This window comes from Aeromonas sp. Y293-4, assembly GCF_027705905.1.
GTDB classification, from domain to species: Bacteria; Pseudomonadota; Gammaproteobacteria; order Enterobacterales; family Aeromonadaceae; genus Aeromonas; species Aeromonas veronii.
Map to the genome: position 1 here is coordinate 57,248 of NZ_JAPDCI010000018.1, position 54,406 is coordinate 111,653.

Here is a 54,406-nt window from a genome sequence, read left to right on the forward strand (position 1 = left end):
AAAAGAGCGCAGCAGGGCAGTACGCTCCCCCAGATGAAGCTGGGCTTTCTCTCGCTGGAACACCTCATTCTCGAGATCCTCGATGGCCTGCAGACGCAGGCTCTCGGCCCGGTTGGTCTCGGCAATCTGGGCGTTGAGGCGGCTGATGTTCTCCTGCAGTTGGGTATTGAGCTCCAGATCCCGCTCGCGCATATCTTGCAGCTTGCGCACCATCCTGCTCAGTCGCTGACGGGAATCCTCCAGCTGATCCACCACGATGGAGAGAAAATAGACCGCCCAGGGGGTCACCAGCAGGCCAAAGAAGACCGAGCGAACAAAGTCGATCACATCGATATTGCCGCGCAGGAACAGGGTCACCCCCATCTGGATGGCGACCGCCAGCACGATAATGCCCGCCGCCAGGAACATGCTGAAGCGCACCAGTCCCAGCTTGGTCATCAGATCGACATAATATTGCGCCCAGGATTTAATCTGTTTCATCTTATTGTTTTCCCCCGATATTCGCGGTACAGAATACCAGCACAACCGAGTGAACTCTTCTTAATCTCGCACAATTAATTAACGATTCGCCGAATGAAATGAGTAGGTTAGGATAATTGGCAATATTGAGTCAGTTGCCATTAAGGTTTTTTCTTTATACTCACCGGCCGAAAAAATTCACCACCATTTAATTTAGGAGTTATCCGATGCGCAACACCACCCTGCTGGGCTTGGGCCTGCTGGTCGCAAATAGTGCTTATGCTGATTTGGGTGAAATTCCCAAGGAGTCTGGCTGGTCCGGTTTCCTGCTTGGCGGGGTCAGTGTCATCAATTACGAATCGAATTTTTATAGTGGTGATGATGAAAACAGCCGTCTGAGCGGACTGGGCAGTGCCGAGAGCAGCTCCGCCGTTGCCCCGCTGCTCAACGCCGATATCCGCTACACCTTTGCCGATACCCGCACCCAGGTCTTCCTCGGTAACCTGATCCAGGATGCCATCCGTTTCGACTTCACCCAGCAGCTCGGTATCCGTCAGGAGATGAGCGACAAGGGCATCGTAGCTGGCTCCGTGGTCTTTAATGCCATGCCGACCGAGCAGTGGAGCGATCCCTTCGCCGTAGGCGTTGATCGCCAGTCGACCGATATCAAGTCAAAAGGGGTGCGCTTCGCCTGGGACAGCATCTGGGGAAGCAACTTCAATGGTAGCCTGACCACCCGCAACATCGAGGTGGATGAGGAGCGCAGCGGCCAGCAATACGATAAGGATAACCAGACAAACTATGCAGCCAAGCTGGATCGCAACGGCAAGATCCACGCCCTCGACCTCTCCTACAAATGGCAACTGGCACCCGGTCAGATGCTGGAGCCAGCCTTTATCTACCGCCAAGCCGACCTGGACGGCAGCGCCCAAAGCTACAAGAGCAACGGCCTCCAGTTGACCTACGGCATACGCGCTTCCCAGTGGTCTTTCGTCAGCAACGCCTATCTGGGCCAGACCAAATATGATGAGGCCAACCCGATCTTTGGCCACAACGCCGACTCCGACGAGTTTGCCCTGACCGGTACCTTCTTCTGGCACCGCCTGTTCGGTATCGCGCCGCTCTCTGCAACCTTTACCGCTGGCTATGCCAAGTCCGATTCCGACATCAACTTCTACGATTCTGAATCCGTGATGTTCAACACCGGCCTGCTCTACAACTTCTAATAACGGTTGTGCGCACCGATACAACAAGGCCACCCGAAGGTGGCCTTGTTGCTATCCGGCGTTTGACTCAAATACCCAGGGAGTCGAGTAGATCGTCGTGATCGTTGGCGACCGGGGCCGCAGCCTGAACCGGCTTGGCGGCATCCTGCTTGGCCTGGGCGATCAGCGCATCGGGATCCAGCTCTTCATGCTCCATCCCCTCATTATGGATGCGGATGAACTCGGTTTTGTCCATCGCCAGCTCCAGATAGAAGATGTTGTTGCGGGCGGTGAAGAAGGTGACGCGGCGGGACTCCGGGCTGTCGAGATTGGTATCGACGCTCAGCATCACCTGCTTGTTTAGCGCCAGCATCTTCGGTTGGTTCTGGGTGATGTGGGTCTGCAGATCCCGGCCCACCTTGACGGTGAAGCTACCGACGATCTGGTTCATCAGCTCGCCCATCACGTTACTCACCTCGTCAGAGGTGTGGGAGATGGCGAGATCCTCCTTGGAGAGCCCCATGCTCAGCATGTAGCTCTCGTACAGCTCCATGGCGGCGGCGGCGGAGAAGTTGATCACCACCAGACCGGAAAAACCGCCATCGAACAGTACGAAACAGCCGATATCCGGCTTGAGGCAGGTCTTGCTGATCCGCTGCACCATGCCGGAAAACCGCACCTGACTCATGGTCGCGGCACTCAAAACGTCCGTCACCGAGTTGCACAGGCTGAGCAGCACATCCTCTGTGGTCAATACGGCATCGTCATCGGATCTTGTCACTATCATGGGACCTTCCTGAACATCGAAAATGGGCTTATCTATACCATAACTCTAACAGATGGCGCGGCCCGGAGACTGAAATAGCGACACGCCTCTCAGTTGACTCCGTTATCAGCAGCCACAGGGGTGAAACCGCTCAGCTTGGCGAGCCGGGCACGCCATATATCGGCCTGCTGTGCCAAAACTTGTGGCTCATAAGGCACGACCGGATGAGCACCCCAGATGGGGCCTGGCCAGGCGCGATCCGTCGCAAAGCGGGCGACATGGTGAAGATGGAGTTGCGGCACCAGATTGCCCAGCGCTCCGATGTTGATCTTGTCCGGGCTGAGGGCCTGCTCCATCAGGGCGGCGACGGCGCAGGACTCCTGCATCAGCTGTTGCTGCTGCTCCGGCGCCAGATGGTGAATTTCCCGCAGGTTGGCTACTCGCGGTACCAGGATCAGCCAGGGATACTGGCTGTCTTTTGCCAGCAAGACACGGCAGAGGGGCAGATCCCCGAGCCACCGAGTATCTGCCTGCAGGCGTGAATGCAATTCAAACATGAAAACCTCGTTGAGTACGATGAACAGAGCGCCTGAAAAAAGGAGTGTCCACGTTACTGCAACGGGCAGAAAACTTAAAGCTGTGGCACGGCCCAACCGATAAAGCGCTTGCGCAGGGCAGGATCGGCCTGGAGGAACAGCTGCTGCAACTGCCCTTCCAGCTCGCTGGCAGCCACAACGGGTTGCGCCCCACCGGATAGCGTAGCCGTTGGTTGTGTAGTCACAGCGACGGCCGTCAGCGCCGCCTTGCCACCGCTGCGGTTGTAATCAGCCAGTTTGCCGTTCCAGTCCACCCCAAGCAGCATGCCACTGGTCACCAGCGCATCCTGCTGGATAGCAAGCGCACGGCCATTCTCCTGCAATGCCACCACCGGATCCTTGGCATAGGCCTGCATCCCCCGCTCGTCTCCCGGTACGCTGGCCGTCAGCTGCAAATGCTGATTGCTGCCCTGATAGCGCACCACCTGCGGCTCGGAGCGTACCTGCCGATCATTCTCGCTGCTGCTGCGACTGGGGATCACCCCCTCGAAGCGCACCAGCAGTTGCTGCTCGCCATCCGCCAGGGTGGCATGCTGCTCATCCTGCAAGGTGCCGTTGCTCACCGCGAGGATGCGGAAATTCTCCGGCACCTTCACTTCCACCGTGGCCTGCACACTGCCAGCCCCCAACACTGCACAGAGCAGCACAAACCCGGTCAACCCTCTATTGCTCTTCATTCCCGCGGATCTTCCTGATGCCGATGATGGGCGCAGGGTAGCAGCCGAAGATGACAGAAAAATAACGCCGCTCAGAGCAGGTAGTGGGGTCGCTCGGCAAACCACTGGGCCAGCACCTGCTTGAACAGCCTGATCTTGCGCGGCACCCGCCGCTGCTGGGCATGCAGTACATGGAGCTGATGCAGCCCGCTCTGCCACTCGTCGAGCACGGTCACCAGCTCTCCTGCCGTCAGCTGCGATTCCACCAGCATCAGCGGGCACTTGGCATAGCCCATACCGGCACGCGCCAATTGCAACACGGTACTGTAGTGGTTGGCTCGCACCTTGCCCTGCACCAGAATGTGGGCCTCTTCCCCCTCACGGATAAAGTGCCACTGCTCCCAGGCCGGATTGTGCCCCTGCAACAGGCAGCTGCGCCCGCTCAGCTCATAGGGAGTGGCAGGACGCCCCTCGCGCGCCACCAGTGCGGGGCTCGCCACCACCACATCCTTGAGCCGCCCCAGCGGCAGGGCCACCAGATTGTCCGGCACCTCGCTCATGGCGCGCAGGGCGATGTCGTTTTCTCCCTGACTCATGTCGACCATCTGGTTGGTGAAACTGAGTTCCACCTCCACTCCCGGGCAGAGCGCGGCAAAGCTGGTCAGCAGTTCGCTCACCATGCGGTCGCCGGTGCTGACCGGGCAGGTAAAGCGCAGTCGTCCGCAATCCTCTTCGGTCAGCGCCTGAATATCCTGCTCCGCCTGCCGAGCCAGCGCGAAGATCTCCCCTGCCTGCTGGTAGAGGGTCTTGCCCGCCTCGGTCAGACTGAGGCGGCGGGTGGAGCGCTGCAACAGTTGTGCATTGAGGGAGGACTCCAGCGCGCTAACGTGGCGGCTCAGCATCCCCTTGCTGACCCCCAGCGTATCGGCAGCAGCCGAGAAACTGCCGCGCAGCACCACCTCATAAAAGCTGGCCAGATGGGCGATATCCATCATTAGCTCCAATATGGAAACAATGGGTTTATTTTACGCGCTTTTTCGCATTTTCTGTTGCGCTAGAATCAACACATCCCAACCAGGAGTGATGCAGATGAAAATTGTGATTGTGGGTGCCTCCGGCACCGTCGGCTCCGCGGTCAGTGAACTGCTTGCCAAAGATCATCAGGTGATCCGGGTCGGCCACAGCCGTGGTGATGCCACGGTCGATATGCGCGATCTCGCCTCCATCAAGGCGCTGTTTGCCCAAGTTGGCCAGTTTGATGCGCTGGTCGTCGCCAGCGGCAGTGTGGCCTTCAACGGCCTGACCGAGATGACCGACGAGCAGTGGCAGGTGGGGCTTCAGAGCAAGCTGATGGGCCAGATCAACCTGACCCGAGCCGCCATTCCCTATCTGACTGACAAGGGTTCCATCACTTTGATCAGCGGTATTCTGAGCGAGGAGCCGATCAACTGGGGCGTGAGCGCCAGCACCGTCAACGGCGCTATCGATCACTTTGTGAAAGCGGCCGCCTGCGAGCTGCCAAGGGGCATTCGCATCAACGTGGTAAGCCCGACCGTGCTGGCGGAGTCGATGGACAAATACGCCGACTTCTTCCCGGGGTTCGTGCCGGTGCCCGCCGCCAAGGTGGCGCAGGCTTACAAGAAGTCGGTGTTGGGCATCCAGACCGGTCAGGTGTTCAGGGTCAACGGTTGAGCGCAGCTCGCTTGCCGCCAGACCAGCAATAAAAACGGGCCCCATAGCGGGGCCCGTCTGTTTATCTGCCTCTCTCCTTCGCCGCCAGCAAACGTTTGTTTCTAGGCGACAAAAAAAGAGAGCAACCCTTAGTCGATCAGACCGTACTGATCGCGCAGCACCTCGATGATCTCCTGCTTGGGATTGGCAGAACGCGCCAGCTTGTGGCCGATGATCTTCTCGGCGATCCCGACATAGGTGTTGGAGATATCCATCATCACTTCGGTCGGCAGCTTGTTGTCGCGGGCCAGGGCGAAACGTTCCGGCATGCGGTTCTTGTTGAGCAGGATGTCCGGATCCGGGAAGTGGTTGAGCAGCCACTGACGGAAACCCTCTTTCGACTTCTCGACGATCTGACCGTCGCGCAGGGCCGCGCCATCCCAGATACGGGAGCTGTCGGGGGTGCCCACTTCGTCCATATAGATCAGCTTCTCGTTGCCGGCGGCATCGTGGACGTAACCAAACTCGAACTTGGTATCGACGAAGATCTGATCCAGCCCGGCCAGCGCGTCGCTAATGACGTTGAAGCCCTCTTTGAGCAGCACTTCGTAGCGGTCGATGTCGGCCGGTTTGCTGAAGTTGAAACCCTTGTAGTGGCGCTCGATATCGGCACGGGAAACGTTGACGTCATCGGCTTCCGGCACGCCATCCAGCCCTTTCAGCACGCCCTTGGTGGAGGGAGTGATGAGGATCTCCGGCAGTTTCTGATCCTTTTTCAGCCCTTCCGGCAGGGTGATGCCGCAGAACTCGCGCTCGCCATCCTTGTAGGCACGCCACATGGAGCCGGTGATGTACTGGCGGGCAATCGCCTCGATCATTACCGGACGGGCTTTTTGCACAATCCAGACGAAGGGGTGCGGAATATCCAGAATGTGGCTGTCGGCCAGCCCCTTCTCCTTGAACAGCTTGAACCAGTGGCTGGAGATGGCGTTGAGCGCAGCCCCTTTGCCCGGTACGCCATTCAGGCCATCCACACCTTGCCAGATGCAATCGAAGGCCGAGATGCGATCGCTGATCACCATGAGGGCGAGGGGCGCATCGGCCGGCACATCATAGCCTTTCTCTTTTATGAGCCGGGCACTGTCTTCGGGGGTCAACCAGTAGACGCTGCGCACTTTGCCGGAATGGACAGGTTTATCGGTACGGATCGGCAAATCGTCATTCACCGCCAATACTTGATCTGCAAGACTCATGGCTAATAACACTTCCTGTTTGTGGGGGGTAAACATCGCGAGTCCCTCACCTGCGCGCTCTGTTTGCAAGCATGCTGACAAGGGGGCTCGCATCATCGAAAACCGCTCGGAATCCCCGCGTTTTCAGGGGGATTTTGATAACAAAACAGGGGCACAAGGCCCCTGTATTTATTCTGCTTTTGCTGCTGCCTGATCGGCCAGCCCCTTGGCGAACGCCTCGGACAGGCTGATATACATCTGGGAGATAACCCCGGACGATACCGGCTTCTTGTCCTTGTCGAACAGGGTGATGGAGGTCTTGCCTCCCGCCATTTCGCCAAGCTGGAAGCGGTATTTCTCCTCCTCCAGTTTGAACGGCTCGCTCCCTTTCGCCTTCCAGAACTCGGCGCCCGGCTCTTCGTATTCAACGTCGATCCAGCCCAGTGACTGCTGGGTATCCTTGATGGTGAAACCGTAAGCGGGCAGTACCTGGTTGAGGCGACGCCACACCTGATCAAAGGAGCCTTCGGCAATCCAGGCGCTCAGTTCGTTGTTGTCCAGACCTAGTTGCAGACCCATGCCATCGTTGGACTTGTGCTGCTCGCGGGCTTTCAGCTGGCTGTCGTAATAGAGAGAGAACTGGTTCAGCACTCGCGCGGCATAGCGCTGGGCATCGGCAGGGGTCAGCTTGTTGCTGGTCTCGCCGTCGATAGTCTCTTCGTGATCCAGCACCCGGACCGACATGTTGACGGCGTGGCGCTGGGCGTCGTTGCGCACGGTGAACTGGTAACGCTGACGGATTTTGAAGTCTTCGTCATCTTCACCCCAGCCATCGAGGGCGACTGTGTTGTCAAACCAGCCGGTCTGCAATACGCCATCCTGCTGATCCAGCTTCTCGGTGGTGACCTTGTACTTGGCCAGGAAATTCATCAGGAACGACCAGGTATCGCGCTCCACGCTCTGGCTGGTGCTCAGGGCATAGAAGGCAACGGTCGGTTCGGTAGCGCTCTGCACCACCTGGCTGCCCGGTACCACGGTCAGCAGCTGGGCGGGTGGGCGCACATCGACCTGGGCGCCGAGGGCACCTTCACGGCTGCTCTCGGGAAGCGGCGGGATGTCGTACTGGCTGTTGAAGGTGGGGGCACTCAATCCTGCGGGGATCAAGAACGCGCGGCCCTCGAGGCGGGCATCTTCATAACCGAAGTCGCGGTTGGCCATTTTGCGATCCTGGGGGGTGCTGCAACCGGCCAAGACGGCCACAGTCGCAACGCTCAGCACCAGACGGGCTCTATTTCCCTTTCCATTAGATTTAAACACTCGCCATCAACTCCGCTGTGGTCAGTGCTCGCGCCATCAGCTGTTCGCCCTCGGGGGTGAGGTCAACCAGCGGCAGGCGCAAGGTGGCTGTTGCAATCAACCCCAGTTGGGCACAGGCCCATTTCACCGGGGTGGGGCTCGGTTCGCAGAACAGAGTCTTGTGCAACGGCATCAAGAGATTGTTGATGTCATGCGCCTGCCCGGCATCACCGGCCAGCGCAGCACGACACATGTCGGCCATCTGGGCCGCTGCAATATTGGTGGTGACCGAAATCACGCCATCGCCACCTTGCAGCATAAAATCACAACCAGTGGCATCGTCGCCACTGTAGAGAGCAAACTCCGGCCCGCACAGCTCGCGCAGCAGCGGGGTGCGGCTCAAATCGCCGGTTGCCTCTTTCAAACCGATAATGCCGGGAACCTTGGCCAGACGGGCCACGGTCTCCGGTTTGAGATCGCAACAGGTGCGACCGGGCACATTATAAAGAATTTGGGGCAGACCACTAGCCTCGGCGATCGCACAATAGTGGCGATAGAGACCTTCCTGAGTGGGCTTGTTGTAGTAAGGAGTCACCGAGAGACCCGCCACCACGCCGGTTTTGGCCAGTCGCTTTGCCAATTCAATGGCATGGGCAGTATTGTTGGAGCCGCAACCGGCGATGACGGGAATGCGTCCGGCGGCATACTCAACGGTCTTTTCAACGACGGCGATATGCTCCTGCTCGCTCAGGGTCACCGATTCCCCTGTGGTACCCACCGCAACAATGGCACTGGTCCCGGCGCTGACATGATAGTCGACCAGTTTGGCAAGACTGGCCCAATCGACTTCACCTGAAGCCAGCATGGGGGTAACGAGCGCAACAATACTACCGCGTAACATGGACTTTTCTCCCGATTTTCAGGGGCGTAATGGTAAAGCTGACCCCTTTGAAAAACAAGGGAGAGAGGGGGCAAGCCGTGATACCATCCGGAACAAAAAGTAATGGACGAAAGTCGGCAGCGTCCCTCAGGGAGTGGTCATCAGGGCCGGAGGGTTGACTTGCCAGCGCGGCTTTCGCAACGAAATAACGGACGAGAGAAGATTTATGACTCACTACCTGGTCGTAACGGCCATCGGCACGGACAGGCCTGGCATCGTCAATGAAGTGACCCGCCACGTCAGTGGCTGTGGTTGCAACATTGTGGACAGCCGCCTTGGCATCTTCGGCAATGAATTTACCTTTATCATGCTGCTCTCGGGCGACTGGAACAGCATGATGCAACTCGAAATCAGCCTGCCCCTGCGTAGCCAGGAGTGGGATCTCATCACCATGATGAAACGCACCGAACGCCACCAGTCCCTGCAGTATGACGTCCGCGCCAGTGCCGACCTGTTGATCCGCGACGAGCCCGGCATCGTAAGCCAGTGCACCCAGTTCTTCAGCGAACATGGCTGGAACATTCAGGCGATGCAATCCATGACCCTGGAGCAGCAGCCGTTCAACCTGCTGAAGATCAGTTTTCAGCTCAATCTGGCCAGAGAGGGTGAAGTGGAAGGTTCGCAAACCGCCTTCGCCGAATTCTGTCGTCAACTGGGTGCCGAATCGTTCGAGTTTATCGTCAATCGCAAACACGCCTGAGGGCGTTTTACCCGAGGAGACCCCATGCAACCACTACAAGCTGGCAGCCCCGCCCCCGATTTCTCCCTGCCCGACCAGAATGGCAATCAGGTCAGCCTCGCTGGCCTGCGCGGCAAGAAGGTGCTGGTCTATTTCTACCCCAAGGCGATGACCCCCGGCTGCACCACCCAGGCCTGCAGCCTGCGCGATGTGAACGCCGAGCTGGCCGCCCTCAATGTGGTGGTGCTTGGCATCAGCCCGGATCCGGCCAAACGGCTGAAAAAGTTCGAAGAGCGGGACCAACTCAACTTCACCCTGCTGGCTGATGAAGACCACGCCGTCGCCGATGCCTTTGGCGTCTGGGGCCCGAAGAAGTTCATGGGAAAGGAGTATGACGGCATTCACCGCCAGAGCTTCCTGATCGATGAAGAGGGCAAGATTGCCCACCACTTCGACAAGTTCAAAACCAGCGATCACCATCAGGTGGTACTGGATTTCCTCAAGGGATAACCCTCCCCTGCGTCATTGAAAGGCCTGCCATGCAGGCCTTTTTTATCTGGCCAGCCGCCCCTTGCCAGCGGATTTTTCTCACTAACTCCCCCGCCCAGATCAAAAAATTCATTTTATATATGGGTTAACGTGACCCCAGAATCATCTTCCAGCGAGATATCCCATGAACATGAGCAACACTGAACGTTTGATCCTGAGCAACCAGTACGAAATTCTGGCGAAACTCAATCCGGAGAAAGCGGACGTCTACCAGCGCGCCAGCACCATCATCGAGCGCGGCTACTGCCTGCAGATCCTCGAGTTGGAGAAGAGCTTCGGCCATCTGGATCTGGCTACCTGCCAGGAGGTGATCGACACCCTGGAGCTGCACCACGCACTGGCCATCTCATGGGGCAATCTGGATGCCGCCGATCAGGGCGAGATCAACGCCAGCCGGCTGGAGTTCAACGGCTACAGCCGCAGCCAGGAGCGTGAGCTGGCCGACTACGTCTGCTTCCTGCTGGAGGTGGACAAGCGCTTCCCCGAGCTCAAATGCCCGTGCGACGAGCTCTCCAGCGACATCGCCATGCGCGACAAATACCAGCGGATGCTAACTGTATGGCGTCAGTGCCCTCGTCAGTACAAGCTCTCCATCCAGGAGATCCGCAAGGTACTGGCAGCGTGATCCGCACACCGACCGCAACAAAAAAGGCGCCACTGGCGCCTTTTTGCATCTGAAACGAGTTATTCGTAGAGAAAGGATTTATCGAGCTGCTGGAAGGCGGCCTTGAGGGTATCGGCCAGCTCTTCATAGCGCGGCTGAGACACCAGCTGACGACGGCCACCCTGTTCGTTCATCTTGCCGTTGATCTCCCGATACCAGCTCGCCAGCGACGGGGGCAAACGGGTGTCGGCCCGCTGACCGAGCCAGTAGTAACCCTGCAGCGGCAAACTGAGCAGAAACAGCACGGAAGTGATGACGGAAGGCCAGTAGTGCAGCTCGCCAAACTGGAACTGCAGCATCACGCTCAGCACCGCCAGCGCGGGGATCACCTTGAGGGCGAACTCGGTCGCCTTGATCACCCGATTTTCAGGAAACATCGAATTGAGCTCGGGACGGCGCGGCCAAAGCGTCATATAATGGCGGCCTTGCTGTAACTTAGTTCCAAAAATGTTCATGCTCATACTACCTCCGAGCGCTTTTTGAACGTACTAACGGCAAAACCTCGACAAAATTTGATGCAAAGTAACAAAGGTTGAGGATGACTTTGTTATTTTTCAACAATCGGGTTATCCTTTGTACGCCCATTTTTGCGTCAAAAGCTTCTTGCTATTGACCTGTCAGGGACGTCTGGATTTCGGGTCTTGTATCACTATACAAGGGGCAAGCAACAGATTGCCAACCCTCATAAGGATAAGTTGAAAGTTTTTGGCCGCACCGCGTCCAACGCATCCGCCTACACAACCCAATCTGCGATAGGATTTATTCATGAGTAAGCTGGTTCTTGTTCTTAACTGTGGCAGCTCTTCCCTGAAGTTTGCCGTCATTGACGCAACCACCGGTGATGACCTGCTGTCCGGCCTGGCCGAGTGCTTCAACCTCGACGACGCCCGCATCAAGTGGAAACTGAATGGCGAGAAAGGCAGTGCCGATCTGGGCGCGGGTGCCGCTCACCAGGAAGCGCTGGACTTCATCGTCAACAAGATCCTGCCGCTCAATCCGGAACTGTCCAAGAACCTGATCGCCATCGGTCACCGTGTTGTTCACGGCGGTGAGCGCTTCACCTCTTCCGTTGTCATCTGCGAAGATGTGATTGCCGGCATCGAAGCGGCTGTTCCGTACGCACCGCTGCACAACCCGGCTCACCTGATCGGTATCCGTGAAGCTCGCCGCGTATTCCCGGCGCTGGCTGACAAGAACGTGGCCGTATTCGATACCGCGTTCCACCAGACCATGCCGGAAGAAGCCTTCCTGTACGCCCTGCCGTACAAGCTCTACAAAGAGAACGGCATCCGTCGCTACGGCGCTCACGGCACCAGCCACTACTACATCAGCCTGGAAGCTGCCAAGCAGCTGAACAAGCCAGTTGAAGAGCTGAACATCATCAACTGCCACCTGGGCAACGGCGGTTCCGTCTGCGCCATCAAGAACGGCAAATCCGTTGATACCTCCATGGGCCTGACTCCGCTGGAAGGTCTGGTGATGGGTACCCGTTCCGGTGATCTGGACCCGGCCATCATCTTCTTCCTGCACGACAAGCTGGGCATGAGCGTGGCCGATATCAACACCATGTTGACCAAAGAGTCCGGCCTGCAGGGTCTGACCGAAGTGACCTCCGACTGCCGTTTCGTTGAAGACAACTACGACAGCAAAGAAGAAGCCAAGCGTGCTATGGACGTTTACTGCTATCGCCTGGCCAAGTACATCGGCGCCTACGCTGCCGCCATGGACGGTCGTCTGGACGCCGTTGTTTTCACCGGTGGTATCGGTGAAAACTCCGCCCCGATCCGTGAAATCACCCTGAACAAGCTGGGTCTGCTGGGCTTTGACGTTGATCACGACGCCAACCTGAAGGCTCGTTTCGGCAAGGGTGGCGAGATCACCAAGGCTGGCTCTACCAAGGCCCTGGTTATCCCGACCAACGAAGAGTGGGTTATCGCCCACGACGCGCTGGAACTGGTCGGCGCTTAATTGACGCAGTAACTCGAGGCCGCCCACAGGGCGGCCTTTTCCTGATCCCAAAAAATGAACAAGGGGTATAAAGTGGCACGCACTATTATGCTTATCCCGGTCGGCACTGGTGTCGGCGTAACTTCCGTGAGTCTGGGCGTTGTTCGCGCCATGGAGCGTCACGGTGTCAATGTCAGCTTCTTCAAACCGGTTGCCCAGCCGCGTCCGGGTGAAACCGGTGCCGAGCGCTCAACCGCCGTTATCCGGGCTGCTGCCAACATCAATCCGCCCGAGCCCTTCACCCTCTCCTACGCCGAGAACATGATCAGCTCCAGCAACACCGATATCCTGCTGGAAGAGATCGTTGCCCGCTTCGAAGAGCACGTGAAATCCAGTGGTGCCGAAGTGCTGGTTGTCGAAGGTATGGTGCCGACCGACAAGCAGCCCTTTGCCAACAAGCTGAACTACGACGTCGCCAAGGCGCTGGATGCTGACATGGTATTCGTGACCCACCCGGGCCATGACTCCAGCCAGAAACTGAAAGAGCGCATCGAGCTGGCCTGCTCCAACTTCGGTGGTGTCAACAACCCCCGCATCGTTGGTTGCGTGATCAACAAGGTTGGCGCGCCGGTTGACGAGCATGGCGTAACCCGCCCTGACCTGACCGAGATGTTCGAAGCCCATCACCACGCTTCTGACGCGGCTCACAACCTGGAAGTGCTGCAAGTGTTCGGCAAGAGCCCGCTGCGCATCCTGGGTTGCATCCCCTGGAACACCCAGCTGATCGCCCCGCGCGCCAAGGATCTTGCCAAGCATCTGGCCGCCAAGATCCTGCACAAGGGTGAGCTGGACAGCCGCCGCCTGCAGACCGTGACCTTCTGCGCCCGCTCCATCCACAACATGGTTGAGCACTTCCGTCCGGGCAGCCTGCTGGTCACCTCCGGCGACCGCTCTGACGTTATCGTCTCTGCCTGCCTCTCCGCCATGAACGGCGTCAAGCTGGGCGCCCTGCTGCTGACCGGTAACTATCATCCGGAGCCGCAGGTCATGGCGCTGTGCCAACAGGCCATGGCCACCGGCCTGCCGATCATGATGACCGGTACCAACACCTGGCAGACCGCCGTCAGCCTGCAGAACTTCAACGTCGATATTCCGGAAGATGACCGCGAGCGTATCGAGCTGGTACAGGACTACGTCGCTGGCCACATCGACAAGCACTGGATCGAGTCACTGACCGTCAGCTCTACCCGTTCCCGTCGTCTGAGCCCGCCGGCATTCCGTTATCAGCTGACCGAGCTGGCCCGTCAGGCCAACAAGCGTGTCGTGCTGCCGGAAGGCGACGAGCCGCGCACCATCAAGGCTGCCGCCATCTGTGCCGAGCGTGGCATTGCCCGTCCGGTGCTGCTGGGTAACCCGGAAGAGATCCGTCGCGTTGCCGAACAGCAGGGTGTGGTACTGACCGATCGCGTCGAGATCATCGATCCGGCCGTTGTGCGCGAGCGCTATGTGCCGCGTCTGGTCGAGCTGCGCAAGAACAAGGGCATGACCGAAGTGGTTGCTCGCGAGCAGCTGGAAGACAACGTGGTACTGGGTACCATGATGCTGGAGCGCAATGAAGTTGACGGCCTGGTATCCGGCGCAGTGCACACCACTGCCAACACCATCCGTCCGCCGATGCAGATCATCAAGACCGCTCCGGGCTCTTCCCTGATCTCCTCCATCTTCTTCATGCTGCTGCCTGACCAGGTGCTGGTCTACGGTGACTGCGCGATCAACCCGGATCCGACTGCCGAGCAGCTGGCCGAGATCGCCATACAGTCCGCCGACTCTGCTGCCGCGTTCGGCATCGAGCCGCGCGTCGCCATGATCTCCTACTCCACCGGTACCTCTGGCGCCGGTGCCGATGTAGAGAAAGTGCGTGAAGCGACCGAGCTGGCCAAGGCCAAGCGCCCCGACCTCATCATCGACGGCCCCCTGCAGTACGACGCGGCCATCATGGAGAACGTGGCCAAGTCCAAGGCACCGAACTCACCGGTTGCAGGTAAAGCCACCGTGTTCGTCTTCCCTGACCTGAACACAGGTAACACCACTTACAAAGCGGTGCAGCGTTCCGCTGACCTGGTCTCCATCGGCCCCATGCTGCAAGGCATGCGCAAGCCGGTCAACGACCTCTCCCGTGGCGCCCTGGTTGACGACATCGTCTACACCATCGCCCTGACCGGTATCCAGGCTGCCCAGGCTGACGAACAAGCCTAATCAGCTTTAGTCTGAAAAAACCGATCACAAAGGCTGCTCACCCCAGGTGAGCAGCCTTTTTTATTAGTTCTCTTTTGAATACCAGTGAAACATCCTATCAGCGCAGTGTTATGCAGAATAATGCCATGTGATGTGCCAGAAATGTCTCGAGCGTAGCTCTGCGGGAAAGCGTGCCCGCCACCTTAAAGATGCATCTAAAATAGATTCAAGATCATACGCTTGGATATATGAGGGCATTCATAGCGAAGCGCTTATAGCAAATCCGCCACCATCGGCATGAAAATTTGACCTGTTAGAAATAGCAGTGAAAAAGACCCGTTCGATACGCTATTCATCAATGTGCCGCTCGGCAATATCCACATCATGGAGGAATGGAAATGCTGATGAAGAAGCTCTCTGCAATCATGTTGCTGGCCTGCTTGCCACTGTTCAGCCAACCTGTGCTGGCCGCAGATAAGGCAGCACCCAAGCAAACAACCACAGCCGAGGTCGCCAAGGAGACCGGCAAGCTGAATATTAATACCGCCACCCTTGCCGAACTCACCAGCCTGAAAGGGATTGGCGACAAGAAGGCACAAGCCATCGTCGACTATCGGGAAAAACAGGGAAAGTTCACCTCGGTCGATCAGCTGGCGGATGTCAATGGCATTGGTCCGGCCACGCTGGAAGCCAACCGTGACATGATCATCGTCAAATAACGTCCGAGCTCTGCATATACGAATGGGGTAGCCTGTGGCTGCCCCATTTTTCTTGGAGTATCATGGCCGCACTTTAATCCCGCTGGATAGTTTTCCATGAAAAAGACTCCTCTGACAGTTCGCAAGGCCGTGCTACCGGTAGCCGGTCTGGGTACCCGTATGCTGCCAGCCACCAAGGCCATCCCGAAAGAGATGCTGCCGGTGGTCGACAAACCGCTGATCCAGTACGTAGTGCGCGAAGCCATCGCCGCCGGTATCAAAGAGATCGTGCTGGTCACCCACTCGAGCAAGAACTCCATCGAAAACCACTTCGACAAGAGTTTCGAACTGGAAGCGACCCTCGAGAAGCGAGTCAAGCGTCAGCTGCTGGAAGAGGTGCAACAGATCTGCCCGAAAGACGTCACCATCATGCACGTCCGCCAGGGCGAGGCCAAAGGTCTGGGCCACGCGGTGCTCTGCGCACGCCCGCTGATCGGTGACAACCCGTTTGCCGTGCTGCTGCCGGATGTACTGATTGATGAAGTAGCCAGCGACCCGAAAAAAGACAACCTGGCCGAGATGGTGCACATGTTCGAAGAGAACCAGATCAGCCAGATCATGGTGGAAGCGGTTCCGGAGAGCGAAGTGGACAAGTACGGCATCGCCGACATCAAGGGCGAGGCCCTGAGCGAGGGGATGTCCCTGCCGATGCAGGCCATTGTCGAGAAGCCACCCCGTGACGAAGCCCCCTCCAATCTGGCGGTGGTGGGTCGTTACGTCCTCTCCTCCAATATCTGGCCGCTGCTGGAGAAAACCCCGGCCGGTGCCGGTGACGAGATCCAGCTGACTGACGCCATCGCCATGCTGATGGAGCAGGAGCAAGTCAACGCCTACTTCATGAAGGGCAAGAGCCACGATTGCGGCAGCAAGCTCGGTTACATGAAAGCCAATGTGGAATATGGTGTGCGCCATCACGAGCTAAATGGTGAATTCATCGGCTGGCTGAAGCAGTTCGTCAAGCAGTTGTAATCGCTGATAAATCTGTTTTTTATAGACGTATTTAAGGGGCATCAAATGATGCTCCTTTTTCATTTTTGCAACAAAAAATCAATCAAGAGTAAATAAACTCTCAGCAAATCATAATGTTGTAATTTATTCACACATGCTCTATAAGGATTGAGGCGTGTTTCTCGCCCTTGCATAAAAAACTCAAAAAAATATAAGACACAGGTGGAAGTTCCAATGAATAACCCGTCAAAAGGGACCTTTTTAGGTCACCCTAAAGGGCTTTTTTTGCTCTTTAGTACCGAACTGTGGGAGAGATTCTCCTATTACGGCATGCGTGCCGTGCTGGTGCTCTATTTGACCGACCTGACTGCCAACGGCGGTCTGGGCTGGAGTCAGGCAGATGCCCTCAAACTCTACGGTATCTATACCGGTCTGGTTTATATCACTCCGCTGATCGGCGGCTGGCTGGCTGACACCTTCCTGGGTCAACGTCGCGCCATCCTGATCGGTGCCGTGCTGATGGCCGCAGGTCAGTTCACTCTGGCACTGCCCCACGCCATGTTCCCGGATATGGTCAACACCATGTTCTACGCGGGCCTCGCGCTGCTGATCGTGGGTAACGGCCTGTTCAAACCGAACATCTCCACCATGGTGGGTGACCTCTATGAAGAGGGCGATCACCGCCGTGATGGTGCTTTCACCATCTTCTACATGGGTATCAACCTGGGTTCCCTGCTGGCAGGTGTGATCTGTGGTGCTGCCGCGACTGCCTACGGCTGGCAAGCAGCCTTCGTCGGCGCCGGTATCGGTATGCTGCTCTCTCTGGTGATCCAGGCCACCATGGCCCAACGTTTCCTGGGTGACATCGGTCGCGTCACTGCCGCCCAGCGCGCAGCCGCCCTGCGTACTACCGAACAGAAAGCACCGCTGACCAAGCAGGAAGTGGATCGCATCAAGGTTATCCTGGTACTGGGTCTGTTCACTATCATCTTCTGGGCCGGTTTCGAGCAGGCCGGTGGTCTGATGAACCTCTACACCCAGGAGTATACCGACCGCATGATCGGCAGCTTCGAAGTGCCGACCGCCTGGTTCCAGTCCCTGAACCCCTTCTTCATTATCACCCTGGCACCGGTCGTTGCGGCCATCTGGATCAAGCTCGGCAAGAAAGAGCCGAACTCTCCGGTGAAATTCGCCATGGGGCTGCTGTTCCTGGCTATCGGCTTCCTGTTCATGGTGGGTGCCGTGCTGCAGCAGGGTGGTGACAACACCGTCAAGACCTCCATGTTCTGGCTGGTAGGTGCTTACCTGTTCCACACCCTGGGCGAGCTCTGCCTCTCCCCGATTGGCCTCTCCATGGTGACCAAGCTGGCTCCGCTGCGTCTGGCTTCCCTGATGATGGGTGCCTGGTTTGGCTTCGTTGCCCTGGCCAACTACGCTGCGGGCTTTATCGGCTCCTTCGTGGGTGAAGCCGGTCCGATCGCCATCTTCGGTGGCATCGCCCTGGCGGCGGTACTGAGCGCCCTAATCCTGCTGACCATGGCCAACCGCCTGGTTTACTGGATGCACGGTGCCGAAGGCCCGGCCAAAGAGCCGCAAGCTCAAGAGAAGAAACTGCAATCCGCCACCGTCTAAACGGTCAGGATTGTAAACAACAAACAGGGCGCCATCGGCGCCCTGTTTGTTTTAGCCTGTTTATCAGGCGGCATCAGTGATGACGAACCTGCACATCCAGCGAGCCGCCGCTGTCGCTGCGAAACTGCAGGGCAAACGGTTCATGCCAGCTGCGTTTGTGCAGGGCGTAGTGGCTACTGCGCATCAGGCCAAGGGGCAGGCCGCCGGAGCGCATCAGCCAGTGGGGAGAGGTGAGCCCGGCGTTGGCAAACACCAGCCCATCATGCTGATCAAACAGCAGCGCCGCCATGGCAAAAGAGTGGCGAAGCCCGGATGCCATCAACTGATGGTTGAGGTAGTCGAGCAACCGGTGCGGCTGGCTCAGCAACCGGCTCTCGTTCTGCTGAAACTGGCGGTAGGGGACGTTCATCAAGGATCGCACCAGCGCACCACAAAATGCCGCATCCGTCCCCATGATCGGCAGCTCCATCACCAGCACCAGCAGCTTGTCTTCCACCTTGAAGGTATCTGGAATAAACAGCTGCCCCAGCCCCTTGAACGTGACCTGCCAGGGGCCCCACTCCTGCAAGCCCGGCGGCTTGAGCCCCGCCAGCAGGCGACTGGCCGCCTTGTCGTGGGCACTGAAATAGTCGATGTGATCCATCAGCTCAAGCTGCTGCGCCCGATTGGCGCTGCCGTTGAGACACTGTTCGATACTGCGCTCGACCAGCGCATAATCCTCGAGGGGTTTGAGCAGATAATCCCGCGCACCGGCACGCAAGGCGCTGGCGACCGCCTCCATGGTGCTCTGGGCCGAAATGACGATAACCGGAATATGGGGATAGCGCGCAGAGAGGCAGGCGATCACCTCGTGGCCATCCATATTGGGCATATTGAGATCACAGAGCACCACATCGGGATGGTAGAGAGCAGCGGCCGACAGCCCCTCGATCCCGTCTTCGGCCTGAAACACCGTTGCCCCGTCCCGTGCGAGGTAACTTACTAACGAGTGGCGAAAAACGGCCTCGTCCTCCACCACCAGGATCCGTAGCCCGGCTTTTGACATCTTGATAAAGCTCTTATTAGTCAATTGGTTATTTAGGTATTAAGACTAGCTCAAAAGTGCGGTCAGCGCGGAAACCCTGCGTCAAAAGTAGACCTCGATCATACGATGGCATCAAGAGAACCCTATCCGCCCGCGCAGCTCTATTCACTCGGGTGGCCCCACGACTACGACCGCCATCCGAATTGTGCAAGTGGGCGCCATAAGGGATAATGCCCCCCACTCCAGCTCGTGAAGAAGACCATGACCCCAGCCGAATACAGCGCCCTTGCCCACCCCAGATTGTCCCATCCGGCTCGCAGTCTCTATACCCTGCAGCTGCGCCGACTGGTGCTGGAAAATCAGGCGGCCCGGCTCAACTATCCCGAGCTGGGTCGGGCGCTGGCAGTGGTCGATCCGGGAGATCCCTGCGGCTTCTCGTTTCAGGTCAATGCCCGCCAGCTCACCGAGCTGTTCGATGAATTGATGGAGGCGGGCCTGCTGCAAGTCGAGGCTCAGCCCGAGAGTGAGCACTACCATCAGTGCCCGTTCCAGTTGCCGCTGCTGACCCAGAAATTGCGCAGCCCGCTGCCGGAACGCCCCTTCCAGATGCATCTGCAATGGCGACCTGACGAAGAGCTGCCCGCTCTCGCCCGTCTGTGCGGAGTGATCGATGCCAGCTACAGCGAAGAGGATCTGGGGGAGTTTATCGCCTACTGGCTGGGGCGCCCCGAGGTGTTCGACTCCCAACATCAATGGATGCTCAAGTTCATTCGCGCCCTCAAGACCCGCCGCTATACCCGTCGCAAACCGATGGAGGTTCAGGGCTACCAGCAGGTGACGCCGGCCCCGGCAGAGTCGGGCCCCAGCAAACGGGCCCAACAGATGATTGAAGAGGCCAAGCGACTGGCCCAACAGCAGGCGCAAGAACCCGCAGCGCAGCAGGAGCCGGATAATGATTGATAGCGGCCCCCGCCTGCAGGCAGAATCAACCCCTTGTCTACCCATCCCTGATCGAGCAGAAGGAGCATTCCATGACTGACCCGCAAGATCCCCTGCGCCAGGAGCTGGAAGAGATCGAAGCCAAGCGCCAGAAGATCGCCAAGGCCAAGCAGGATCACCGTATTCACGACCCGGAATTGAGCCGTCATGTAGGTGGCCTGCTGGAGCGCATTCGTCGCCTGCAACAAGAGACCGGTGGCGGCCAGTATGACTACGAGACCCTGCGCAAGGAATATGACGCCAAGGCCAACGCCGAGGTGCGCGAGCTGCAGAAGGCGGCCCGTCAGGAGCGTATCCAGAAGCTGATCGCCCAGGCCGACCTCAACCCTGACTGGGTATTTGACAAGATGGATGCCGGTGACCCGGCGCTGCAATACCCCATTGAAACAGCCCGTTACTTTATCAGCGGCTTCGAGCACTGGGAGAAGAGCGGTGGCGGTTGCATGCTGATCTACGGCGACTACGGCACCGGCAAGTCGACCCTGGCGGGAGCGGTAGCGCATGAGCTGATCGCCCGTCACCAGAAATCGGTGATCTTCCAGCAGTGGGCCTCCATCGTCGATCGCCTCTTCTTCAACGTGATCCCCGATCAGGACGAGCGCAACCAGTACCGCCGCGCGCTGGAAGAGGTGGATCTGCTGATCATCGACGAGGTATCGGCCAACCGCGCCAAGATGGCGGAGAGTCAGTCAAGCTTCCTCGGCCACCTGCTGCGCCGCCGTCGCAACCTGTCAAAGAGCGTCATCATCATCACCAACCACACGCCCCAGAGCCTGCATCAGGCAATCGGTGATTTCAGCTATGAGGCGATCAAGGCGTTCAATCCGGTGGATATCCACCTGAGCGGCCCCAGCCGTCGCCCCAGCATCGGCAACTACAACGGCTGATCCCTCTCAAAGAGTGCGAGTCGCTGACGACTCGCACCTTCTCCTCCTTGCTGACTCACAAATAGAAACAACTCTCATTTACAGCAGGCGAACAAGCCACTAGGCTAGCCCCTTTTGCCAAGGGAACTCAGCTATGCCAACCACACTGATTTTCGGAGCCAGCCGCGGGCTGGGCCGCGCCTTTACTCATCATGCCCTGAGCCAGGGTCACCGGGTCGTTGCGCTGGTACGCAACCCCGAGATGGCCACGGAACTGGGGGAGCTGGGAGTCGAGGTGATCGAAGGGGATGCGCTGGATCTGGCTGCGGTGCAGCAGGCATGTGTTCTGGCGGGGCAAGATGCACAAGTCGTCTCTACCCTCGGCAGCTTCCGTCAAGCCGCGCCGGTGGACTATCAGGGCAACCGCCATGTAATCGATGCCATGGAGCAGGTAGGCCTGAAACGGCTGCTGCTGGTCACCTCTCTCGGCTGTGGCGACAGCTGGCAATATTTGCCGCAGCGGGCCCGCGCCGCCTTCGGTCACGAGGTGCGTCTCAAGAGTCTGGCGGAGAGCTGGCTGCAGACCAGCGCCCTCGCATGGACCATTCTTCGCCCGGCGGGCCTGCAGGATGGCGACGCCACCGGCCGCGCCGAGCTGAGTCAGGGCAAGGAGGTACACGGACTGGTACGCCGCGCCGATGTGGCCACCCAAGGGCTGCGTTTGCTGGCGGATGAGACTGCGGTGGGGCAGATCTACGCCATCGGGGATCCCACGCTCCAGCGCGGCTAAAAACAGCAGTAAAACCGCTTAACCCCACCACATAACAAAACGGTCAGCCCAAGGGCTGACCGTTTTCGCTTTACCGCACACGCCATCTCACGGGCGCTTGCCCTATCCCGCTTAACCGGCGGTCGTCTCACTCTGTACGACCGACTGACTGGCCACCGGCAGTGACTGCTGCCGCCAACGCAGCAGCAGGCAGGCCAGCGCGCCGTAGAGCAGCGCCAGTCCCCATAACTGCCACCAGTAACGGGAAACCTGCGAAAAGTCGGCCCCCATCTGGTTGAGGCGCAGAAAACCCTCGATGGCCGGGATAGTGGGCACCCACTGAGCCAGCCAGTTGAGGGGCGCCGGGATCAGCTCGAGCGGCCAGATAAAGCCCGCCAGAAAGACCAGCGGCAGGGAGGAGATCAACACCACCTGAGTCGGCAGATCCCGCCGGGTAAAGATCGCCCCCAGCACAATCCCGAACCAGCAGGTCGCCAGCAGGAACGGCAGGGCGAACAGCCATAGCTCCAGCGGATCGGCATGACGGGCGATGTTGTAGTGATCGAAGCAGAAGCCGAGGAAGTAGCTCACCGGTAACAGGAACAACCCCGCCAGCACCAGGGTTCTGGCCAGCAGCAGCGGCAACACCGGCGCGCTTTGCCAGTAACCATGCTCGCCGCGGCAACTGCGCTGGTTCTGGGTCGCCCCCAGGATCCCCGCCCCCATCAGCAACACCTGATGGAGGATCAGCACGAACACCGCCGGCACCACGTAATTCACATAGCCCATGGTGGGGTTGAACACCGGTACCACGTTGAGGGCCACCGCGTTCCAGCCCATGGCTGCTTGCGGCAGTGCCTCGCCATGGCTCAGCAGCCGCGCCACCTTCACCTGCGCAGCGAGGGTACCACCGGCCTGCGCCAGCCCTTCGGCAATGGTGCCGTAGACTAGGAAGTAGGAGGCATCGCCGGCATAGCTCAGGGTGACGCTCTTGCCCAGCATCAGATCCCGATAGAAGTGGTTGGGGATATGCAGGATCCCACTCGCCTTCCCGGCCATCATCAGCTGGCGCGCCTCGGCCAGCGAATTGGCCCGCGCTACCAGCTTCACCTGCGGCGTGGCATCGGCCATAAATTCCAGCTGGCGCGATAGCTGACTGCCATCTTCATTGACCACCACCACCGCCTCTTCCCGCGGTAGTTGATGCAGATAGGGTTGGGGGTAGAGGAAGGAGTAGAAGAACACCCCGCCAAACAGGGTGAGCATGATGGCGCGATCCGCCAGCAGGGTGCGCAGCTCGAGGCGCAACAGATCGACAAATCCCAGCATCACTCGGGCTCCTTCTCGGCGACGGCCACTACGGCAGAAGCTGATTGACGGGCAAGCTCAGCCTGTGGCTTGTAACGGCGCACCGCCAGCAGGGGGGGCAACAGCTCGGCACATTCCAGCATCACTCAGGCTCCTTTTCGGCGACTGCCACTGCGGCTGATTGACGGGCCAGCTCGGCCTGCTGCTTGTAACGACGTACCACCAGCAGCAGGGGGAGCAGGAACAGCAGCAGCGCCCCCAGTTGCGGCAGCGCCGATGCGAGGGGCAGACCGTAGTTGCTCTGACCAATCTGTAGCTCCACATAGTGAGAGACCGGCAACAGGCTGCGCCAGAAGCGGGCGAAATCCCCCATGGCACTCACCGGAAAGGTGACTCCCATAAAGGCAAAACCGGGCGCAGTGTAAGCCCCTGCCAACGACAGGGCGCGCGCCGGATCCCGGATAATGCCGTAAAAGAAGGCCCCCATGGTGACGCAGGCAGCCGAGGCCAGCCCCAGACCCACCACCAGCACCAGCCAGCTGCCGTGCATGGGGTAGGAGAACCCCTTGAACAGCAGCAGTGTCCAGACAATCCCCCAGCCCCAGCCAATCAGTACGTGGGGCAGCAGGGTGCGCCAGAGGCCAAACCAGACCCCGCGAGTGGTCCAGTCCAGCCCCAGCCGATCGGTACGGGCCAGCGCATTGAGGCCAAACAGCACCACCAGGATCTGCCACACCGCGGGCAGAATAGCGCTCAGCAGAAATTGGGCGTAGCTGGAGTTGAGGTTATAGAGCGCAGTCACCTGGCTGCTGATGGGTACCGACTGCCCGAGTGCGCCGGGCAGTGCCTTGCCGCCAGCCATCGCCTCCAGCACGCCCACCTGACCGTTGAGGGTGCCTACCACCTGCGCCAGCGCCGAGTTGACCAGCTTGGCGATCAGGATGAACTGGCCGTTGTTGAACACCGTCACCTGCGGCTGGGTACCCTGACGGGCATCCCGCTCCAGATGGTTGGGGATCACCACCAGCGCATAGATGTCGCCACCGCGCAGGGCGTGCGCCCCGGCATCGATGGAGTCAAACTGTTGCGCGACCTTGAGCCCGGCCGAGCCATCCAGCGAGAAGGCGAGCTGGCGCGAGAGCACGCTGTGGTCGAGATCCACCAGCCCCACCTTAAGATCGCGGGCCAGCCCTGCCGAGAAGATCCAGCAGAGGATCCCCATCAGCAGCAGCGGCACCCAGCTCATCAGGGCACGACTGAATGGATCCTGCCACAGCAGCCGAAATTCACGTCCCATCAGAGTTCAACCAGCACACTCATGCCAACCCGCAGCCCCTCAACCGGTTGCAGCGGGCGAGCCTCCACCTGGAAGCTCTTCATGTCGAAGCCCTGACGGGTATCGGTGGCACGCCAGGTGGCGAAATCCCCCATCACGGCCACATGGGTCACCTTGAAGCGCACCATCTGATCGCCAAGGCCGGGGATGCGGGCATCGAACTCGGTACCGACCGGGAAGCGGGGCAGCAGATCTTCGCGCACGTGGAACTGGGCCCAGGCATCGCTCATGTCGAGCAGGGTCACCACCGGGAAGCCTTGTGGCGCCAGCTCGCCGCTGCGCAGCAGCACCTGGCTTACCTCGCCGGAGTGGGGGCTGACGATACGTGTATCGGCCAGATAGGCCTCAACCTCGGCCACCGAACCGGCCGCCATCTTGGCCTTCTCGCGGGCAGCGATCTTGGTCTCTTCCCGCGCCCCTTCCAGCGCCATCTGGTACTGCTGCCACGCCATCCCTTCGCTGTAGCGAGCGGCTTGCCAGGCAGTCCAGGCCTCGTCGCGCTTTTGCAGCGGCATCACGCCATCGCGGTGCAGGCTGGCAACCCGCTCATAGGTCTTGCCGCGCAGGGCTGCGGCGGCCTTGGCTTTTTGCCACTGATCCTTGGCAGCGGCGATCTGCTGGGCTCTTGCTCCTTTCTCAGCCTCTTGCGCCAGCGCGCCCGCAGCTGCTTCACCGGCCTTGGCCTGGCTCAGCTTGGCTTCAATCTCGGGGCTCGCCAGAGTAAAGACCAGCTGGTCTTTGGTCAGCTGATCACCCTTTTTCACCAGCACTTCGTCGATACGGCCCGGCACCTTGGAGGAGACCGAATACTGCTGCGCCTCAATTTGCCCTTGCAGATGCACCGGCTCCGGCTGATAGGCGAGCCAGAAGCGCCAGCCCAGCCAGACCACCAGGATCACCAGCACCAGCGGCAACAACAGCGGTTTACCCTGGCTCATCTTCTTTTTGATGGGGGGATGGCTCATCACTTCACCTCGACAAACGGGCGACCCTTGGCGGTCGAAACAGAGATAGAAAAAGGCACGGACTGAAGTGCGATCATGAGTTCACCTCGATCACCTGACCGTGCTGATATTGATTGAAACTGTTCATCTGGCCGGAGAGTGCCAGCAGACGGGCCAGCGACACCACATATTGATAAGCCGCCGCCGCGCGCTGGGTCTTGACCCCTGCCAGCTGGTTCTGGGCATCCACCACATCGAGTGACGTGGAGAGCCCCTGCCCGAAGGCCTTGTCCCGCAGCAGCACGTTCTCCTCGGCCAGCGCTTGGGTGGAAGAGAGGGATTGATACTCCTCCAGCCCCTGTGCTGCTTCGCGCCAGGTCTTCTCGACCAACAGTTTCAGATCCTCGCGGGTCTTGGCCTGCAGCAGATTAACCTGAAGTTCGGCGCTCTTGGCGGCCTGCACCGTCTCGGAGCGGCCATCGCGGCTCACCAGCGGCATGCTGACGCCCACCCCCACCAGCCAGTCCGGCGCGGTCTTGGAAGCTATCGAATCATCTTCATAGAGGTTGTAGTTACCGAACAGGAACACCTCGGGGGCATATTTGCCCTGCTCGACCCGGATCATCCCCTTGGCCTGCTCTTTCTTGGCACTGAGCAATTTGAGGCCGGGGTGAACTTCCAGGGTCTGTTGCACCAGCCCATCGAGACGCGGCAGCTCACTGTTGACGAACAGGCCGCTGCCCGGCTGGGCATCTGGCAACTTCAGCATGCGGCCAAGGGCCAGTTCGGCGATCTCGAGACTGCGGCGCGCCTTCTGGGTATCGATACGGGCGCGGTCATAGGCCGACTGGGCGGAGAGGCGCTCCACCTTGGCAATCTGCCCCTGCGCTTCGAGCTTCCTGGCGTGATCCAGATGACGGGCCAGCCCGTCCTCAATATCCTGCTTGGTCTGCACTACCTGACCTGCCAGCACCACACCGAAATAGGCCTGGGAGAGGCTCTCGAAAGTGGACTGCTCCTTGAGCACCAGCAGCTGTTGCGCCTCGCTCACCTGCGCCTGGCGGATATCCTGCGCCGCATCGATGCGACCACCGGCAAACAGCGGCCAGAGCATCTTGACCGAGCTGGTCACCACATTCTGTTTGGTCAGGGGGGTGACAAATGCGTTGGCCCCGACCCCGAACAGGCTGCCGAGCGCCAGGATCAGATCTTTCTGCTTGGCCAGCGGATTGAGATCGAGGGCATCAAGTTCAATCGGCTGATCAAGATGGGTATAGCTGGCCCCCAGATCCACCTTGGGCAGATACATGTCCTTGGCCGCCTCGCGCAGCTGCTTGGCCCGATCGACCCCGGCCTGCTCGGCAGCCAGCCCTTCATCCTGCTGGATGACCCGGGTCCAGGCTTCGCCAAAACTGATGGTTTGCGCCTGCGCCGACCCCAGCACGGCCCCCATCAGACACGGCCAGAGTGATTTAATGAACCTTGACGTCATAGATCCCCAATCCGCTTTTGTTGCATAAATGTTTGGAGCATTTGCTCGACTTAAGCCCGCTATCATAACGCAAAGCGGGCCTGCAAGTGGACTGACAATTATGCAGGCGTCCGACCCGAATGGTACAGTGCTCACTCTCCGTCAATCTGGCCGTTTTTCAATAACTCCAGAATTTGCAAGCCTTGGCGCGACGTTTTTTTCAGAAAAAAATGGCTGACGCTCAAATACTAACCTTTTCTCCTGCCTAAAAAATGCGTAATATACGCCGCCCTAAGCCGATGGTAACCGTGGAATGCAGATAGGTCCCCACACGCTTGAAACTCCCTTGATTGTGGCTCCCATGGCCGGTGTAACTGACCGACCATTCCGTGAACTTTGTTTGCGATTGGGGGCCGGCATGGCCGTTTCCGAGATGCTGCTGGCCAACCCGGATGTCTGGGATACCCAGAAAACCCGGATGAGGATGGATCACTCTGCAGAAGGCGGATTGCGATCGGTCCAGATTGCCGGAGCCGACCCCGAGATGATGGCGTTTGCTGCCCGCTACAACGTGGAGCAGGGCGCACAGATCGTCGACATCAACATGGGATGTCCGGCAAAAAAAGTGAATAAGAAGTTGGCAGGTTCTGCCCTGCTGCGTGCCCCCGATCAGGTCAAAGCAATTTGCCGGGCCGTGGTGGATGCAGTGGAGGTGCCTGTCACCTTGAAGATCCGCACAGGATGGGATCCGGATAACCGCAATGGCGTGGAGATCGCCCGAATCGCCGAAGATTGCGGTATCGCGGCCCTTGCCGTGCATGGTCGTACCCGTGCCTGCCTCTACAAGGGCGAAGCGGAGTACGACACGATCAGGGCGATTAAGCAGGCCGTATCGATTCCTGTTGTCGCCAATGGTGACATCAACAGCCCGGAGAAAGCCCGGTATGTCCTCGACTATACCGGCGTTGACGCCGTGATGATCGGCCGAGCTGCGCAAGGACGACCCTGGATTTTCCGGGAAATCCGTCATTTTCTTGAGACGGGCACCAAGCTGCCGCCTCCCGAGAGGGAAGAGGTTCGCACCCTGATGAACGAGCATGTAACCAACCTGCACCGGTTTTATGGTGCATATCTGGGAGCGCGCATAGCCCGTAAACACGTGGGCTGGTATCTGGATGAAGAAGAGACGGGCCGAGAATTCCGTAAGCACTTCAATGCCCTGGATTGCGCAGACGCGCAACTTGAGGCACTCGAAGCGTATTTCGATGGATTAGGTTAACAAGATAACTAAAGAGCCGACCGAATATGTTCGAACAAACCCTGACTTCTGATGCATTGGTAACAACTACTCACAATCACGCTGCCGAGCCGACCCAGCGCCCCCTGCGTGACTCTGTGCAACAGGCCCTGCGTAACTACCTGGCCCAGTTGAACGGTCAGGAAGTGATTGATCTGTACGATATGGTTCTCTCCGAAGTCGAAGCGCCGATGCTGGACGTGATCATGCAGTACACCCGTGGTAACCAGACTCGCGCTGCCGTGATGATGGGTATCAACCGTGGCACCCTGCGCAAGAAGCTCAAGCGTTACGGCATGAACTAAGCCATAACAGCTAAGCTATTGAAAATAAAGGCACCATCATTTTATTGATAGTGCCTTTTTCGTTTTGAACCCACATTTGAACCCACACCTACAAGACTAGTTATCATTGTCGACGACTCAACTCGGACTAGCCTGATGAACAGCGTTGACCACATAACTGTACCTATCCTCCCCATGTTGCCTAATGCAAGAGAGGGCCAATGGCCCTCTCTTGCTATCTATGTTGTTGGTCAGTGCAAACAGCACTGCTTGTACTTCTAGCCGCAGCCAAAGGGACACGGCTCGTTGCGGCCAATCTTGATGGGTACCACCACTGGTGTTCGCTACGTTGTGCCAGAAAGTGGGCATGAAGGATACGAGCAGCAAATCGGGCCTTGGTGGCTTGCTCTTGCAGGTGTTCATTGCTGAGCGCCTCCAGCGACGTAGACATGGTTTCTTAACCATGTGTTCTTTATGGTCTCTGTCATCCGGGGGATGTCGCTCCAATGGATAGGCATCTATATCGGTCTCAGGCACAATGTTCGATTAGATAGACCTGATAATGGGTAGTTCAGCTGATGGCACGAATATTAACCAAAGCGCAATTGAGTAAACTGGAAAGCAAAAGCCAAGCCGAGCTGTTGGCTATCGTGCTTGACCTGGCAACGCATCTTCCCCTCGCAAAAAAGCACCTGATTAACCAGTACCTTACTGCTGAGGATGCCTTATTGGCATTGGCAAAAAAAGAGTATAGCAAGCTCACTCGTCGCCCCCCTTCCTGGGATTATAAGGAGGTGGATGCCTTCTTCGATACCTTGCAAAATCAGTTTATTCCGTTGCTGGCCAAGGGGATCGTCGCCTCTCCAAGGGAGGGAGAACTCTTCGCCCTCGAGTTGCTGGCGAATGCCAGAGCCTTGTATGAAAAGATGGATACATCCAGTGGCAGCTGGGAGGACTACCATCTTGCGCTGGTCGAACAGTGGTTGATGGCGATCGCTGCTCAACGAGAGTCTGTCCCCCCAGAGGTGCTGGCTCGTCGATTACGTGACGGATTGTCAGACATTGATCCATCGATCAGCATTACTTGCCTGTTTGATTACCGTGATGTGCTCGGCTCCCCAGTGATGCGAGCCTTGCGCGATAACTATGCGGCGGCAGGTCTATTGCCAGAGGCGTTGGGGTTGAGCTTTGAGTTGCGTGATATTGCATTCTTTGACTCGGTGCAACAGGCTGGTCTCTTTAGCCACCCCCGTCAGCAGATTGACTATGCCAGACTGCTGACCGACGAATTACGCGCCGATCAAGCCATCGCGGTATTAGAGGCAATGGACTCGGCTCTGTTGCAGCGCCACCGCCAATTGAACCTGTGGCATCAAGTGTTGATCCGGGCCTATCTGGAAGAGGGACGCCGAGCTGACGCTCATGCTCAGGCATTACGCGCGTTTGCTAGCACACGGGCAAACTCGTTTTTTGCGAGTTATTGCCAAAGTGGAGATGAGCCTAGAGAAGTAGCATTAGGCCAGTTTGTTGCCATTGCCGAATCATGGGGGCTACGCGAGGTCTTGTTGCTGTTGGAGGAGGTTGATGCATGGCCACAACTGGCACAACGGCTTGAGCAATGTACAGATGCAGACTTGCAGGAGGATCTCTCACTCCTTGCTGGTTCAACCGTACGAACCTGGTCGAGCCGCCTCTATCAGCAGGGATTTATCGTGGTGGCAGTGCGGCTACGTCGTCAATTGGTGGCCAATGTCGTTAATCAGGGCAAGAGCACCTACTACACGGGGGCAGCCTCGGATCTGAAAAAGAGCCTGGATTATCAGGCGGCCTTAAAGGTAGAACAAGAGGATGGAGAGAGACCTCTCTGTTCGCCACAGGAGTATCTGAATCAGCTTTATCAGCAGCACAAACGCAAGAGCAGCTTTTGGGAGGCGGTTCGTCAAAAGCTACCGGCCATTACCATGTCGGCGAGCGGTGTGCAGTATCAGGCCGAGAATAAATAAGGCGCTAACACCTTTCACTCGGTCAGTCAGCTTGTGCTGGTGTTCCATGCGCCCTTGGCTGTCCAGCGCCTCGATAGCACTCATCTGGATGTCTCATTGCAACGACATCCTTCAAGCTACCCAAAACAAGAGAGAGCCATTGGCTCTCTCTTGTTTTCGAAATAGGTGTTTTCAAAAAATGTGTTTTCGAAAAAAGTGTTATCGAAAGAAGATCTCATCAAAGTCCGGCTCTTCATCCCAGATGGCGTGCTGACGTGCGTCCCAGCGCTCGGCCAGATAGGGTTTGAGGGTTGCAAGGGTGGTGATGGTCGCCAGTTGTCCATGCAACTGCTTGATATCCCGCTGTAGATAGTGCTGATGCTCCTCGAACGCGAGATCGGTCTTCTTCTTCGAGCGCTGTTTAAACTTGTGCAAGATAACCCCTTGCACTCCCTCCGGGCCACTATAAAAGCAGATCTCGAGCTCACGTTTTTTCTGCCAGAGCGCCGGATTGATGGCCACCAGATTCTCTTCACTCAGCAGCTTGTCTGCCTCGGGCAGATGGGTGTGAGCCAGGTGCAACAGAGTAAACATATCCCGCGTTTCCCACGCATGGCTGAGCTCGCCCATCAGGCGGCTCTTCTCTTCACGCTTGACCGGGTCTTGCTCCCGATCCGGGTGCAGCGTCATAGCCAGCTTGCGATAGAGCTGCTTAAGGCTTGAGTTATCGAGCAGTTGCTCAACCCTGGCAACCTCATCCGGATCGGCCATGTCATGATGATCCTGCCAACGTGCGAAAGCCTCGTCATTGGCAAAGGGGTCATCGCCACAGTCCGGCGCGTCGTCGTCCCACTCATGCTCATCACCGCCCTGTTTTTGGGCCTGGGCTTGCATATAGTCGCGCAGCTTCTCGGGATTTCTGACCATCTCGCGCAGCAGCTCGATATCATCGGGGCTCTCGCCAAACGCCTCTTGCAGCATGTCAGTGATAAAATCGCAGCTCGCCTCGAGCTGATCATCATCGAGCTGGCTGACGCTGCCCGCTTGCACCGCCATATAGAGTGACTCCAGATCCAGCTCCCCCCGAAACGGGTTGGATTCAAGATACCCCATCAATTCATCAATCCAGCCATGGAGCATCTCGCGCTGCCACTGGGTAAAACTTTTGCGGGCGGTGAAACCGGCCAGCCGCTGGCAAAGCTGAAAAATCAGCCCACACTGCTCACGCTCCAGAGGCTCAATGTCGCTGACAAAGCGCTGATAGATATCCGCCCCCTCTTGCTCCTGTTTGGCCAGCTTGGCCTGCAGCTTTTCGATGGCCTGCCACTGGCGATGAAAATAGGCAAGGGCCGGACTCTCGTGGCGCGGCTCGGCTTTTTTTCGCTTGGCCGAGGTTTTACTCTTGGTCAGTGACATGAAAACTCCAAATGAAAACGGGATAGTTGGCTACCGTGGCCACGGCAGATTATCAGAGGGGAGGAGATGCGCCTATCCTCGCGGTCTGCTGCCGGAGAAAAGCGCACGAGGTGTACCGAGGTTGTGGCTCCCGAGTCACCCGGGCAGGCACGCAATCGCTAGAGCTGACTGCGCAGTATGTTCACCAGTACAGGTGCGAAGGGCTCCAGCTTGCCTTGTTTGGGCTGGCTCAGATCTTCGATCAGCATTGTCAGCAATTGTGCATCATCTTCCAGCGCCAGTGCCTGCTGATCATCGCCATAGTGGGTCCAAATCAGGCTATCCACCAGCTGTTTGCGCTTGGCAACCAGCACCTTGTTGCTTTGCTCCGTATCACCCAGATTGAGTACCCGGATCGCCTCTTTGGCTCTTTCCGTCAACCCCTCAACCCGACCACTCCATTTAAAGCGCAACTCGGTTTCGCACTCAGGCATCAGCGGGGTCAACGGCAGAGGCTGCGAGCCATGGGCGGCATCGCACTGTTTCGGTGTTTTGCAACTGGCTACCAGATTGCTGAAATCCATGGTGCGCTTAGGGGCGAGATCCCTAGCCTCAACATGCTCGTTCATGGTGTCTTCACTGGTGCCGCTGATGGCTTGGCAACAGTAGGCGCAGAGATGGAATTGCTCAGTAGTGCAAGCCTCCCGGATCTGCTGGCGAATTGCCTGACCCTCTTCATCGTTGGGTAGGTCGTGATATCGAGCATGAGGATTTTGACGTTTGAATGCCGCCAGACTTGCAGGTTCTTGTCCCTTATAAATCTTGCGCACGGCGCAGCTCCTCTTTGCGCAGCAGCAGGCTAGCCTTGGTCAGCTCCAGGTTGTTGGCTGGCAGCTCGGCTCTTAGCGCGGCCAGCAGGGCATTGGCCTTATCAAATTGCCGATCTTGAATTAAATCGAGTAAGTCATTCAGTCGGCTCGCCACCCGCTCATTGCGAATAGCGGTATCCATCACCTCCAGCAGCACCGAGTTGGCATCCTGACCATATTGGGATGGCACTTCAGTCAACTCGCCATTATCGAGCGAATAGACCAGTACATCCTTGCAATCGCTGATCACCAGGGGGGAGTGGGTGGTCAGCACAAACTGACAGTTGGGGAAGGTATCAGTGAGCCGCTGGATGATAGTACGTGCCCACTGGGGATGCAGGTGCATGTCCACCTCGTCGATCAGCACCACCCCATCGCCGTGCAGCGGATTTTCCAGCTCCGGATTCATCATTGCGAGGCGGCGGGCAATATCGCCCACCAGTGCCATCAGGGATTTCTCCCCTTGCGACAGTTGCAACACATTGAGGGTCTGACCCTCCTTGTCGATGGACATATGCAGACGCGGCTTACGGCGGACCTTCAGATTTTTAAATCCGGGCATAAAGTTGGCAATAGCTGTGCGCACCGCCGTCAACTGACGATCTCTGGCTGATGCCTGTGTCTGTTGCAACTTTTGCCAAAGATCAGGACCGAGTAAATCTTGAAGTTCATTAAGAACTTCAGTAGGGATTACCGACTCGTTTTCGCTATCTTCCCGCTCGCGAAACCACTCAAAGAAACGACGAAAATCGACTCCTTGACTCAGCGAATTGTCATAACCATCGAGTTGGCGAAATGAATGTTTCTCTTTGATCTTTAGCGGAATATCCAGCACCACCCGCTCGACTGGGTAGAAGGCGATCAGGGGTAAGCTGACATTTTCCTGCTCTGTCAATCGTGCTCGATACTCATCGGCTAGTTTGCTAGCGTCGGTCAATATGGATTGCTCGTTGCTCTTGCGACCGGCGCGAGTTTTGGTGAGAGACCAGATGTATTCCTTCAGCTGATCGTGTAGTTGAAGAGAGACCACCGCGGTATTGGCGCCATTGAGGATGACCTCTTCCGGGATGGGGCTGCCGCTGCCTTTGTCGCTGCGCAAACGGGCAACAAACCAGCTGAGTGAGGTCGCCAACGATTTGAGTACCGAGGTTTTGCCTGCACCATTGTTGCCAATCAGCACGGTCACATTCGAGTTTGCCCGCTCCGTGGGGGCAAACTCGATGGCAAGACGCTCAAAACGCCCCAGATTTTCGAGGGTGAGTTGTTTGATTTCCATGCTCTATTCCTAATTTTGCTGCCAACACGACCTTATCTCGCCTGCACTTGGCTTACAACCCGTCGAATGTTGCCGCTGACTGCACATCATACGAGCGGGTCAGGCCGTTGCGCGAGGCTTGCGGGGCCCACACTTACCTTTTTTGCCGCTGGCGGTGGCCCGCTCGGTCTGAATGCGGGCCAGCAGGGCGGCGGTTTCTCGTGCGTCCGATTACGCTTCGCTAATCGAACCTACGTCGCGGATGTTTTGGTTGCCCGTTTGCGCGGCTTGGCAGTGGCCCGCTCGGCTTGAATGCGAGCCAACAGGGCGGCGGCGCTATTGTCGCCACTGATCAGGTCCGGGTTGGCTGCGCGCCAGTCGGCGGTCAGCTCGCCACGAAATGCCTTGGCCAGAATGGCCTGGGTCAGGTTATCGACCCGCGCTTTGGCCGTCTTGGCCTGCTGCTCGATGGTATCGGCATAGGCAAAGAGTTGTTCTACGCGACGGACAATTTCGGTTCCTGATTACCCATGACCCTCAGCCAGCTTCAAGAGCCGATATGGCATCGGAGGGCTTGCCATGACTGCATGCCCCAATTCAACCAACATGCTCTTGAGGTCAAAACGATGATTAAACCGGAAGCAGTATTCCGCAAGATGCCTTGGTAAATGCTTCGCTCCGAGCTTATGACAACTGCCCCGCAGCGAGTTCTTCACATTCTGCGTATTCCGGCGAAGTTGAACAGCCATTCCGGCCAACGTGAACACCCTGATCCTTAACGCGCTCACGTCACCCCGTTTCTAACTCGAGTGTTCAGATTGGGTCAACTCACTTCTCCTCTTTCTCATCGATTCTCCCTTCAGTGACAGCCGGTGAGCGTTGTGCATCAGCCGGTCCAGGATCGCATCTGCCAGAGTGTTGTCCCCCAAGCTCGCGTACCACTCTTCCGTTGGCAGCTGACTGACCACGACCGTCGAGTATTTCCCGTACCGATCATCCATGATCTCCAGCAGGGCGTTGCGCTGCTCGGCATTCACCGCTTCCAGTCCACAGTCATCCAGGATCAGCAGCTCTATCCTTGCCAGTTGACCCAGCAGTCTGGCGTAACTGCCATCTACCTTGGCCTGGCTCAGCTCAAGTAGCAGACGCGGCAGCCGGTAGTAACGAGTGCTGTGCCCCTGCTGACAGGCTTGGTAGCCCAGCGCACAGGCTAGGTAGGTTTTTCCGCAGCCACAGGGGCCGGTAATGAGCAGGTTCTGGCCCCGGCGCAGCCACTCTCCTTGGGCCAGGTTTGCCACCTGTGACCGCTCCAGGTTGCGTGCAGACTGGTAGTCCACCTCTTGCACCGTGGCCTGGAGTTTGAGCCTCGCCTGCTTGACCAGCCGAGCTTGTTTACGCTGCTCCCGGCTCAGTTGTTCGTGTTCGACCAGCAGGCTTAGCCGCTCGATGAAGGGCAGCCCTTCGTAGGTACTTGCCTGTTCCAGTTGTTGTTGCACGGCATCCGCCATGCCAGTCAGTTTCAGGTGTCTCAAGCGGGTCAGCGTTTGTTGGGTCATGGGACGTATCCTCTCTAGTGGAAGCTCTGGGGGCCGCGGATGTTCTCGTGCTCTTGCGGCAGTTCTGGATAACTGAGCGGACTTGCGGGCAGTTGGTCGCGGCCACTGGTCAGCACCGGCTTGAGCAGCTTGAGCCGCACCAGTCCTTCCCGGTTGGCCAGCTGGCAACAGGCTTCGACTCGTGATGGCGGATACTCCCGGCTAAGACTCAGCAGTCCCAGGCAGAGTCGGTATGCCTGCTCGGCATGGGCTTTCTCTGCCAGCCGTTCGCTAACCCAGCACAAGGTGCCCGGTCCGATGTCGGCAGCCCACTGCTTAAGACGCCCTGGCGTCCAGCGTTGCTGCTTGCTGTGACGTTCCGGCATGTGCTCAGGGAGTGTGCTCATTCCCGGGATGGTTTTACGCGGATGGCTCGCGACCAGCTGTTGCTGGTGATAAACCTGAAGCAGGGTATCGCCCGCATGGAGCTCCAGTTGCTGACCCACATACTGGTGCGGCACCGAGTAATGGTGCTGCTCATAGCTGACGTGATAGTCGATGTTGACCTTGACCGTTTTGATGGCGACATAGCGATAGGGATGCACCGGTAGTGACCCCAGTGCCGGGCGGTCCAACTGCTCAAACGCCTCGCGTCGGTTACCGGGCAGTTGCTTGAACGGGCGCTCGTTGAGCTCATTTAACAAAGCCCGGATGCACTGGTTGAGCTCGGCAAGCGAGAAGAAGGTCTGATGGCGTAGACGGGCCAGGATCCAGCGCTCGACGATCTGCACACCCACCTCGGCCTTGGCTTTGTCCTTGGGCTTGTAAGGACGAGCTGGCATCACCGCCACCTGATAATGCTCGGCCAACTGCTGGTAGCTGGGGTTGAGCTCGGGATCGTATCGGCAAGCCTTGCTGACACCGCTCTTGAGGTTGTCGGGGATCAGTAGTGCCGGTGTACCACCGAAAAACTCAAAGGCACGGACATGGCTTTGCAGCCAGTCCGGCAGTGACTGGGACCAGGTGGCCTCGGCAAAGGTGTAGTTGGACGCACCGAGCACGGCGACAAAGATCTGGGCCTGACGGACCTCACCCGTAGTCGGCGAGACGATGGGCACCGTGGGCCCGCAGTAGTCGATAAAGAGCTTTTCCCCCGCCTTATGGATCTGGCGCATGGAGCGCTTTTGCAACTGACACCAGGACTTGTAACGGTCACAGAACTGGGAGTAGCTGTAACAGCTATTGGGATAGCGCTGGGTGTACTCCTCCCAGAGCAGCTGTTTGGAGACCCCCTTGCGCTTGACCACCTGATGGACAGAGGGCCAATCCGGTACAACATGGCGGGCCGAGATGGTGGTATCGGCCTGCGGATAGAACAGGGCCGCCAGTTGGCCATCATCAAGCTCGATAGGTAAAGGCCAGGTCAGGCCGAGCGTCTGGGCACTTTTGAGGAGTTTCTGGATGGAGCCAACGCTGACCTTGGTGCAGCAACTTATCTGGCGAACAGAGAGGTCAGCTTCCAGCCGCAGTCGCAGCACTTCACGAATTTTACGCATTGCAATCCTCTTGGCAGACATAGGCTCTTCCCTGGCAAAAGGGAGAGCGTATCAAAGGTTGTTAAATCAATGCGTTAAGGATGATTCTGGTGAATGTGAACAGTGATTCCGGGATGTTGAACACTGTTTCCGGAAAGGAGGTGCAAAGTGTTCAGGTTGAACCGGAATGAGCGTTCACGTTGGTCCGGAAATGGTGTTCACGTTGAACCAGAATCGGTGTTCATGATCGGCCGGAATATGCAAACCCGTTACCATGTTTAGAGCTGATAGCAAATCGGGTTGCGGTTGCACCTTCTTTAAGCTCTGCTGCCGCGACTTGTCGATCTTGAGAAATCATCCTAAAACCTCGTATTGGGGTACCACGTGGGGTACCACATCTAGCAAACGGTAGGCACATTACTGTATCCACTTACCTGGCCACCGGCAGGTCCTCCCAGCGGGTGGTGTAACAGGGGCTCAGGAGCTCTTGTCGCATCATCCACTCAGGCGACCCCGTACCTTGGCTGGCAAAGCCTACTCGCCCCAATCCCTTGGCTTTGATCTGGTCCATCACTGCCATCAGCGCGTCCGATTGAGCGGAGGACGGGGCAAACAGATCTGCCTGTTGTTGCCCCTTGGGGGTGAACTCACTCAGCATGACGCCCCCCTTCTGATAGCGGTAACCGTCGCGCCAAATCTGCGGTAGCAGCACGTTCACTTGCTGCAGCAGCAACCGGGTATCATCGCTAGGGCAGACCAGTCGGACGCCAGCCTGCTCACTGTAGTAAGGAGCTCGTTCGTCAAAGGGGCTGGTTCGCACGAACAGGTGCACCCGTTGGCAACACATCCCCTCGGCCCGCAACTTCTCGGCTGCGCGAGCCATAAAGCCTGACAACGCTTGGGCCATTTCTCCACGGTCAGTCACGCGCTCACCAAAGGAACGGCTCGAGAGGATCTGCTGCTTCGCCGCCGGTTCAACGGTCAGCTCTGCGCAAGGCAGGCCACGCAGCTCCTGTACGATTCGCTCGACCACCACGCCGTATTGGGCGCGTAACCCTTTGGCGTCGCTAGCCACCAGGTCAGCCACGGTGTTGATGCCTTGTGCCACCAACTTGGCCCCCAAGCGCCGTCCTATGCCCCACACCTCGTCCACCGGGGTGATAGCCATCAGCCGGGCACGGCGCAGCTCGTCACGCAAGTCCACGACGCCGCCCGTGGCAGGCCACTTCTTGGCTGCATAGTTGGCCAGCTTGGCGAGGGTCTTGGTGGGGCCGATCCCAACCCCTACCGTTAGGCCGGTCCACTGCCACACTCGCTGCCGGATCTGTTGTCCATAGGCTGTCAGGTCCCCGGCAAACGACTCCGACAGTGACAGGAATGCTTCATCAACGTAAAGGAAAGAAGAACAGCCATGGACATGACTTCAGCTCAGACATTCCGCTACTCAATCTCTGATGTCGGATGTCCATAGAAAGAACCTCTTTTCCAGGAAATTGGGGCTTGAAGTCCATACCTGCGCAATTGCACCCATTTGACCAGTCAATTGCATTGGTACTGACCACCGCGTGCATCCGACTTGGCCAGTGGGCAGCAGAGACGCAACAGGCAGAAACCGGCCAGAAGCAGTCAGTCAATCATGCGTTACAGTGATTTTTTGCAGCTCTTTATAGAGCCGTTAGCTGCTGCCACCAATAATCCATAGGCCTGCCAGTCGTCAGACAGTCTTATTCTCGATCAGACGATTGCCCCGTCGATGACCAGTAGCTCACCGGTGATGGAGCCAGAGTCCGGTCTTCGGATGCAGGACTCCTGGCTTTGCTCACTCAGCGCCGATCCCGGCCATCGGTTCAGTTTGGCCCCAGCCACCGCCCAGAGACCTGAACAGGTCAACCAGCGCAATCTGCCGTTCCGTGCTGATTTGAATTAGTGTGGTCTGGTTGCTAAAGGTGCTGCGCTGGGCGTCAAGATAACGCAGGTAGTCGTCCACGCCGCCCTCGTAACGCGCCTTAGCCAGGGCCATCGCAGCCTCGCTGGAACCGGCCAGAGCCTGGCGGGCAGCCTCCTCGCGGCGCAGGGTGTCGGTGGCGGCCAGGGCATCGGCCACTTCGCGGAAGGCGGTCTGGATGGTGCCTTCGTAGTCGGCCACCGCCGCGTCCTGGCGCACTTCGGCGAGGTCCAGGTTGGCGCGGTTGCGGCCACCGGCGAAGATCGGCAGCGACAGCGTCGGGGCAAAGCTCCAGGCCCGCGAGCCGCCATCGAACAATCCGGACAACTCGGCACTGGAGCTGCCCACCGAACCGGTCAGGCTGATCCGGGGAAAGAACGCGGCGCGAGCTGCACCGATATCGGCATTGCGCGCCTTGAGGCGGTGCTCGCTGGCGAGAATGTCCGGGCGCCGTTCGATCAGTTCCGAGCTGGTGCCGGGGGCGATGTCCTGCAGCACCATCAGGTCGTCGCGGGGCGTCGCGGGCAGCAGGCGAGCGGCATCTGGCGTGCCGAGCAACAGGACCAGGGCGTTGTCCGCCTGGCGTAACTGGCGTTCGGTGCTCTCGCGCTCGGCCCTAGCCTGTTCGGCAAGGCCGACCGCTTCCTGGTAATCCAGGGCGGTGGCGGCCCCCGCTGCACGGCGCTGGCTGACCAGCTCCAGCGAGGCCATGCGGCTGTCCAGGGTTTGTTCGACCAGGGCCATGCGGCGTAGCGCACCATCGCGGGTCAGGTAGGCCTGGATGACCTCGGCAACCAGGCTGATCTGCGTGGCACGGGTCGCCTCCTCGGTCGCCAGGTAGGTCTCCAGCGCGGCCTCGGAGAGGTTGCGCACGCGGCCGAACAGGTCGACTTCGTACTCCGCGAGGCCGAGGCCGACCTGATAGTTGCTGGTCACTTCCGAGCGCCCGGTCTGCGACAGATCGGCAGGCAGGCGCTGGCGGTTGCCGCTGGCATTGGCGTTGATCGAAGGCAGGCGATCAGCACGCTGGATGCGGTACTGGGCACGCGCAGCTTCGATATCCAGCAGCGCCTGGCGCAGGCTGCGGTTGTTGCTCAGCGCCGTATCCACCGCGCGGCGCAAGTCGGCATCGACGATGAAGGTCTGCCAGTCCAGCGCCTGGGCACGGGTGCCCTCCGCGTCGGCGGCTTGCCAGTGCGACGCGACCGGTGCCTGCGGGCGCTCGTAGGTCGGGGCCAGCGAACAACCCGCCAGGGCGGCGATGGCCAGGGGCAGCAGAGCGCGACGGAGCATGAAGTGAGAGGTCATCGCATTACTCCGCTTTATGCAGGGGATGGTTGTCGGTTTGCTGAGGTTTGGTGCGCAGCAGCGACAGCACCCAGACGAAGAAGATCGGCACGAAGATCACCCCGAGCATGGTCGCGCTGAGCATCCCGCCCAGCACCCCGGTGCCCAGTGCGCGCTGGCTCGCAGCGCCGGCGCCAGTGGCGATGGCCAGCGGCACCACGCCGAGCATGAACGCCATGGAGGTCATGATGATCGGGCGGAAACGCAGGCGCGCGGCTTCGACAGCAGCATCGCGCAGCGAGTAGCCGTCTTCCCACAGGTCCTTGGCGAACTCGACGATGAGAATGGCGTTCTTCGCCGCCAGGCCGATCACGGTGATCAGGCCGACCTTGAAGTACACGTCGTTGGGCAGGCCGATAGCAGTCACCGCCAGTACCGCGCCGAGTGCGCCGACCGGCACGATCAGCATCACCGTCAGCGGGATCGCCCAGCTCTCGTAGAGCGCCACCAGCAGCAGGAACACCACGGTGATGGCCAGGGCGAACAGCATCGTCGCCTGCCCGCTGGCGACCCGCTCCTGATACGACAGCCCGGTCCACTCGTAACCGATACCTTCGGGCAGCTCGGCAGCGATGCGCTCCAGTTCGAGCATCGCCTCGCCAGTGCTCACGCCGGGCGCGGCGTCACCGGCAATGCGGATCGACGGGTAACCGTTGTAACGCGCGACCTGCACCGGGCCTTCTTCCCAGCTCGTGGTGACGAAAGCACTCAGCGGTACCAGGCTGCCGCTGTCGTTGGGCACATGCAGGCGCAGGACGCTTTCCGGTGTCATGCGCTCGGCCTGTTCGGCCTGTACCACCACGCGCTGCTGGCGGCCGGCGTTGGCGAAGTCGTTGATCACCGACGAGCCGAACGCAGTGGACAGCGCGCTGCTGATCGCTTCGAAGCTGACTCCCAGCGTGCGCGCCTGCTCACGGTCGATCACCAGGCGCAGCTGCGGCGCCTCGGCCAGACCTTCCATCATGGCGTAGAGGAACTTCGGATTGCCGTTGACCTTGCCCAGCACTTCATCGCGCGCTGCCAACAGGGCATCGCGGCCAAGGCCGGCGCGGTCCTGCAGGCGCAGGGCGAAACCACCCGAGTTGCCCAGGCCTTCGACCGGCGGTGGCGGCACCGCCATGATCGCGCCGTCATCGAGGTTGGCGAAGTGCTGGTTGACCGCAGCCGACTCGGCTTCCGGCGACTGCGAAGAATCTCGCTCGGACCAGTCCTTGAGCAGCGGGAAGGCAATGGCCGCGTTCTCACCCATGCCGGAGAAGCTGAAGCCGAGGACCAGGAAGGACGTCTGCACGGCCTCGCGGGCCATCAGAAACTCTTCCAGCTCCTCACCCGTGGCCGAGGTGCGCTCACGGGTGGCGCCTGGCGGCAACTGGATGTCGACGATCATGTAGCCCTGGTCTTCCACCGGCACGAAGGATTCCGGCAGGCGCAGGTAGAAGAAACCCATCAGCACCACCACGCCCAGGTAGATGAACATCACCCGCCCGGCGCGCGGCACCAGCTTGCCGTTGAGTTTGGTGTAGCGGCCGGTCAGGGCGGTGAACTTGCGGTTGAACCAGCCGAAGAAACCGGTCTTCTCGTGATGGCCTTCGGGGATCGGTTTGAGCAGCGTGGCGCACAGCGCCGGGGTGAAGGTCAGCGCGAGGAAGCCCGAGAACAGGATCGACACCGCCAGCGACAGCGAGAACTGCTGGTAGATCACCCCCACCGAGCCGGCCATGAAGGCCAGCGGCAGGAACACCGCCGACAGCACCAGGGTGATACCGATGATCGCCCCGGACACCTGCCCCATCGCCTTGATGGTCGCCGGCACCGGCGCCAGGCCTTCCTCGGCCATGATCCGCTCGACGTTCTCCACCACCACGATGGCGTCGTCCACCAGGATGCCGATGGCCAGCACCATGCCGAACATGGTCATCATGTTCACCGAGAAGCCAAGCAGGTACATGAAGGTCAGCGTACCGAGCAGACACACCGGCACGACGATGGACGGGATCAGGGTGTAGCGCACGTTCTGCAGGAACAGGAACATCACCAGGAACACCAGCACCATGGCCTCGATGAGGGTCATGATGACCTTGTCGATCGCCACGTCGACGAAGCGCGAGGTGTCGTACGCCACGGAGAACTCGACGTTGTCCGGGAAGTTGGCCGACAGCTCGGTCAGACGCTGCTTGACCGCCTCGGCGGTCTGGATCGCGTTGGCACCGGGCGACAGCTGCACGGCGGCGGCAACGGCGGGCTTGCCGTCCTGGCGCGAGCCGAAGTTGTAGTCCTGGCTGCCGACCTCGATGCGCGCCACGTCGCCCAGGGTCAGGCGCGAGCCGTCCTGGTTGGCACGCAGCACGATGGCGGCGAATTCCTGCGGGTTGTCCAGGGTACCCTTGACCGCCAGGGTCGCCGTCAGCTCCTGCTCGCTGGAACCCGGCGTGCTGCCGAAGGCACCGGCCGGCACCTGCACGTTCTGCGCGCGGATGGCGTTGTTCACGTCATCGATGGATAGGCCGTAGCCGACCAGCTTCTGCGGATCGATCCACACGCGCATGGCCGCCTCGGAGGCGAAGAACTGCAGCTTGCCGACGCCGTTCACGCGACGGATTTCGTTGTTGATGTTGCGCGCGGCGTAATCGGCCAGCGCCGTGACGTTGGCGTCCTTGTCGCCATCGGTGTAGCTCAGCGCATAGATCAGCAGGAAGCCGGCGGTGGCCTGCTCGGTCTGGATGCCGAGCGTCAGCACGGCCTGCGGCATGCGTGCCTCGGCCTTCTTCAGACGGTTCTGCACGTCAACCTGGGCCAGTTCGGGGTCGGTCCCTGGCTGGAAGGTGACGGTGATCTCGGCGATGCCGTTGGCGTTGCTGGTGGACTCGAAGTACAGCAGGTTCTTGGCGCCGTTGAGTTCTTCCTCGATGACGCTGGTCACCGAGTCGGTGAGCTCCTGCGCCGAAGCGCCGGGATAGGTGGCGGTCACGGTGATCTGCGGCGGCGCCACGTTGGGGTACTGCGCCACCGGCAGGAACGGGATGGCCAGCAGGCCACCCAGCGAGATGAACAGGGCGACTACCCAGGCGAAATTGGGGCGCCGGATGAAAAACAGGGACATGAGAGGTTCTCCGGCTTACTGCACCTGGGACTGTGGAGCGGCTTCGGCGGCATCTTGCTCGCGGGGGATGACCTTGGCGCCCGGACGGATAGCCGCCAGCGAGCTGGTGATCACCTTGTCGCCGACCTGCAGGCCCTCGCTGATTTGCCAGCGCGAGCCCTGCATGGCACCGGTGGTGACCTGGCGCGCCTCGACGGTATCGCCCTCCCCCAGCAGCATCACGCTGGCCTGGCCGTCAGCCGAACGCTGCACGGCACGTTGCGGCACCAGGATGGCGTTCTGGTCGAGCCCTTGCGGTGTGCGCACACGCACGTACATACCCGGCAGCAGCACGCCCTCGGGGTTGTCGAACTGGCCTCGCAGGGCGATCTGCCCGGTGCTGCGATCCACCGAGATATCGGTGAACAGCAGCGTGCCCTTGCGCTCGATATCGGTACCGTCGACACGCAGCGACAGCGGCTGGTCGCTCGCACCGGCAACCTTGCCCTCGGCGATTGCCGCGCGCAGGCGCAGGGCATCGGCAGCAGGCTGGGTGAAGTCGGCGTACACCGGATCGAGTTGCTGGATACGTGCCAGCAGCGTGGCTTCGCCCTGGCCTACCAGAGCCCCTTCGGTGACCTGGGCGCGACCGATACGCCCGGCGATGGGGGCGCGAACCTCGGCATAACCCAGGTCCAGGCGGGCAGTTTCGACATTGGCCTGGGCCGAGCGCTTGTCGGCCTGGGCGCTCTGCAGAGCGGCCATGGCGTTGTCGAAATCCTGCTGGCTGACGGCGTCGATCTTCACCAGTGGTTCGTAACGGCGAACCATCGCCTGAGCCTGGAACAGCTGCGCCTCGGCGCGAGCCAGTTCACCTTCCGCCCGCGACAGGGCCGCCTTGAACGGCGCAGGGTCGATCTGGAACAGCACGTCACCGGCCTTCACGTCGGCCCCTTCCTCGAAGGTGCGCTTGAGCACGATCCCCGCCACCCGCGCGCGCACCTCGGCGACACGCACCGGCTCGATGCGCCCTGGTAGCTCGGCGAACACTGTGAAGGGCTCGGTCTTCACGCTGAGCACATCGACTTCACGCGCTGGCGCCTCTTCCCGTTGCTCTTCGGGCTTGTCGCAGCCAACCAGGGTCACGGCGATCAAATAGGAGATCACGGAAAAAGTGATCCATTCGCGGAATTTGTTCATATCTCACCCAAGCGCGAAGCCAGTACGTAGTCGAAGCCGCGCATGATCCACGCAAAAATCAAATAAGTCAATATTGACTCATTTGATTTTGGTGTGAACAAAGCTAGTATCCTCTTTGAGAAAAATGAGTGTTCTAGGCAAAATACCCGCATCTGCCCGCGATAGATAAAGAGTGACCGATGGATTTAACTGCTGCCGATGAGAAATTGCTGAAGGCCCTGGCGATCGCCATCGTTGACCACCCGCGAGCCACGTTCAAAGAAATAGCCCAGGCAGCGGGGGTCAGCAAGGCGACGCTCAACAGGTTTTGCGGCACCCGCGACAACCTGATCGAGATGCTTCTGAATCATGGTTCGGTGGTTATTTATAGGGTCATTGCCGATGCCGATCTTGAGGCGGCGCCCTTGGACGCATTGCATCGTCTGATCGAAGGCCATTTGATTCACAGGGAGTTGTTGGTATTCCTCTCATTCCAGTGGCGCCCGGACACGTTTGATTTAGATGCAGGCGGCTGCCGATGGCTGCCTTACTCGGAAACGCTGGACGAGTTCTTTCTCCGCGGGCAAAAACTGGGCGTATTCCGTATCGATATCGGTGCCCCGGCGCTTACCGAAATCTTCTCCTCCTTGATCTTCGGCCTGGTAGACGCCGAGCGCCGCGGCCGTATCGCACGCGCAGGTATGGCGGCGTTGATCGAGCAATTCTTCCTGAACGGGGCTTGCAACTACCAAACTTAACGGAAAGCAACGCTCAGTTTTTTTTCCAACGGGTTGGCGGTGTCCGTTTTTGGCCGTTCTCTGACGGTCGTGACAGTGACACGCCCTGGTCAAGTTGAACGCAATCCGTGGTCAACGCCAACCCAAATTGGTGGTCAAGAGGAGTGCAATTTCGCACATACCTGAGGACTGCTCACCACATCGCTTGCGTCGGTAGTAGCTTCCGCACTTTCCCCGTCTCTCACCGCTAAACAGCGCTTTCCGGTAGCGGACTTTAGAGCGGCTTGATACTGGCCAGCATGCAGAAATTCTGCCCGTGTAGCGTCACGACCGGACAAGCCACTAGGGTGGCGGTCAGGAAGGCAGGCAAACGGAACACGGCGAAGCACCTCGAAGGCGCTGGCCACTTGCCATCCAACTGGGCGCGGCCTTTAATCGGCGGATCTGGAAAGGAGACGGATATGCCATTGTTGGACGAGATTATTGGGTGGGCCGGCGGACTCAGACCCTGGCAGCAGGAAGCACTGCGCCGGATATTTGCCCGGGCCGAACTAACCCAAGATGACATCGAGACCATTCTGCGAATGGTTCGCGAGCAAGAACGGGAAGACGCAACCACGGGGGGAGCACGGCCATTCACGCTGGACGACGTACCAGGCGCCGGAAGTGGCGCAACCGTGCGGTTGGTGGGTGTCTCGGGGCTAGACCAGGTAAACGGCTTCCCGTCCGGTCGTGCCTTTGACCTCGCACCGGAGGGCATGACCATTTTCTTTGGTCATAACGGCGCCGGCAAATCCGGCTACGCCCGCGTCTTCAAGAATGCCTGCAACGCTCGGCATCGGGTGGAGGTCCTGCCCGACGCTTTTGGGGCGGCAACCCCAGCTAGACTGCCATCAGCAGATTTCGCCATTTTGGTGGATGGCACTCCGGAAACCGCACGTTGGGTCCAGAACGGGCCGGCCCATTTGCATTTGAGTTCGGTCTCGGTCTACGACGCGGCCTGTGCCAATGACTACATCGACGCGGAAGGGACCCCTGCATTTCAGCCCTACGGACTCACTCATCTGACGCGCCTGGTCCTACTTCAGCGTGATTTACAGGCACGGATTGGGACCGAACGCAATGCCTTGGCTCTGGATACCCGGCAATTCGAACCGCTGAAGGGTGACACCGAAGTCGGCCGCTACATCGCCAAATTAGGTGGGGACTCGGACCGCGCCGTGCTTGCTCGATTAGGGACGGTCGGTGACGATGAACTCCGGCGACTGGAGTTTCTGAAGCGGACATTACTGGAAAGCGATCCTGTGCCGCAGGCGCTGGCCTTGGAACGTTTGGCGACACGCTTGGACCAGGCGCAGCGTCGAGCCGAGGAAGTCCAGCGCTGGGTGAATGATCGTGCCATAGCACGGGCAAAGGAACTGATTACAACGGAAAAAACCGCGCATCTCGCCATGCAACTGGCGCAAGCGCGTCTTCAGGATCGAGACACACTGAACGCCATGGAGTTGCCGGTAACGTCCTCACCCACCGCCACGCTGCTGGAAGGCACAGGAGCTGAACTCTGGCAAACGATGTACCGAGCCGCTGAGGCTTTCTCTCAGCAGACGGCATACCCTGAACATCCCTTCCCGCACCTGGAACCGGACGCTTACTGCGTACTCTGCCAGCAACCTTATTCAACGGATGCCTCGGAGCGCATGCGGCGTTTCGCGGCATTTGTCGCCGACAGCGCCACGGCGGATGCGCAAGCCGCCACGCTTGCGCGCATGAACGCTCTAGGGAAGGTGCAGGCTGTCGATCTAAACGTTCTGGATGTGCCAACACGGGCTGACGTGGAGGAGCGACTGCCCGACCTACACGCTGCCATCACCGCAGCGGCATCGGTCTGGACCGCCCGGCATACTTGGGTTAGCCAAGCCCTGCAAACTGGAAACTGGTCCCCCGAGTCAGAACCGCTTCCTATCGAAGCAAACCTCGATAGTCTCTTCGCCGCCAAAGCTGCTTCGCTCCGAGTCGACGCCAATACCCTGCGGACCTCTGCCGATCCCGCTCTACGCTTGGCGCTGACCCAAGAACTGGCAGAGCTAGAAGCCCGACAACGCCTCGCCAACCAGCTTGGCGCGGTGGAGCGCTTTGTTCAGGACAGTCAGGTCCATGCCACATTGAGCCGCTGCCATGCCGCCCTCAACCCAGCGGCAGTGTCACGCAAACTGACGTCCCTGGCGGCGACGCATGTGACCGAGGCTCTGGCCGCTTCTATGAATGCTGAGTTGAAAGCCCTGGGCTATAAGCGACGGGTGCAACCCGACCTGAGCGGGCGCACAGAGCTGGGGGTGACCAAGGTCACGCTGCGCCTGCAGGAAATCACGGCGAAAGCCTCCAAGGTGCTGTCAGAGGGCGAGCAGCGCGCGTTGGGGATGGCTATGTTCCTCGCCGAGCTCGAATCCCTGCCACATACTTCGACCGTTATTTTCGACGATCCGTCTACGTCGCTGGATCACGTATATCGTCGGGCCATAGCTCGGCGTTTGGTAGCGCTGGCTGAGACCCGCCAAGTGCTGGTGTTCACCCATGATGCGGTGTTCCTGACCGAGCTCGCGATGGCGCTTCAGCGCGCTGATCGCTCGGCCAGCTACAAGACCATCGGTTGGGACGAGTCGCCGGGACTAGTGAGCGAGGGGCTGACGTGGACGACGATGGACACCAAGGCCCGCCTGGCCGATCTCGAAAGTCGTGCGAAAGCACTGAACGTTCCGGTCGGCAGCGACCCGGATGATGAGCTTGAGCGGCAAATCGCATCGGGATACTCAAGCCTCCGAGGCACTGTCGAGCGCGCCATACGCGAGGTTTTTTTGAACAATACCGTCCAGCCGTTCAGCGATGTGGTGAGCGTAGAAGCATTTGGTGCTGTCATTGGCCACCCCGCAGAGGAGTGGGAGCAGTTGCTGGCAGTGTATGCGCGGGCCTGCGAAGCTACCGAGGCCCACGACACCCCAGGCGAGCGCCAACTACCGCTTCCCGCGCGTGAGGAGTTGCTCGGCGATATCGCCCAGGTCCTGGAATTAATCAAAAACGCGACTAAACGCCGAACTGCCTACGAGAATCTACGCCGGGAGCGGACCGCGCAACGCAAGAAGCTCTTCGGCGGCTAGCCCGACGTTTCATGCCGGGCTGGTCGGGCATGGCTGTGTTTCTTTCGAATATTGCGAGCTCTCCGTTTCAAAGTTTTTTGTGGCCTCGCGGATCAAGAGGAAGCACATTGGAGGCCGGCAGTTGGCGCTCCAAGTCCGCAATACGGTCGTACAGCTCAAGAATGGTGGCGTCGGCCTCACTGAGTAGGCTGGCTAGGTGGTCACGCTGCTGCGTGATTTCCTCGATCCGTTCTCGAAGTCCACGATTTTTTCTGCGGGCTAATAAGCTGACTTGGCGCACTGATGGCGGACGTTGCTCAGCGTGTCCTTCCACGTACTTTTGGATCTCAGCGATCAGTAGGGGGAAACGAGCTTTTTTCAGTGCAGAGGGGTCGCTGCCGGCCTCCTTGGCAACGTTGTTCTGACTTACGGGCGTCCCCTTCGGCAGTCGTTCGGGCTTGTTGCTCTTCAGCCGCTCGAACGCTGCGCGATACTGCTCGCCGGCACTCATTCGCTTAGCCGGGTCAGCGGATTCATGTTTGCCGGATGACATGGCGATAATTCTCCACACTACGTTTCTGGGCTTCCAACGAAGTCCTTAGCGGACTGTCTACCTCGGCAGCGGCCAGGCGCTCATCCAATACCGCCTCCAACACTTCGACTTCGTCGAGTTGCTCGGGGTCATAGAGAACGTCCGCACATGGTTTGGTTTCTCCGGGGGAGTCGCCCCCTCCGCAGCGAGCGATATTGTCGATGCCCCCATAGGGACAGGGGGTACGGCTCGTGCAGATGCCCAGCAAAATCGGTCGATGAGTGACCGTCCCCTTCTTAGCCAGATTGATCGCTTTCTTAGCATCAGAGGCTGAGATTAGGCGGACAATCTCAGATTTTCGCTTCTCGCCGTGGGGGCTGACGAATCGGTTGCTCGTCAGCTGTTGCAGCTGCCTACCCAAAGTTTCGTACATGGTGCGGACGTAGTAGGTATGGGCCTTCTCTTCCAGCCGTACCCTGGAATGGTTTTGCCCGTAGTAGAGACTCATCGCTCTGGCGACGTGCTTTAGCTGAAACTGCAATGAAGCGTCGCTGACCAGCCCGGATGCCTGCATATTCACTGCGCCGGTTCGTCGGAGTTGATGCCAGGCCAACGGCCAGATTTTGCCGACCGCAAACTCGTCGGTCAGCGTCGGCGTCACCAACCGAGCCAATTCGAAATCTTCCGGCGTAATGCGCAATTGCTCACGGTCGAACAGCTTGTCGAACCACTGAAGCACATGGGCATAGCTCGGAATCGATGGCCGAATCGTGCGGTTGATCTTGGTGAACTTCGTTCCCCACGGTTCAAGGCAATAATCAAGCAGATAGCGCTTGGCCGGATCATCCGGCACCGAGGCCTCGCCGGGGGGAGAGTCGCATTCTGCGCGGAGGTCTGCGACCACACGCATGGCTTCAACTGCCACCTGAGCTGACGGGGACGTCACCCAAAGTGCCTCAGAATCCGACATCGTCTTGGTCGTTCGTCCGCACAATACATGGATGTCGCCAAACTGCGGATCACGTTCTATGTGCAAGCAATCGGCGCGCAGGTTCCAAGCCTCTTCGACTCGCATGAGGCTGAAGTTCAGCAGATAGCACAGTCCAGATCGACTCACGAGGTTGAGGTAGCGACTCAGAGTTTGAATGCGAATTTCGTCGTCGCTCACTCCCAGCCAGCGACGAAATAGTTCCACCATGCCAAACCGATGCGCGGTGTCGATGAATGGGCCGTAGTACTGCCGCCCAGTCCACTTTCCGTTTGATCCATCCGACGGCCACTGAAACGGATAGAACGATTGTGGCCTGCGTTGTCCTTGGAGACTGGCAGAGTTGTGCCGATAGGCAGCCAGACAGAAGCGGAAGCACTCCTCGACTTGGCCTCGATGCGCCAAAAAGTCATCCAGGCATTCGCGCAAGCGTGTGATTTGATAGTGCCAAATGCGGGGCGGGATATAGGGGGTCTGGAGCTTCTGGTGGTCGGGCATGGCCGCTGCGAGGCGTGCCAACCCTGCGCGATCCAACAAGGTGAACCCCAGCGCATCCCGCCGCTCGTACAGTTCGTGCAGCAATGCCAAGAACTCACCGGACCGGGAAGCCTGGAGCACCTCCGGGAGACGGTTGGCAACGCGCGGAAAATGACTCAGTTCGGATGCGAGAATGCCTTCTTGAGTGCACAAGACGAACAGCCGACGCATCTGGTCGAAGCGCGTTTTCAGGCCTCGGTATCCACGGGCTCCATTGGGGCCGTATAGCCACCAGCCGATTACGGTCCGCAATAAATCGGCGTTCGCAGGATCGATCGCGGCGACATATTTCTTAGCTGGGCCATCGCCGAAATTGAGAGTGAGCCGTTTTCCCGCCCATGGGTCGAGCCGCCAAATGGCATCGCCCCAACGGCTCACCACCTGGCCAGCGGCATCTATGATGACCGGCCAATCACGCTGCGGTGGCCAGCACGGCGGACGGTAGTTCGGCGCATCAGGAATCGCTAGGGGCGAGTCGATGCCGAGGCCAAGTTCGGAAAGAATATTTTTCGTCATGCTGATCTTTGTCGCAGTTCTGCCAATCGGATGAAGCCATCCCAGGCCGGGTGGTAGTCACCTTCACTTATGCGCGCTCTGGCTTCTTCGACCCAAAGCCTGCGGACCTCGCTACTTTCTTCGAAGAAGCGCAGTTTGGCCGTCAGCCGATCGATCACCAGCAGGGCCGGATGCTCTGTCGTCAGGTGCTTACCCGAACTGGATGGGCGGTAGCGTGCCAGTTCAAGCGATTTGAGGTGGCGCAAGCTACCGAGAGACCACACATGATCCTCACTTTCGATATCCCGGTGCTGGGTACAGAACAGGCAACCGGCAGCATTGATGCAGTCGGGTCGCGGACCATTCTTCGGCATCGTGCCCACTGGTTCAGGTGTGGCCGATACACATCTACCAGGAGCAGGAGGTGAAAGGGACGGATCGGTTTGCTGATGGAAGCGCGTAATTTCCACCATAGCGATCTGCGGATGGGGGTCGGCATATACGCGTATCAGCGTTTGCACCGTATGCTGGGCCAACTCCGCAACCTGTTGGGGATTCTGGGACTCCCGAAGCAACCAGTTGATGCGCGTCCCGCGCAGTTTTCGCGGTCTCACTATCGGTATGCCAAGCTCGCGGCAGATGCGCGTAACGTTCGTGAACTGCGTCGCCTCTTCTAGGATTCGTCCCCCGCTACGTATAAGCGGAAAGAGCAAACCATCCGGCTCATTGGGAAACCATTCGGAACGCCATTCGAGATAGCGCTCGAACCACTCTCGATAACTGGCAAAGATCTCGAATAGCACTTCTCCTTCCCGTCGATTTTTGTAGGTACGTACCTGGTAGCCGTCTATGTGGCTGGTGTAATGAAACTGCTCAACCCGCAGGGTATGTGCTTGCTGGAGGTTCAGACCGGTCTGGGCGATGAACATCAGCAATTCACTCTCGATCCGTAAATTGACGATGGGGAAACGGGTCCGCAGTGTCCGATCTGCATCGTGGGCGGCACGCGCCGCCAGGGATGCTTCGATTTGCGCTTGGTTTTGCGGCCTGGTACGGCGGGCCGCTACTTTCTCGGGGCTCTGCAATCCCGACCATAGTTCCAGCACTTGGCCGGTGCGTAACGAAATACAAACTGGGAGGGGGGCCATTGTCCCCCTCCAGGTCAATGCCTCGCATACGTCAGCTAGAAGGTGTCCGAATGCGAAGGTGTTTTGCAGATTCTGCTTGTCCGCTTTGCTCGTATGTACCTTGCCTTTGCCGCGCGGCTTGCGAATACGTGTGCTCTTGCTCAGGCTTGCTTGGCGGTCCAATGCTCGGTCCAGCATCGTCGCCGTGAGCCTGGTGAGATCGTACAGGGACCCATCGCTGAAATTGCGTTCGACTCGATGACGCTGGAGCAAGTGATCGGTCCAACGAATGAACGTGTCGGCCGCCGTCTCGAGACTGAGATTCACGTTTTCTGAATCGATCCAGGCAAAGAATCGGCGCAATGCACTGATCTTGTTCTGCACCGAGAAGCGACTTCCGCCACCAGCAAGGTCGTCAGTCATGTGCTCATGCAGCTGCGTCACCAGCTCGAAACGTTCCGGCAAGGGACTGCCGAGTTCGCCCTGCGCGATCTGGCGGCCCACATGCTTCACCTTTGCTGCTGCACCTCCGCGAAACAGCAGCGGCCGGAGGTCCCAGGGCGTTTCAGTGGCCCCATACTCAAGCATCGGGAAAGTGAGGTCGAATTCGGAACTATCCATCGTGCCGCGCCCCAGCGCCGATCCCGCTAAATGCCGCCATGAAGCTATTTGAGAGGGCTTGTTTGATCGGCAGTGCCTGTACGAATCGGATGTATTTGAAGGTGGTGGCTTCAGAGTTAGGCCCATGGAGCAACGCGTCGCTGACCGTCGCAATTACAATAGCGACATCGGCACAAGCCGATAGCGCCAGACGTGCCAATTCGGTACCGAAGGTGCAGCGCGACTGATGGAAGCGGAATTTACGGAGCACCTGTAGTTCTGCTTTGACGCCCCGTTTTCGAAACTCGGACATCTCAACATTCACAGCAGATGACTGATCGGTGCCGCGCCTGCCATAGGCGTTACCAAAGCGGGTCAAGAACAGCAAATCACGATTCTCGGGCGAGGCTTTCGCCTCTCGTTCCATCCTCCGCCAGCCTTTGGCATATTCCAGCAATTCATCACGCAACGCTTCGGGTATCCAGACCTGGCCAGTCACACCGAATTTCGTGTGCACTGGCGGAGCTGCGCCTGGACCAACTGCAAGGCGTAGAAGCCCTTCAGCGGAAGGGTCGGGGGCGGCGCGCTCCAGAGACTGAATCTTGAGATCACAGATGCTGCCGAGCCGCATCCCGGTAAAAAATCCAAGGGCCAACATGAGGTAGAGCTCGGGCGTGGCGTTCTCTGCGGCGAAATCCAGAATTGCATCGCGATCGGTCTCCGAGACTGGCAACAGCCCATCTTCAAGCGTTTGGCCTGGGCGCTTACGGTTCGGGATGCTGAGGTCGGTGGTGGTTCCGCTGATCGTTCGCTCGAACCCCACCCGGTCGAAGTATTTAACGACGTAGGGTTTTTCCCGCCACAGCTGGACGTGTGGAGAAAGAAGCTCCCTATGCCTTACCCACCGATAGAACATGATGCAATTGCGCATGTACTCAGACGCCGTGGATGGGCCGATCTGGCCGGCATCGCGCATCTTGATCAACGCCCCTCGGTATAGCACCAGGCAGCGGTCAGCTTTGCGAGCGGGAAACTCGAACCACTGCAAATCACGAGATTCAAGAAATTTAGCGTAATTGAGAAGGCCATTCATGTTACTGGCAACGGTCTTAAGAGAAGCGTCACCAGTCGTTGCTCGCTCCACTGCCCACAGGTTTGCCTCCCTCCAAGGTGCATAGTCTGCCCAAAAGATTTGGGGCAAGCCCTCAATGGATGGCCGGCTGCTACTGGGGGAGTATGCGACGGCGTTCTCTCTGCGCACGAGGTAATGGGGCACGAAATGAATGCGCTCTAGCGTCGCCATTCAACGCCCCTGGGACGCTTAACAATGTCCATAGATAGAACTCAATAGCTTAGGCGTCCGCACTATACAACTTACTCTTATCGATGGAGTAGACCTCCAGCTCGGGGGCCATGGTCTCCAACGTGCTCATCACCCTGCCAGACATGTCTCCATAGAGCGCGTAGTTGGAGCTGAACGCCACACCGCCATGCGCCTCGAACTGCTCGCGGATCTTGAAGTAGGGCCCAGCCATCTTGATACCCATCGCCTTGGCTTCGGGGCTGCGCGACACCACGCATCCATCGTTGTTGGAGAGCACCACGAT

46 protein-coding genes and 3 pseudogenes (1 of these 49 only partly in view) are annotated in these 54,406 nt (G+C 58.9%); 19 read left to right on the forward strand and 30 right to left on the reverse strand.

All coding sequences use genetic code 11. From position 1 onward, the window contains the following. Positions 1–480 carry the start of an aerobic respiration two-component sensor histidine kinase ArcB gene (gene arcB, locus OKC31_RS17850; RefSeq protein ID WP_019446215.1) on the reverse strand. It extends 1,833 nt beyond the left edge of the window, so the window shows 480 of its 2,313 coding nt (coding positions 1–480); the start codon lies at positions 478–480; its stop codon lies off the left edge, out of view. Between the two features lie 206 nt (positions 481–686). Here arcB and OKC31_RS17855 point away from each other — a divergent pair, with 206 nt between their 5' ends. Continuing rightward, positions 687–1,685, forward strand: a complete 999-nt coding sequence (locus tag OKC31_RS17855; RefSeq protein ID WP_247823949.1) for a DUF2860 family protein — start codon at positions 687–689, stop codon at positions 1,683–1,685. A gap of 67 nt (positions 1,686–1,752) precedes the next feature. Here the strand turns inward: OKC31_RS17855 and OKC31_RS17860 are convergent, their stop codons facing one another. From OKC31_RS17860 to OKC31_RS17875, 4 genes are all read right to left on the reverse strand, one after another. Then, positions 1,753–2,451 carry a DUF3334 family protein gene (locus tag OKC31_RS17860; protein ID WP_021231953.1) on the reverse strand — a complete coding sequence of 233 codons (699 nt, stop codon included), beginning with the start codon at positions 2,449–2,451 and terminating at the stop codon, positions 1,753–1,755. Positions 2,452–2,540: 89 nt separating this feature from the next. Further along, positions 2,541–2,987: an HIT domain-containing protein gene (locus OKC31_RS17865; RefSeq protein WP_005358267.1), complete on the reverse strand. Its 447-nt coding sequence runs from the start codon at positions 2,985–2,987 to the stop codon at positions 2,541–2,543. A gap of 74 nt (positions 2,988–3,061) precedes the next feature. Continuing rightward, positions 3,062–3,703 (reverse strand): DUF2057 domain-containing protein, encoded by a 642-nt coding sequence (locus OKC31_RS17870; protein WP_247823948.1) that lies wholly within the window; start codon positions 3,701–3,703, stop codon positions 3,062–3,064. Between the two features lie 71 nt (positions 3,704–3,774). After that, complete coding sequence (locus tag OKC31_RS17875; RefSeq protein ID WP_247824170.1) at positions 3,775–4,674, reverse strand: LysR family transcriptional regulator; 900 nt, start codon at positions 4,672–4,674, stop codon at positions 3,775–3,777. Positions 4,675–4,771: 97 nt separating this feature from the next. Here OKC31_RS17875 and OKC31_RS17880 point away from each other — a divergent pair, with 97 nt between their 5' ends. Then, the gene (locus OKC31_RS17880) at positions 4,772–5,374 is read left to right on the forward strand and encodes a short chain dehydrogenase (protein ID WP_247823947.1); all 603 of its coding nucleotides are present in this window, start codon (positions 4,772–4,774) and stop codon (positions 5,372–5,374) included. Between the two features lie 128 nt (positions 5,375–5,502). Here the strand turns inward: OKC31_RS17880 and OKC31_RS17885 are convergent, their stop codons facing one another. The 3 genes from OKC31_RS17885 to dapA form a co-directional block, all read right to left on the reverse strand. Beyond that, positions 5,503–6,606 (reverse strand): phosphoribosylaminoimidazolesuccinocarboxamide synthase, encoded by a 1,104-nt coding sequence (locus OKC31_RS17885; RefSeq protein WP_040065098.1) that lies wholly within the window; start codon positions 6,604–6,606, stop codon positions 5,503–5,505. 168 nt (positions 6,607–6,774) lie between these two features. Beyond that, positions 6,775–7,902, reverse strand: a complete 1,128-nt coding sequence (gene bamC, locus OKC31_RS17890; RefSeq protein ID WP_005349235.1) for an outer membrane protein assembly factor BamC — start codon at positions 7,900–7,902, stop codon at positions 6,775–6,777. Next, positions 7,895–8,782 carry a 4-hydroxy-tetrahydrodipicolinate synthase gene (dapA, locus tag OKC31_RS17895; RefSeq protein WP_005349232.1) on the reverse strand — a complete coding sequence of 296 codons (888 nt, stop codon included), beginning with the start codon at positions 8,780–8,782 and terminating at the stop codon, positions 7,895–7,897. The genes bamC and dapA overlap by 8 nt, the downstream gene beginning before the upstream one ends. A 205-nt stretch (positions 8,783–8,987) precedes the next feature. On the opposite strand from dapA, the gene OKC31_RS17900 reads away from it, so the two are divergent. From OKC31_RS17900 to OKC31_RS17910, 3 genes are all read left to right on the forward strand, one after another. Continuing rightward, a complete protein-coding gene (locus tag OKC31_RS17900; protein ID WP_005349229.1) occupies positions 8,988–9,521 on the forward strand; it encodes a glycine cleavage system protein R in 534 nt (177 codons plus the stop codon). Between the two features lie 24 nt (positions 9,522–9,545). Beyond that, on the forward strand, positions 9,546–10,010 hold the full coding sequence (gene bcp, locus OKC31_RS17905) for a thioredoxin-dependent thiol peroxidase (RefSeq protein WP_005358255.1): 465 nt from the start codon (positions 9,546–9,548) through the stop codon (positions 10,008–10,010). A gap of 163 nt (positions 10,011–10,173) precedes the next feature. Beyond that, positions 10,174–10,674, forward strand: coding sequence for a YfbU family protein (locus OKC31_RS17910; RefSeq protein WP_019446223.1), 501 nt, complete (start codon positions 10,174–10,176; stop codon positions 10,672–10,674). A gap of 59 nt (positions 10,675–10,733) precedes the next feature. Here OKC31_RS17910 and yfbV read toward each other — a convergent pair whose 3' ends face one another. Beyond that, complete coding sequence (yfbV, locus tag OKC31_RS17915) at positions 10,734–11,174, reverse strand: terminus macrodomain insulation protein YfbV (RefSeq protein ID WP_005339116.1); 441 nt, start codon at positions 11,172–11,174, stop codon at positions 10,734–10,736. 304 nt (positions 11,175–11,478) lie between these two features. On the opposite strand from yfbV, the gene OKC31_RS17920 reads away from it, so the two are divergent. The 5 genes from OKC31_RS17920 (at position 11,479) to OKC31_RS17940 (ending at position 18,233) form a co-directional block, all read left to right on the forward strand. After that, complete coding sequence (locus OKC31_RS17920) at positions 11,479–12,681, forward strand: acetate kinase (protein ID WP_005349210.1); 1,203 nt, start codon at positions 11,479–11,481, stop codon at positions 12,679–12,681. Between the two features lie 54 nt (positions 12,682–12,735). Continuing rightward, entirely contained in the window at positions 12,736–14,916 is a 2,181-nt protein-coding gene (pta, locus tag OKC31_RS17925; protein WP_005339119.1) for a phosphate acetyltransferase, read from the forward strand. A gap of 377 nt (positions 14,917–15,293) precedes the next feature. Further along, positions 15,294–15,614: a ComEA family DNA-binding protein gene (locus tag OKC31_RS17930; RefSeq protein ID WP_107682607.1), complete on the forward strand. Its 321-nt coding sequence runs from the start codon at positions 15,294–15,296 to the stop codon at positions 15,612–15,614. 96 nt (positions 15,615–15,710) lie between these two features. Next, a complete protein-coding gene (gene galU, locus OKC31_RS17935; protein WP_005339121.1) occupies positions 15,711–16,622 on the forward strand; it encodes a UTP--glucose-1-phosphate uridylyltransferase GalU in 912 nt (303 codons plus the stop codon). 213 nt (positions 16,623–16,835) lie between these two features. After that, positions 16,836–18,233, forward strand: a complete 1,398-nt coding sequence (locus OKC31_RS17940) for a peptide MFS transporter (RefSeq protein WP_021231963.1) — start codon at positions 16,836–16,838, stop codon at positions 18,231–18,233. Between the two features lie 73 nt (positions 18,234–18,306). Here the strand turns inward: OKC31_RS17940 and OKC31_RS17945 are convergent, their stop codons facing one another. Beyond that, entirely contained in the window at positions 18,307–19,278 is a 972-nt protein-coding gene (locus tag OKC31_RS17945) for a response regulator (RefSeq protein WP_005358239.1), read from the reverse strand. A 240-nt stretch (positions 19,279–19,518) separates the two neighbouring features. Between OKC31_RS17945 and OKC31_RS17950 the strand changes: the two genes are divergently transcribed. The 3 genes from OKC31_RS17950 to OKC31_RS17960 all read left to right on the forward strand — a co-directional run bounded on the left by OKC31_RS17950 (position 19,519) and on the right by OKC31_RS17960 (position 21,912). Then, positions 19,519–20,217 carry a DnaT-like ssDNA-binding domain-containing protein gene (locus tag OKC31_RS17950; protein ID WP_103250459.1) on the forward strand — a complete coding sequence of 233 codons (699 nt, stop codon included), beginning with the start codon at positions 19,519–19,521 and terminating at the stop codon, positions 20,215–20,217. 71 nt (positions 20,218–20,288) lie between these two features. Next, positions 20,289–21,143 (forward strand): DnaA ATPase domain-containing protein, encoded by an 855-nt coding sequence (locus OKC31_RS17955; RefSeq protein ID WP_005349200.1) that lies wholly within the window; start codon positions 20,289–20,291, stop codon positions 21,141–21,143. Positions 21,144–21,276: 133 nt separating this feature from the next. Next, positions 21,277–21,912 carry an NAD(P)-dependent oxidoreductase gene (locus OKC31_RS17960; protein WP_103250460.1) on the forward strand — a complete coding sequence of 212 codons (636 nt, stop codon included), beginning with the start codon at positions 21,277–21,279 and terminating at the stop codon, positions 21,910–21,912. Between the two features lie 111 nt (positions 21,913–22,023). Here OKC31_RS17960 and OKC31_RS17965 read toward each other — a convergent pair whose 3' ends face one another. The 5 genes from OKC31_RS17965 to OKC31_RS17985 form a co-directional block, all read right to left on the reverse strand. Then, entirely contained in the window at positions 22,024–23,220 is a 1,197-nt protein-coding gene (locus OKC31_RS17965; RefSeq protein ID WP_103250461.1) for an ABC transporter permease, read from the reverse strand. Further along, positions 23,220–23,342: a hypothetical protein gene (locus tag OKC31_RS17970; RefSeq protein WP_270657352.1), complete on the reverse strand. Its 123-nt coding sequence runs from the start codon at positions 23,340–23,342 to the stop codon at positions 23,220–23,222. The genes OKC31_RS17965 and OKC31_RS17970 overlap by 1 nt, the downstream gene beginning before the upstream one ends. Next, positions 23,342–24,496 (reverse strand): ABC transporter permease, encoded by a 1,155-nt coding sequence (locus OKC31_RS17975; protein ID WP_270657353.1) that lies wholly within the window; start codon positions 24,494–24,496, stop codon positions 23,342–23,344. The genes OKC31_RS17970 and OKC31_RS17975 overlap by 1 nt, the downstream gene beginning before the upstream one ends. Beyond that, positions 24,496–25,500, reverse strand: coding sequence for an HlyD family secretion protein (locus OKC31_RS17980; RefSeq protein ID WP_124241418.1), 1,005 nt, complete (start codon positions 25,498–25,500; stop codon positions 24,496–24,498). Before OKC31_RS17980 ends, OKC31_RS17975 begins: the two co-directional genes overlap by 1 nt. Before the next feature lie 73 nt (positions 25,501–25,573). Beyond that, on the reverse strand, positions 25,574–26,971 hold the full coding sequence (locus tag OKC31_RS17985) for a TolC family protein (RefSeq protein WP_247823946.1): 1,398 nt from the start codon (positions 26,969–26,971) through the stop codon (positions 25,574–25,576). Positions 26,972–27,263: 292 nt separating this feature from the next. Between OKC31_RS17985 and dusB the strand changes: the two genes are divergently transcribed. From dusB to OKC31_RS18000, 3 genes are all read left to right on the forward strand, one after another. Beyond that, positions 27,264–28,229, forward strand: coding sequence for a tRNA dihydrouridine synthase DusB (gene dusB / locus OKC31_RS17990; protein ID WP_019445016.1), 966 nt, complete (start codon positions 27,264–27,266; stop codon positions 28,227–28,229). A 26-nt stretch (positions 28,230–28,255) separates the two neighbouring features. After that, positions 28,256–28,552 (forward strand): DNA-binding transcriptional regulator Fis, encoded by a 297-nt coding sequence (gene fis, locus OKC31_RS17995; RefSeq protein ID WP_005309538.1) that lies wholly within the window; start codon positions 28,256–28,258, stop codon positions 28,550–28,552. 557 nt (positions 28,553–29,109) lie between these two features. Then, positions 29,110–30,534, forward strand: a complete 1,425-nt coding sequence (locus tag OKC31_RS18000) for a hypothetical protein (protein ID WP_042649080.1) — start codon at positions 29,110–29,112, stop codon at positions 30,532–30,534. A 198-nt stretch (positions 30,535–30,732) separates the two neighbouring features. Here the strand turns inward: OKC31_RS18000 and OKC31_RS18005 are convergent, their stop codons facing one another. From OKC31_RS18005 to OKC31_RS18015, 3 genes are all read right to left on the reverse strand, one after another. Then, positions 30,733–31,929, reverse strand: coding sequence for a J domain-containing protein (locus tag OKC31_RS18005; RefSeq protein ID WP_042649079.1), 1,197 nt, complete (start codon positions 31,927–31,929; stop codon positions 30,733–30,735). Between the two features lie 158 nt (positions 31,930–32,087). Next, positions 32,088–32,738, reverse strand: a complete 651-nt coding sequence (locus OKC31_RS18010; RefSeq protein ID WP_042649078.1) for a hypothetical protein — start codon at positions 32,736–32,738, stop codon at positions 32,088–32,090. Next, positions 32,722–34,053 (reverse strand): AAA family ATPase, encoded by a 1,332-nt coding sequence (locus OKC31_RS18015; RefSeq protein ID WP_201973401.1) that lies wholly within the window; start codon positions 34,051–34,053, stop codon positions 32,722–32,724. The genes OKC31_RS18010 and OKC31_RS18015 overlap by 17 nt, the downstream gene beginning before the upstream one ends. 287 nt (positions 34,054–34,340) lie before the next feature. On the opposite strand from OKC31_RS18015, the gene OKC31_RS18020 reads away from it, so the two are divergent. Continuing rightward, positions 34,341–34,556: a hypothetical protein gene (locus OKC31_RS18020; RefSeq protein WP_042649076.1), complete on the forward strand. Its 216-nt coding sequence runs from the start codon at positions 34,341–34,343 to the stop codon at positions 34,554–34,556. On the opposite strand, the pseudogene OKC31_RS18025 reads toward OKC31_RS18020, so the two are convergent. From OKC31_RS18025 to OKC31_RS18060, 7 genes and pseudogenes are all read right to left on the reverse strand, one after another. Next, a pseudogene (locus OKC31_RS18025) lies at positions 34,557–34,751 on the reverse strand (IS1595 family transposase); the annotation flags it as partial. An 81-nt stretch (positions 34,752–34,832) separates the two neighbouring features. Next, complete coding sequence (gene istB / locus OKC31_RS18030; protein WP_270657354.1) at positions 34,833–35,588, reverse strand: IS21-like element ISAs29 family helper ATPase IstB; 756 nt, start codon at positions 35,586–35,588, stop codon at positions 34,833–34,835. Positions 35,589–35,602: 14 nt separating this feature from the next. Then, a complete protein-coding gene (istA, locus tag OKC31_RS18035) occupies positions 35,603–37,144 on the reverse strand; it encodes an IS21 family transposase (RefSeq protein WP_270657355.1) in 1,542 nt (513 codons plus the stop codon). 388 nt (positions 37,145–37,532) lie between these two features. Further along, positions 37,533–38,492, reverse strand: a pseudogene (locus OKC31_RS18040) (DinB/UmuC family translesion DNA polymerase); the annotation flags it as partial. 429 nt (positions 38,493–38,921) lie between these two features. Continuing rightward, positions 38,922–40,355 carry a multidrug efflux transporter outer membrane subunit TOprJ2 gene (locus OKC31_RS18050; protein WP_088903432.1) on the reverse strand — a complete coding sequence of 478 codons (1,434 nt, stop codon included), beginning with the start codon at positions 40,353–40,355 and terminating at the stop codon, positions 38,922–38,924. A 4-nt stretch (positions 40,356–40,359) separates the two neighbouring features. After that, positions 40,360–43,494, reverse strand: a complete 3,135-nt coding sequence (gene tmexD / locus OKC31_RS18055; protein WP_101618153.1) for a multidrug efflux RND transporter permease subunit TMexD — start codon at positions 43,492–43,494, stop codon at positions 40,360–40,362. A gap of 15 nt (positions 43,495–43,509) precedes the next feature. Next, positions 43,510–44,673, reverse strand: a complete 1,164-nt coding sequence (locus tag OKC31_RS18060; protein ID WP_088903431.1) for a multidrug efflux RND transporter periplasmic adaptor subunit TMexC2 — start codon at positions 44,671–44,673, stop codon at positions 43,510–43,512. 179 nt (positions 44,674–44,852) lie between these two features. Here OKC31_RS18060 and OKC31_RS18065 point away from each other — a divergent pair, with 179 nt between their 5' ends. Together OKC31_RS18065 and OKC31_RS18070 are read left to right on the forward strand one after the other, a co-directional pair. Continuing rightward, on the forward strand, positions 44,853–45,410 hold the full coding sequence (locus OKC31_RS18065) for a TetR/AcrR family transcriptional regulator (protein ID WP_090519109.1): 558 nt from the start codon (positions 44,853–44,855) through the stop codon (positions 45,408–45,410). Positions 45,411–45,850: 440 nt separating this feature from the next. Further along, positions 45,851–48,541, forward strand: a complete 2,691-nt coding sequence (locus OKC31_RS18070) for an AAA family ATPase (protein WP_058131653.1) — start codon at positions 45,851–45,853, stop codon at positions 48,539–48,541. Between the two features lie 67 nt (positions 48,542–48,608). Here OKC31_RS18070 and OKC31_RS18075 read toward each other — a convergent pair whose 3' ends face one another. From OKC31_RS18075 to OKC31_RS18095, 5 genes and pseudogenes are all read right to left on the reverse strand, one after another. Continuing rightward, a complete protein-coding gene (locus OKC31_RS18075; protein WP_023443007.1) occupies positions 48,609–49,073 on the reverse strand; it encodes a hypothetical protein in 465 nt (154 codons plus the stop codon). Next, positions 49,054–51,093, reverse strand: coding sequence for a hypothetical protein (locus OKC31_RS18080; RefSeq protein WP_270657356.1), 2,040 nt, complete (start codon positions 51,091–51,093; stop codon positions 49,054–49,056). The genes OKC31_RS18075 and OKC31_RS18080 overlap by 20 nt, the downstream gene beginning before the upstream one ends. Then, positions 51,090–52,820: a site-specific integrase gene (locus OKC31_RS18085; protein ID WP_034039553.1), complete on the reverse strand. Its 1,731-nt coding sequence runs from the start codon at positions 52,818–52,820 to the stop codon at positions 51,090–51,092. Before OKC31_RS18085 ends, OKC31_RS18080 begins: the two co-directional genes overlap by 4 nt. After that, positions 52,813–53,892 carry a site-specific integrase gene (locus OKC31_RS18090; RefSeq protein WP_226632504.1) on the reverse strand — a complete coding sequence of 360 codons (1,080 nt, stop codon included), beginning with the start codon at positions 53,890–53,892 and terminating at the stop codon, positions 52,813–52,815. Before OKC31_RS18090 ends, OKC31_RS18085 begins: the two co-directional genes overlap by 8 nt. Positions 53,893–54,169: 277 nt before the next feature. Beyond that, positions 54,170–54,406: pseudogene (locus OKC31_RS18095) on the reverse strand (Y-family DNA polymerase); the annotation flags it as partial.

Bases quoted from the DNA above. Each gene is read 5' to 3' on its own strand.
- OKC31_RS18005 (WP_042649079.1), bottom strand. From the start codon at position 31,929: ATGTCACTGACCAAGAGTAAAACCTCGGCCAAGCGAAAAAAAGCCGAG.
- OKC31_RS17960 (WP_103250460.1), top strand. From the start codon at position 21,277: ATGCCAACCACACTGATTTTCGGAGCCAGCCGCGGGCTGGGCCGCGCC.
- OKC31_RS17930 (WP_107682607.1), top strand. From the start codon at position 15,294: ATGCTGATGAAGAAGCTCTCTGCAATCATGTTGCTGGCCTGCTTGCCA.
- OKC31_RS17860 (WP_021231953.1), bottom strand. From the start codon at position 2,451: ATGATAGTGACAAGATCCGATGACGATGCCGTATTGACCACAGAGGAT.
- OKC31_RS17855 (WP_247823949.1), top strand. From the start codon at position 687: ATGCGCAACACCACCCTGCTGGGCTTGGGCCTGCTGGTCGCAAATAGT.
- OKC31_RS18075 (WP_023443007.1), bottom strand. From the start codon at position 49,073: ATGTCATCCGGCAAACATGAATCCGCTGACCCGGCTAAGCGAATGAGT.
- OKC31_RS17980 (WP_124241418.1), bottom strand. From the start codon at position 25,500: ATGAGCCATCCCCCCATCAAAAAGAAGATGAGCCAGGGTAAACCGCTG.
- pta (WP_005339119.1), top strand. From the start codon at position 12,736: ATGAACAAGGGGTATAAAGTGGCACGCACTATTATGCTTATCCCGGTC.
- OKC31_RS17910 (WP_019446223.1), top strand. From the start codon at position 10,174: ATGAACATGAGCAACACTGAACGTTTGATCCTGAGCAACCAGTACGAA.
- OKC31_RS17955 (WP_005349200.1), top strand. From the start codon at position 20,289: ATGACTGACCCGCAAGATCCCCTGCGCCAGGAGCTGGAAGAGATCGAA.
- OKC31_RS18000 (WP_042649080.1), top strand. From the start codon at position 29,110: ATGGCACGAATATTAACCAAAGCGCAATTGAGTAAACTGGAAAGCAAA.
- OKC31_RS17975 (WP_270657353.1), bottom strand. From the start codon at position 24,496: ATGGGACGTGAATTTCGGCTGCTGTGGCAGGATCCATTCAGTCGTGCC.
- yfbV (WP_005339116.1), bottom strand. From the start codon at position 11,174: ATGAGCATGAACATTTTTGGAACTAAGTTACAGCAAGGCCGCCATTAT.
- OKC31_RS17885 (WP_040065098.1), bottom strand. From the start codon at position 6,606: ATGAGTCTTGCAGATCAAGTATTGGCGGTGAATGACGATTTGCCGATC.
- tmexD (WP_101618153.1), bottom strand. From the start codon at position 43,494: ATGTCCCTGTTTTTCATCCGGCGCCCCAATTTCGCCTGGGTAGTCGCC.
- galU (WP_005339121.1), top strand. From the start codon at position 15,711: ATGAAAAAGACTCCTCTGACAGTTCGCAAGGCCGTGCTACCGGTAGCC.
- dusB (WP_019445016.1), top strand. From the start codon at position 27,264: ATGCAGATAGGTCCCCACACGCTTGAAACTCCCTTGATTGTGGCTCCC.
- OKC31_RS17940 (WP_021231963.1), top strand. From the start codon at position 16,836: ATGAATAACCCGTCAAAAGGGACCTTTTTAGGTCACCCTAAAGGGCTT.
- OKC31_RS18060 (WP_088903431.1), bottom strand. From the start codon at position 44,673: ATGAACAAATTCCGCGAATGGATCACTTTTTCCGTGATCTCCTATTTG.
- OKC31_RS18050 (WP_088903432.1), bottom strand. From the start codon at position 40,355: ATGACCTCTCACTTCATGCTCCGTCGCGCTCTGCTGCCCCTGGCCATC.
- OKC31_RS18065 (WP_090519109.1), top strand. From the start codon at position 44,853: ATGGATTTAACTGCTGCCGATGAGAAATTGCTGAAGGCCCTGGCGATC.
- OKC31_RS18085 (WP_034039553.1), bottom strand. From the start codon at position 52,820: ATGGATAGTTCCGAATTCGACCTCACTTTCCCGATGCTTGAGTATGGG.
- istA (WP_270657355.1), bottom strand. From the start codon at position 37,144: ATGTCTGCCAAGAGGATTGCAATGCGTAAAATTCGTGAAGTGCTGCGA.
- istB (WP_270657354.1), bottom strand. From the start codon at position 35,588: ATGACCCAACAAACGCTGACCCGCTTGAGACACCTGAAACTGACTGGC.
- OKC31_RS17985 (WP_247823946.1), bottom strand. From the start codon at position 26,971: ATGACGTCAAGGTTCATTAAATCACTCTGGCCGTGTCTGATGGGGGCC.
- OKC31_RS18015 (WP_201973401.1), bottom strand. From the start codon at position 34,053: ATGGAAATCAAACAACTCACCCTCGAAAATCTGGGGCGTTTTGAGCGT.
- OKC31_RS17880 (WP_247823947.1), top strand. From the start codon at position 4,772: ATGAAAATTGTGATTGTGGGTGCCTCCGGCACCGTCGGCTCCGCGGTC.
- OKC31_RS18070 (WP_058131653.1), top strand. From the start codon at position 45,851: ATGCCATTGTTGGACGAGATTATTGGGTGGGCCGGCGGACTCAGACCC.
- OKC31_RS18080 (WP_270657356.1), bottom strand. From the start codon at position 51,093: ATGACGAAAAATATTCTTTCCGAACTTGGCCTCGGCATCGACTCGCCC.
- OKC31_RS17920 (WP_005349210.1), top strand. From the start codon at position 11,479: ATGAGTAAGCTGGTTCTTGTTCTTAACTGTGGCAGCTCTTCCCTGAAG.
- OKC31_RS17870 (WP_247823948.1), bottom strand. From the start codon at position 3,703: ATGAAGAGCAATAGAGGGTTGACCGGGTTTGTGCTGCTCTGTGCAGTG.
- OKC31_RS17945 (WP_005358239.1), bottom strand. From the start codon at position 19,278: ATGTCAAAAGCCGGGCTACGGATCCTGGTGGTGGAGGACGAGGCCGTT.
- OKC31_RS18090 (WP_226632504.1), bottom strand. From the start codon at position 53,892: ATGAATGGCCTTCTCAATTACGCTAAATTTCTTGAATCTCGTGATTTG.
- OKC31_RS17875 (WP_247824170.1), bottom strand. From the start codon at position 4,674: ATGGATATCGCCCATCTGGCCAGCTTTTATGAGGTGGTGCTGCGCGGC.
- OKC31_RS17965 (WP_103250461.1), bottom strand. From the start codon at position 23,220: ATGCTGGGATTTGTCGATCTGTTGCGCCTCGAGCTGCGCACCCTGCTG.
- fis (WP_005309538.1), top strand. From the start codon at position 28,256: ATGTTCGAACAAACCCTGACTTCTGATGCATTGGTAACAACTACTCAC.
- OKC31_RS17970 (WP_270657352.1), bottom strand. From the start codon at position 23,342: ATGCTGGAATGTGCCGAGCTGTTGCCCCCCCTGCTGGCGGTGCGCCGT.
- OKC31_RS17865 (WP_005358267.1), bottom strand. From the start codon at position 2,987: ATGTTTGAATTGCATTCACGCCTGCAGGCAGATACTCGGTGGCTCGGG.
- OKC31_RS17950 (WP_103250459.1), top strand. From the start codon at position 19,519: ATGACCCCAGCCGAATACAGCGCCCTTGCCCACCCCAGATTGTCCCAT.
- bcp (WP_005358255.1), top strand. From the start codon at position 9,546: ATGCAACCACTACAAGCTGGCAGCCCCGCCCCCGATTTCTCCCTGCCC.
- dapA (WP_005349232.1), bottom strand. From the start codon at position 8,782: ATGTTACGCGGTAGTATTGTTGCGCTCGTTACCCCCATGCTGGCTTCA.
- OKC31_RS17900 (WP_005349229.1), top strand. From the start codon at position 8,988: ATGACTCACTACCTGGTCGTAACGGCCATCGGCACGGACAGGCCTGGC.